The sequence below is a fragment of the Bacillus sp. AY18-3 genome (assembly GCF_008042305.1).
In the GTDB taxonomy this organism is placed as follows: domain Bacteria; phylum Bacillota; class Bacilli; order Bacillales; family Bacillaceae_G; genus Bacillus_A; species Bacillus_A wiedmannii.
Genome location: NZ_QKQR01000013.1, coordinates 57,121 through 114,791 on the forward strand (window position 1 = coordinate 57,121; position 57,671 = coordinate 114,791).

Here is a 57,671-nt window from a genome sequence, read left to right on the forward strand (position 1 = left end):
CGATACAACTACTGCTAATAAATAAAATAAAACAATGAGTTGTACAGGACGTAATTTTTGTAAAAACTTTTTTATATCTCTCATTCCATCACTTCGCTACCTTTTTTCTATCGATTAAATAAAGAAAAATCTTCACTTTCTTTATTTGTAAATAACTGCTCAAATAATTTGGCAAATACCATTCCATACACAGTTCCATTACCTCCATATGGCAATGCGTAAAATAAATTATGTATCTTTTTGTCTTCTTTTAAAATAGGGAGACCATCATGACTACCTCCAAATGCTGCCGCCCAATAGTACTCTGCCTGTATATTCTTATACTGCGGGAACATCTCTTTTACAATGTTAATAAGGATATCACGCTTATGCAATAATTTCGTATCACCAATTGTTTGAATTTGCATCACTTCATCTAATCCGCCTACAATAATACGGTTTTGATACGTTCGAAAATATAAGTAAGGCCGTGCTGTTTCCCAAATTAATGATCGTTCATGCCAGCCTTCAAATGAATCTACCTTATTTGTCACCACTGCATATGATGTTTCCACTGTTGTATTTTTTTCTTTCTTTTCGAAAAGTGCTTCATAACCTGTCGCCATAATAATATTCTTTGCTACAATTTGATTTCCTGTTTTCGTGTAACAAATTAAATCATTTTGGCGTTTTTTTATATGTATGGCCTCTGTATGCTCAAGTATAGTAGCTCCCATTTGATTTGCTTTATGCAAAAGGCTATGCGCTAATAAATACGGATTCACTTCGGCATCACCATGCGTATATAACGCTGCTTGTTTTATAAATGAATACTTCTTCTTCATATGTGAATCGGTAAAATATTCAACCGGGAATCCATAATGGCGTAACGTATTATATTCTTCTTGTAAAAACGATACATCCTCATTTCTACTTGCATAATACAAACTACTTCGCGGAATAAACTGGGGATCAATATCGAGAGTCGGTACAACTTGCTCCATTGTTCGTAGCGCTTCGTAACAAAGCTTATATGCTCGTACCCCTTTTTTTTCACCAAATGTATGGATAAGTGAGGTTAGCGATTTATCATGAAGAAATTGTAGTAAACCTGTATTAGCAGCTGTGCTACCACATGCGATTGCTCGTTTTTCAATGAGCGTAACACGCATTCCAATTTTCGCTAACGAATACGCTATATGAGCACCTGCTTCTCCGCTTCCGACTACAAGCACATCACATATCATATCATTTTCTAATGATGGATAACAAGGTATAGAAACTCCTGTATTCCAAAACAACTTACCAGTCATAAGTTTCATAATTATACTCCTAAAATATAAATTTCTCCTTTCTATCTTTTGTTATTTCCCATAAAAAAATCCAACTAACATACGCTAGTTGGATTTTTTATTTTTAATTAGAACGCTCCTCCAGCCAATTTCCAACCGTCGGATATGTTTGTTTTACCGCTGTTCCACCGTAAACGATCGACATATGTCCCGTTGGTAAACATACATATTGTTTATCTTTGCTAGAAATATGTTCTAGCAAAGCTTCTACTTGGCATGGCAGGGCGATATGATCACGTTTCGCAGAAATATTTAAGACATTCGCCTTAATATTTGCAAGGTCTACCTTTTGTCCACGAATAACGAGTTCACCTTTCACTAATTTATTATTTTGATAAAAATCACGAATCCATTGTCTATACGATTCACCCGGGAATGGAATACCGTCACCAACCCACTTTTGAACTAATTTCCAGCTTTCGACGAAGCGCTCATTTTCTGAACGATCAAGTAAAGCGACATATGGACCTACAAAGTTTGTAATTGGTTTTAACATCTTATTTCCGAAATCAATCATTTCTGGCGGAATATTTCCGAATGTATCAACCGCTTTATCTAAATTGAAGTATTTCTCATCTAATAAAGGACCGTATAATCCTGTTTCAGAGAAATCAAAAGGACTTGTCATAAAGATTAAGTTGCGAATTGGCATGTGCGGATGAAGTGCTGCATAAATAGAAGTTAGCGTTCCACCCATGCAATAACCAAGTAAAGAAATCTCGTCCGATTTCGCAGTTCTCATTACTTTCTTCACTGCTTTTGCAATATAATCAAACACGAAATCATCAAATTTCAAATGACTATCTTCTAAACCAAATGTGCCCCAATCAAGCATATACACATCAAAACCACGATCTACTAAATATTCCACTAAACTATTTCCTGGAGTTAAATCCATAATATACGGTTTATTAATAAGCGCGTATATTAATAGGATTGGAACTCTCTGTGTTTTTTCTTGTTTTGGAATGTAACGATACAGCTTCGTTTTATTCTTCGTCCAAATAACTTCTTTTGGTGTTAAACCAACTTGTGGTTCTGGTTCGCGCAATAAAACTTCGCTCGCTCTTTTCACACGGCGATATGCTTTACGATATTCTTCTGGGTACAACTCCAATTGCTTTTCCCATTCCGTTACGAATGTAGTCATTTTTCTATCTCCTTTTCGGTAGATTTATTTCTAAAAAAAGAAGTGCATTCCTGCTATGGATATGCACTTTTTTCTCGATTCATTACATGTATAATCCACCGTTAATGTTTAATTGCTGACCTGTGATATATGCACCGTCACGGCATAGGTATACTACACCTTTTGCAATTTCATCAGCTTGACCAAAACGTTTTTTCGGGATTTTCGCAACGATTTTTTGACGTACTTCTTCTGGTACTTCTGCTACCATTTCAGTATCAATAAATCCTGGGCAAATTGCGTTTACAGTTACATTTGTTTTTGCAAGCTCTAATGCTAATGATTTTGTAAATCCTAACATACCTGCTTTTGCTGCAGAGTAGTTTGTTTGTCCAAATCCACCAGCTTGGCCAATAATAGAAGAAATACTAATGATTCTTCCTTCTTCTGCTTCCGATATGTATGGAAGTACCGCGCTTGTTGTATTAAATACACTGCTCAAGTTCACGTCAATTACGCGCTCCCAATCTTCACGATTTAATTTTTTGAATGTACGATCTCTTGTAATACCAGCATTATTAACAAGAATATCAACTTTACCAAAATGATTCACAGCTTCTTCTACAAGTCTGTTTGCATCTTCTACTTTCGAAACATCCGCTTGAACTGCATAAACGTCATGTCCTTCTTTTCCTAATTCATTTACTAAGTTTTCAGCTGCTTCTTTACTGCTGTTATAGTTAATAACTACTTTTGCTCCCTCTTGTGCTAATGCTACTGTAATTGCTTTTCCAATTCCTTTTGCCCCACCTGTTACGATTGCTACTTTGCCATTTAATTGAACCATTTCTTTTCCCCCTTAAATGAATTTGTGAACGATTGTTATGAATCATTTTGGTACTCATATTAATAGAGTCCATATATTAATTATGTTTCGTTGTTTATACATGAAAAAGAGATTCTCCCTTTCCCTTTTACACGTTATAAACAAACGCTATTATCATTTTTTATTTTCTGGCTTATTCGCAGGTTTTACTTCTTCTTTTGCAGGTACTTGTAGTTTCGCTAGTACTGCATTTTGCTTTTCTAGTAACTCTAAAATTTGATCAACTTTCGTTTCTAGCGTGCGAATATCTTGTTTTACTTTCGTAACATCACGCTTTAATGTAGGAGCTTGTCCTAATGAATCCACTTTCTCTTCTAGAATTTCCTCAATGTTATCAACTTTATTTTCTAAATTGATAACAAGCGTAGCTACTCTAGCGATATCCTCTCTCGTCGGCACATTCACCTGTTCTAAATAATTTTTTGTCGTATCATTTAATGCTTTTTGATAAAACAAATTCAAATCTAGAACGCTGCCCATCCAAGCAGAATATTCTTCTGTTTTAATTGTTTCATTGAGCGCTTTTCCCCAAAATGTTTCGGTTTGTTCATAAGCATTTTTCCATGCTTGCAATGGATCGAATTTTTGATCAATCACTTCGCCTACACTCCCTTTTTCGTTTTTGAAACAATTCAACCTATTCACTATTTTCTAATATTCTGAATAAAACTTCAAGTCTATATTTTATTTTTCTTTATTTTCCGATAAATGTGTTGACATTAAAAACAGATAGGTGTAAATTGCACTTATAAGCAAAAAAATTCCATCTAACTGATTCATGAGGTGATGCACAATCATGCTACATAATGAACCAGAACACCCAGAAAGTTTGGAAAAAAACCAAGCGAAACAACCAAACTCCATGCCCAAAAACTTCTTAGTTCCTTTCTTACTTCTCTGTCTAAAAGACTGGAGTCTTCATGGTTACAAACTCATTCAAATGCTAATGGACATCGGCTTTTCTTCTGTTGACCAAGGTAATGTGTATAGAACATTGCGCAAGTTAGAAAAAGAAAATCTCATTTCTTCCACTTGGGATACAAGTGAAGGCGGGCCAGCGAAACGAATTTATTCTTTAACAGAATATGGAGAGCAATATTTAACAACATGTGCAACTTCTTTTGAACATTATCAAAATATGTTGCGGACGTTTTTTACGTTATACACCAATGCGTTCTTTCCATTTTCTACTTCTCCAGAAAAGGATGAAAAGGATTCTTCATCTTCACCTGGTGGTACAGCAGAGTAATCTGCGTTCACAATATGCAAAAAAACATTTGGAGGTCAAACAATGGAAACTAAGCCATACGAATTAGTCGATGCATTTTGGAAAAACTGGTCTCAATCTCTTTCCCTCTTCTCTTCAGCTGGGAAACAATTAGAGCAACTTACTTTAGAAACTTTAAAACAACAACAAGACGCTTTGCATAAATTAACATCAGGAGTAGATGAACTAGAAAAAGAACTACAACAATTCACTGCTCAGTTCAATAACCAATATACAGATTACGTGAAGCAATTAACTGGAAACTCCTTAAATGATCAAATTAACGAGTGGCAAGGGAAATGGAATGAACTTTCTAATCAAATGCACCAACTGACTGTTTCTCCTACGAAAACATCTTTGTCTATTCTTACTCAAACTAGCGGTCAATTTGAAGAAACAACAAAACAATTTATTGAACAACAACAATTACAACGTGAAGAGGTTCAAAAACAGTTAGAAGTTTTTTTGGGAGAGTTCAAATCCAAACAACTAGAACTCGCAAAGCAGTTCGAGGAAAACTCAAAAAATTTATTTACTTCCATCAAGTAAGAAAAATGTGGGAGCTAACTGCAGCACAAACAAAACTCTTTCTTCCTCCTACTACATCAAGATGGCTAGCATTTTTCGATATGGAAAAGAAGGAGGCCAAAATGAATCCATTTCAAGAAGCACAAACTGTTCCGGAGCTTCGTTATGATGAGATTCAAGTCGGTGATCAAGCATCCCTTACAAAAACTATTACGGATGAGGACGTTATTAATTTTGCAAAATTAACTGGAGATGTGAATCCTATTCATATTTTAGATTCTTTTGCAAAAACGACAATGTTTAAAGAACGTATTGCTCATGGCATGCTCGTTTCCAGTTTCATTTCGACGATTCTTGGAACGAAACTCCCTGGCAAAAACACGATTTATTTATCTCAAAACGTTTCATTCCGTGCTCCTGTCAAAATCGGTGATACACTTCGCGTCGTGGCAGAAGTCATTAAAAAACGAGACGATAAAAAAATCATTACGTTGCAAACAAACATATATAATCAATCCGGTGATATTGTCGTGGAAGGTACAGCGACAATACTGAAAAAAGAGTAGCAAATTTGCTACTCTTTTTTCTATCCAATAACTTCTAATCACACCGATTACTTCCGCGTATGAGTACGTCGTTTCCACATAAAATAACGTTACCAGTTTAGATAAGTATTTAGCTGAATTGGACTACTCATAAGGATGTGTATCAACATGGTAAAAACAAACAAATTACTAGTTCCAGGTGCAGAACAAGCGCTTGAACAATTTAAATATGAAATCGCACAAGAATTCGGTGTTAGCTTAGGTTCTAATACAGCATCTCGTTCTAACGGTTCAGTTGGCGGTGAAGTAACGAAACGACTAGTCGCTTTAGCTCAACAACAATTACGTGGATAATACAATAACCTATGGCTTAGAGGCAGATATTCTCTGCCTCTTTCTATTTTTAACATACATAATCGTGCTTTTTCACATACTAGTAAGAGCAAACTGAAAGGAACGATATGTGACATGAAACGGATTAATATTAGCATGAGTCCTCCCCGTGTTCTTACTTTGTCTTTTATTATGTTATCAGTTATCGGTACATGCTTATTAAAACTACCAATTGCTACAACAACTTCTATTTCATGGATCGACGCTTTATTTACAACAGTTTCTGCTTGTACTGTTACTGGGCTTGGTGTTGTAGACACCGGAAAAGTATTTACTTTGTTTGGACAGTGTGTCATTTTAACGCTTATACAAGTAGGGGGACTTGGCATTATGAGCTTTGCCGTTTTAATTGCGATTATGCTCGGCAGAAAAATTGGTCTTCAAAACCGAATTTTACTACAACAAGCGTTAAACCAAACGAACATTGGTGGTGTCATTCGTCTTGCCAAAGCATTATTTTTATTCTCTTTTACAGTCGAATGTATCGCTACTTTGATTCTTTCTTTTGAATGGGTACCAAAATACGGGATTGCTAAAGGGATCTATTATAGCTTTTTTCATTCGATCTCTGCTTTTAACAATGCTGGTTTTTCTGTGTGGAGCGATAATTTAATGTCCCATTCTCATAGCATTCTTGTCAATCTCGTTATTTCCTCCCTCATTATTTTAGGTGGGATTGGTTTTACAGTAATCGTAGATATAAAAAGAAAGAAAAATTTTAAAAACCTTACATTACACTCAAAACTTATGCTCTCTTCTACTCTAATCGTCAATATTATTGCGACTGTTTTTATTTTTATATTCGAGTTCCACAATTCCCTTTCTATGAGAGGATTTACCCCATTTGAAGAAGGAATGGCCGCTTATTTCCAGGCGGTTTCAACTCGTACTGCCGGGTTTAATACAGTTGATATTTCTGCATTATCAAAGCCTTCCCTACTATTAATGATGCTCCTTATGTTTATTGGCGCTGGTAGTGCTTCAACCGGTGGTGGAATTAAGTTAACAACATTTTTAATCATGTTTTTTGGGGTATTTAAATTTTTACAAGAACAAGATGATATTGTCGTTTTTAAAAAATCTATTAAAGATACTCTCATTGTCAAAGCATTGACCATCACTATTATTTCCATTTCATTTATCTTTTTTGCTATTTTAATTTTAAGTATTACTGAGCGAGTTCCTCTATTGATGAGTGCTTTCGAAGTATTTTCAGCATTTGGGACTGTCGGTCTCAGTATGAATTTCACACCTCACTTAACTATGATCGGAAAAGCTATTATCATCTTTATGATGTTTTTTGGGAAAATGGGACCTTTAACATTGGCTTTTTCATTTGCACGTAAAAAGAACCGAAAAATAAAATATCCGAATGAAGATATTTTAACAGGTTGACAACCGTATACATTATCCATATAATGAGAGTACAATAGCATATCTCCAAAGGGGAGTAGCGTCCAAGAATATTTCTTGGAAACAAAGTCGTCATTACGTAGAACTTAGTTCTTCCGGCTTTGTTGGCATTTTCATTACATATGTCTAGCAAGACCTTTGCCTATTAACGGCAGAGGTCTTTTTTGTATTAATTCCCAAATTCTTCCAAAGTTAATAGGCAGGAGTATGGGGAAACTAAATAGTGGGGAAATTCTTCACTTATTTAGTACTTATAGAAATGAGAGGAGAATGTACATGGATGTATCATTATTATTGGAGTATGGTTGGGTATTACTCATCCTAATTGCACTAGAGGGGATTTTAGCGGCTGATAACGCTCTCGTTCTTGCAATTATGGTAAAACATTTACCAGAAGAAAAACGAAAGAAAGCACTATTTTACGGATTAGCGGGGGCATTTGTTTTCCGATTCGGATCGTTATTTATGATTTCGTTCTTAGTTGACGTATGGCAAGTGCAAGCAATCGGTGCCATTTACCTTATGTTTATAGCTGGTAATCACTTATTTAAAACGTATGTTAAAAAGAATACGGATGAAGAAACAGAAGAAAAAGAAGCAAAGAAAAAACAAGAGAACTTTTGGTGGACTGTATTTAAAGTTGAGGTTGCTGATATCGCCTTCGCAGTTGATTCAATTTTAGCTGCAGTTGCGTTAGCAATGACTTTACCAAAAACAGGATTAGGTACAATTGGTAGTCTTGATACTGGGCAATTCGTTGTTATCTTTGTAGGTGGACTTATCGGGTTAATCATCATGAGATTTGCAGCAACTGCTTTCGTACAAATCTTAAAACGTAAACCAGGACTTGAAACTGCAGCATTCTTAATTGTAGGTTGGGTTGGTGTGAAACTAGCAGTTTATACATTAGCGCACCCTGCATTAAATGTAATTCCGCATTCATTCCCAGAATCTACACTATGGAAGCTTACATTCTGGATTGTATTAGTCGGAATCGCAGTTGGCGGTTGGTTCTTCTCGAAAGAAGTAGAAGTAAAAGTAGAAAAGAATTTAGACGAAAAAGCGCTATAATTACAGCGCTTTTTCTTTTTCCCTTCCCCTCTCAATGTCCAGAAAAAATTCTATTATACTACCACTTGTAAGCGTTTTCTCGATATATGTATGTCCTTTTTGTGAAACATTGCACAAACTTATTGAAACTAAGAACAATTCCATGTACTTTATTCATATAAGGAGTATTTATAGATGATGTACTAAAGGAGCGTATTACTCATGCTAGAGCAAGGAATAGATTATGTTGTCAAACTGGCTAAGAGCAAAAAACAAATGCTAGATACAAACCCGATGCAATATTTCATTCGTGCCGCACTTGCGGGTATTTATATCGGTTTTATTATTGTACTATGTTTTAAATTAGGTAACTTTTTTCACATTGCAGATTCACCGGCAACTTATTTAGCTGCTTCTATGTTTTTCGGAATTGCCCTCGTACTTATTATATATGGCGGTGCTGAATTGTTTACTGGAAACACAATGTACTTTACTGTAGCAACTTTAAGAAAAGAAACAACGATTTCTGATACACTTCGTAACTGGGTCGCTTGTTATGCAGGGAATTTAGCTGGAGCTTTATTCTTTGCCTTACTATTTTATGCAACTGGAATTTTCGAAGCAATTGATCACGGCCATTTCATGAATAAAGTAGTAGAAGGAAAAATGAATACACCTACAATGCAATTATTCTTTAAAGCAATTTTATGTAACTGGCTTGTATGTCTTGCGTGTTTCTTACCTTCTCAAGTTAAAGGTGATACAGCAAAAATTATGATGATGATGCTACTCGTTTTCACATTCTTCTTATCTGGTTACGAGCATAGCATTGCAAACTTATCACTGTTTGCTCTATCTTTAGTTTCACCGCATCCGGAGACAATTTCTTTTGCAGGTGCTATTCATAACTTAATTCCAGTTACAATCGGTAACATTATTGGCGGGTCCGTCTTTGTCGGCATGGTATACCATTACTTAACAAAGAAAGTACCTGACGTGAAACAAGAAGAAACTGAATTAGTAGCGGCTCAACAAGAAGAAATCATTCCGTTACAAGCACATATGAAACATTAAAAACTCCAAAGTAAAACTTTGGAGTTTTTAGCTCCCCACATATTTAACAACAAGGTGCGGATTAATTTCGCCTTCTTCCTTTCCCTTATTAATTCTCTGTTTCATCTTATGCATACCGATGACATCATTCGTATGAAGGTGAATTTCATTTACATATAAACCCTCTTTACAAAAAGCCTCTACAAAATCTAATCCATTTCTTTTCCCCCATCCCATATTAAAATCAAGGGAAAGAATATTCACATCATAATCCCGAACCATTTGCAAGGCACATTCTACTGTAGTGGCGGGCACATACCCGTACGTACAACTTCTTTGATCATCCATATATACATTCATGTTCTATCCTCTCTCTATTTTGTATACGTGAACAACATGTAACATATTGCCCCAAGGCTAATAAAAGGACCGAACGGAATTTGGCTCCTCATTTTCATACGTTTTAATACTATACCAACTCCAAAGAAACAAAGACTAAAGCAAGATGCTAAAAATAAGATCATAAAAATCCCTTTCAGTCCCACTATAAATCCAAGTAACGAAAGTAATTTTATATCTCCTCCACCAAGCCCTTCTGGATATATCTTTTGCATGCAATATAACAAAATGAATATAACGCCACTACCAACTATACTATCTGTCCAAGTCACTAACGGCACAAAAACACATTCTAAAATAAGTAAACAGGCAAACCAAGCTAAAATACGATTGGGGATTAACATATATATGTAATCTGTAACTGAAATAATAAGAAGTAGAGAAAAAAGCGATAAAATGATGATAAGCTCCCGTTCCACCCCAATCATATATACAGTAAGAAGAAATATCATTCCTGTTACAAGTTCAAATACTACGTACAAAATTGAAATTTTCCTCTTACAATTCGTACAACGTCCTCTTTGTATACAAAAAGAAATGATTGGAATCAATTCTTTTGGCTTTAGCACATACTTACAATAATGACAATGTGAACGCGGGGTAATGATAGACTCACCAAGTGGTACTCTCATCGCAATTAACATAAAAAAAGAACCAAACACCATCCCCACTAACAATGCATATAAATAAGTGAACATCCCTTCCTCTCCTTTCCAAAAGAACATAGCAAAAAAAGGAGAGAAATTCTACTTCATATTATTTCTATTCTATTAAAAAAGCAGGCCATTTTCTGGCCTGCTTTCCCCTCTTTTATACGATGAAATATACTGCTTTTAATGGTCCGTGTACTCCGACAACAAGATTCATTTCAATATCTGCCGAGTTACTAGGTCCTGTAATAAAGTTAATACAAGATGCTACTGCCTCGCCATTTTCTACACGTGTGTTCATATCCTGAACTGCTTGTGTAATACGAGGCACAAGTGTTTCACGTGGAATAATAGCAAAGTATACAGTCGGTAAAAAGTGTAAAGAACGACCTTGGCCTTTATGACTTTGTACAACAATCGTACCAGATTCAGCTAAAGTATAATCACTAAATGCGATTCCAATATTCGCTCTTTCTGCGATACGCATATTCTCTTCTTTTTTCTCAGGATCCCATACATTCACTTCAACATTTTGCTTTGGAAGCTCTTCTTTAAATAAAGAAGTCAATCCATAAGAATCAAAACGTTCGTCTGCCGATAACATAATAGGTCCCCCGCCGTTTTCCACGATTACTTTTTGAATATCTTCACGTAAACGGTCGTTTGTCGTTTCCACTACAGTTGTATGAATGTTTGTACATTGATTTTTAAATACTTCTAACAATTCTTCTTTTGAATAATCTTTTAGCGTTTCTACATTCACATTACTTTTCCATGCTGGACGCTTTACGCCTTCCGTTTTCCGCTCACGTCCAAGTTCTTTTGCAATATTATCTAGAAAGGACTCACGGTTTTGAATTAATCCTGTCATTATTTGTCCCCGCCTTTCTTATGATCTTTATACCAATCACGGAATCGTTCTTTACTTGGAGCCGGGAATTCACGAATATCTGTCCAGTTTTTAAGTGGCCCAACACCTTTTGATACACGGTTGCCCGATGTAAATGGACTCATTGCTGCTGGCGCCATTTTTGATCCCATTTTATATAAAGCTGCTGAAGATGCACCCATACTAAACATTTTCATTGCTAATTTTTCTGCAAGTGGTGCACGTCCTTCTTGCTCAACAATTACTTGACGATGTTTTAATAATAAATCATGCAATGGTATTTTTACTGGACAAGCTTCTGTACACGCTCCGCATAAACTAGAGGCATATGGAAGCTCTTTGTAATCATCGTATCCACCTAAAAGTGGTGTTAATACCGCACCGATTGGTCCTGAGTATATAGAACCATACGAATGTCCACCAACGTGACGATATACAGGACATACGTTAACACAAGCAGCACAACGAATACATTGCAATACTGAGCGGAATTCAGACCCAAGAATTTGAGAGCGGCCATTATCAACAACAACTAAGTGGAATTCTTCTGGTCCATCTACTTCCTCTTCTTGGATTGGTCCCGCTACAGTTACATAACTTGTTAATTTTTGCCCTACTGCACTACGACATAGTAAACCAACTAAAACATCTAATTCTTCCATTGTCGGAACCATACGTTCCATACCCATTACTGCAATTTGAGTTTTCGGAATCGACATAACAAGATCGGCATTACCTTCGTTCGTTACTAAACAAAGAGAGCCAGTATTTGCAACTGCAAAGTTACAACCTGTCACACCAATTTCTGCATCCATAAATTTCTCACGAAGTTGTTTACGAACAAACTTTGTCATTTCATATGGATCATCAGAATTTTCATAGCCAAGCTTTTCTTTAAATACATCACGAATTTGCGTTCTGTTTTTATGAAGTGCGGGCGCAATAATATGTGAAGGTGGATCGTTATCTACTTGCAAGATATACTCTCCTAAGTCACTTTCTAACACTTCACAACCAATCTCTTCAAGGGCATGATTCATACTAATTTCTTCAGTTACCATTGATTTTGATTTTACAACTTTCTTCGCTTGTTTCTTTTTTGCAACGTCTTGAATATACTTTGCTGCTTCCTCTTTCGTTTTCGCAAAGTACACATGTCCGCCTCTTTTTGATACATTTTCACTTAACTGCATTAAGTAATAATCAAGATTTTCTAACGTATGTTGGCGAATTTGTTCACCTAGTTCACGCCACTCTTCCCAATTTCCTAATTCTTCCGCTGCTTTTAAGCGATTCGTATATAAGCGCGTTTGCGCAGAAGATACTGCTCCGCGCATAAAAGAATCTTGAATTCCATCGCCAACGCGATCATTAAATTTTTTCTCACTGATTTTCATAGACATAGCTTATGTTCCCCCTTCATGAGCGACTATTTAGTACCTCAGCAATATGCATTACTTTTATTTCTTTTCCTAAACGCTCAATACGTCCGCCAATGTTTAACAAACACCCACAATCTGCACCGATTAAATAATCAGCACCTGTTTCCATTGCACTATCTACCTTCTCATCTACCATTTGCTCAGAAATTGGAGTCATCTTCACTGAAAACGTTCCCCCAAACCCACAACAATTTTGTTCGTTTGGCAGTTCTCTCACAGTTAATCCTTTTACGTTTGATAATAAAATTCCTGGTGCCTCTTTTACTCCAAGCAGGCGTGTCATATGACAAGATTTATGAATAGTAGCTATCCCTGGTAAGCTTGCACCAACATCTGTCACTTTTAAAACATCTACAATAAATTGTGTAAATTCATATGTTTTATCAGCAACCTTTTGTGCACGTTTAGCCCACTTCGGATCATCTTTAAAAACATGCGGATACTCATGAAACATTGTCGCACAAGAACCAGATGGTGTAACGATATATTCTGCATCTTCGAAAGTTTCAATCATATGTTTCATCGCTTCTTTTGCTGCTTCTACATGGCCGCTATTATAAGCAGGCTGACCACAACAAACTTGTGCTTCTGGAAATTCAATTTCACAACCTAAACGCTCCAACACTTCAACTGTTGCTTTGCCGACGTTTGTTTCAAACATATCGACTAAACAAGTAACAAATAAAGTAACTTTCATAATTATTACTCCCCCTTTTTACAACTCCACCAACAAACGTATGGTCATCAGATGACTAAGGAAAGAAGAAGTAGGCTCAACCATGGCCTATCCTCTCCCTCTTCTAAAGAAAACGCTTACTTAATCTTTCTCTATTTTATCAAAAAATTTGATTTTTAAAAGATTAAATTACGAATTTATATCGTTTTTACCTGTGACAATATGTTCTACATTTGTTAAATGATCTAGCATTGCTTGCTGCGCTAATTCTACATCTTGCTTTAACACTGCATCATATATAACTTGATGCTCTTCTATAAGTCGTTCTGATGTTGTTTGTTCACCATATAAAATAATGCGTCTTGATTCACCAATCGTTTCAGCAATCATCTCTGAAACGTGATTCATGAGTTCAAGCAAAATGTTGTTATGCGAAGACTCCGCAATTCCCATATGGAACTGAAAATCTGCTTTTTCGCCAGCCTTTTCATCTCCAATGCTCTTTACCATTTCATCTAACCAATGCTTCATATTTTGCAAATTATCTTCCGTACGTTTTGCCGCAGCTGCTCGAACTGCCCCCACTTCAAGCACCTTTCGTACTTCTAATAAGTTTAAAATATCTTCTTTCTTCATTAATAATTTATTGTTTAATGATTTTGTTAATGAAGAAGAATCGAAATTCTTCACATATGTACCTTCTCCTTGTTTCATCTCAATTAAGCCCATTGCTCTTAGCGCACTTAGCGCTTCACGAACAGCAGATCTACCCACTTGAAACTGCTCAGCTAATTGATGTACAGGAAGTAGTTTGTCACCAGGTTTTAACGTACCATTTTTAATCATTGTTAAAATAGCTTCAGATACTTCTTCGTAAATCTTTTTCGGTTTAATAGATTTGTACTCCAGTTAAATCACCTCAGTATCTTCCAAACAACAATTGAAACGATTTATAAGAACTTTGCATCATAACTATTTTAGAACGAATTGGTAAGAAGTACAAATGTTTTGTTCATAAAATCGTCAAATTTTTAATATTTATTTGATATTAATTTATATTTATTCCTCTATTCATTGCACTCATGAAGAAAAGCATGTCCTTCACGTTAGAACATGCTTTCTTCAACTTGTATTTTCAATTTAATACTAACCGTCGTTCCATACCCTTTTTCACTTTCAATTCGCCACTGTCCATCATGTATATGAACAATTTGTCTGACAATGGCAAGGCCTAAACCTGTTCCACCATGTTGACGACTTCTCGCTTTATCAACGCGGTAAAAACGTTCACCAAGATTTTCTAAATGCTCTGTTTCAATACCGATTCCTGTATCTTTTATGTTTAATTCACAGTAATCATCTATCTGCCTGAGTGTTATCACAATATCCCCATTTTGATTTGTATACCGTATCGCATTATCTAACACGTTATGAAGCACTTGTTGCATACGATCCTCATCAATCATTACAATGATTTCTGGATTTAAATTTGTTGAAATACGAATTTTCTTTTCTATAAACTTAATCTCATACGTATCTAACACATCTTCAATCAGTTGTGAAAAAACGATAGGTTGTTTCTTTAACGGAAAATGTTCACCTTCTAATTGTGCTAAATCTAATAAATCATGAACGAGACGCTGCATACGACCCGCTTCTTTATGAATGAGCTGTGTTACTTTTTCCTGCTGTGGTCCCTTCGCTACACCATCTAAAATAGCTTCACTATATCCTTTTATATAACTAAGTGGTGTTCTTAGTTCATGCGAAACGTTAGCTAAAAATTCCTTACGCTTTACGTCTTCTGTCTCTAAAGAATTTGCCATTTTATTAAATGCTTTTCCTAATCGTCCAATTTCATCTTCGGAAGAAATTGTAATCCGTTCTGAGAAATCTCCCGTAGCCAAATGATTGGCAACTCGTTCCATTTGCGAAAGCGGTCTCGTAATAGCAATAATAATCTTTCTACCAATCCATATTGTCAGTAAAGTCATAGCAAGTGCTAATGGTGCTAAAATAAGGCCCATATCATATATTAAGTCTTTTATACTTTTTAAAGGAATATAAGAATATACAATGCCAACTAACTTTTTATTTTCTAAAACAGGGATGACAACCCCCATAATATTTCGGTCAAAATGTTCCTCATACCCTATCTTTGTCACAGTTTTTCCATCTAATAATGCTTGCCTGTCCCCTTCACTTATAAGAGAATGATGATGCACATCAAAAGGTAAACACGCGCTTAAATCACGCGGATTAGATACGAAAAGAACATCTGAACTAGATATTTGATCAAATGCTCTTACTTTCTCTTCAAAAGTTGCTATTCCTTCACGCTTATCATATTGCGCAGCAAGACGTTTCCCTTCCATTACTAATGAATCTTTTAAATTATCAACGTATAGTTTTTCATACGAGTATAAAGATACAAAATAAAGAAAGGAAACTGTTACACATACTGCACATACTACTGTAAGCCAAAGCTTCTGTACCATCGTAAACATACGTTACACCTCAAATTTATAGCCTACACCCCAAACCGTTTGAATGTAGTTTCCACTTTCTCCAAGCTTCAAACGCATCGTTTTCACGTGCGTATCCACTGTTCTTGTACTTCCGGCATAATCATATCCCCATACCTTTTCCAGCAATTGTTCCCGGCTAAATACTTGTCCCGTATGTTGGCAAAGAAAATAGAGTAAATCAAACTCTTTTACTGTAAGAGAAATCGGCTCACCATCAGCCTCAATCTTCCTACTTTTTTCATTAATAAGTATCGGTCCAAACTGAATCTCTTCTTGTTGCTCTTGCTTTGTATAACGTCTTAGTACAGCTTCCATACGAGCAATTAGTTCTCCAGGACTAAAAGGCTTTACAATATAATCATCTGCTCCCATACGCAAGCCGTTCACCCTATTCCACTCTTCACCTTTTGCTGTTAAAAATATAATTGGTACATCCGACGTTTTTCTAATTTCTTTACAAACTGAAAGTCCATCCATCTCTGGCATCATAATATCTAATACAACGAAATCATAATGATCAGTCTCTAATTTTTTTAGAGCCTCTTTTCCATTTTCAGCTTCTCCCCACTCGTATCCGAAATTATCTAAGTACATTCCAACAAGCTGCCTCATATCACTTTCATCATCTACAACTAGCACCCTATATTTACTCATTGTCCTTCCCTTCCCTCTCTATGAGTTGAAACGGCCCTTTTCCGACTTTAATTGTTTGTTTTATTTTCAAGCTCTTCATATCCATGACACACACTTCATCACTATCATAGCTTGCTACGTATCCTTCTGCTCCGCTCTTCAAAAATGCAAATGGATTCGATCCTACTTCTACAGAAGCCACCTCTTTATACGTGCTAACATCAAACTTTCTAAGCGTATTCGAACCGTGACTTAATGCATATACACTCTTATTATCCTTCGTTATATTCACAGGCATAAACGGAGCATGTAAAGAACGTACCATTTCTCCGCTCTGCAATGAATACACTAATACTTTTTCATTGACTTGATTTCCATCACCATGTCCGCCAATCCATATTTCTTTCCCATCTGGGCTAATTGTCGCTCCCGTTGATGCTGGGGGAATCATAAAGGAGTGTATCACTTCTTTTTTCTTTGTATCAATGGTCGTTAGCTTCGTATCATAAAAGTTTAATACAGATAACTGGTTATCGTGCTCTACCATCGTAATTGGTCCTTTTCCTGTTGATACACTCCCTGTCTCTTTCCCTTTTATCGTAAAGAACCTTACCTTTTGGGCAGTTTGATCGGCAGCAAATAATTGTTTTTTATCCTCGGATACAATCACATTTACAATGCCTTTTCCCGTTTTATATTTTTCCACTTGCCTTCCTTCTGCTAGTGAATATACATACATGTACTCTAACTGCTTGCCATATACAAGTATGTCCTCACCGTTTGGAAGTAGTGCAACTCCTGCCATTGGTTCATTAAGTTCCCATGTCGTAATTAACTTTTTAGTTTTTTCATCAACAAAACTAATACTACCTTCTTTTATATTCGTTGTTATAATAACACTTTTATCTTTAGCAATTGGTGTATATGAACTTCCTTGACACCCTACTAATAGAAATAAAAAACAGAGAAGAAAAACATACTTTCTCAAAAGATTCCCTCCATCTTCGGATGATTTCGTTATAATTGTAAAATAACAAATAAATGTGTGGAAAGTGTGAAATTTTCCTTTCTTACTTCAATTACATATATAATGTACAACAAATAGAATTTGAGGTGTGCAAATTATGCTTTTTCCTGATTTAGCGAATAAAATTGTACGAGAAGTACGCAGATTAATTAAAGAAAATATCATTATCATTAATATACAAGGCGTTATTATCGCAAGTACAGATGTAGAAAGAATCGGCCAATTTCATGAAGGTGCACTCCGATGCGCGAAACAAAAGAAAACTGTCATTATTACAAAAGAAGATGAACGACGTTTGCAAGGCGTAAAGGCGGGTATGAACCTCCCCTTACTATTTCATGACGAAGTAATTGGTGTCATTGGAATTACAGGAGCACCTGAAAACATTTCGCAATACGGAGAAATATTACGTAAAATGACCGAACTACTCATTCATGAAAACTACTTTTTAGAACAACTGGAACTTGAACACCGTTCTTATGAAGCATTTGTCTTTGATTGGCTTCAAAATACCGACTGGTCTCCAAGCTTTCTCGATCGCGCAAAAACACTTGGTATTGATTTATATAAGAAGAAACAACTTATTTTGTTCTCTATCGATCAAAATGACACGATGCTTCAGCGTAAGATTTGGCAACACGTACGCAATCTATTAACAAAGGAGCATCTATTTGTTCGTTGGGGAAATGATCGATTCATTTTATTTACAGCCACAAACTCCAAAGAGCAAACGTATCAATTTTTAAAAAGATTAAAACAAGACTGTGAAACTTTGTTTTCTATTCCTTTATATATTGGGATTGGACAATCCGTTACACCAAGCAATATGAACTTATCGTACGAACAAGCATTACAAGCTCTTTCCGTATCACTTGAAACGAAAAAAATTGTATTTAATGAAGATTTACGTTTAGAAATGTGCTTACAAGATATTTCTGCTGAAACGCGGGAACAGTTTCTAAGGCGTACTATCGAAAACTTACTATCATCTCCTGAGCTTATGCACACTTTACGCTTATTTATTGATTATAACCAATCCTATAAACAAACAGCTGAACAATTACATATACACATTAACACATTGCATTACAGACTTAAAAAGATTGAGGAGCATACAGGACTTGATCCGAAACAATTCAAAGACTTAAACATTTTATACTTCTCGCTCCTCTTATTAGATAATCACACAAAAAAGAATGATAAAAAAGATTAATCTTTAGATGATTATACATAGAAAGAATCCCCCAACTTTTTTATCATTATAATGAAAGCACTGTTACAACGTTTTTTATGATGACTAAATACGTTAACAGTTTGAGGGGGATTTCCAATGTTAGAAAAGCAAATTATTCATTCATTCGTATCCATTGTTGGCGAAGATAATGTAGATACATCCAATATGGGGCGTTTAACGTATAGTTATGATGCCACTCCAAACTTCCAAGCAATGCCTGATGCAGTCATTGCGCCTCGTAATACAAATGAAGTAGCTGAAGTGTTAAAAATATGTAACACTCACAAAATTCCTGTATATGTTCGTGGTTCTGGAACAAACCTTTGCGCGGGGACATGTCCACTTGAAGGCGGTATCGTCCTTATCTTCCGCCATATGAATAACATTTTAGAAATTGATGAAGAGAATTTAACAATTACTGTACAAGCTGGTGTAATTACACTTGATATTATTAAAGCGGTAGAAGAAAAAGGTTTATTTTATCCACCAGATCCAAGCTCGATGAAAATTTCTACAGTCGGCGGTAACATTAATGAAAACTCAGGTGGATTACGCGGATTAAAATATGGCGTAACACGTGATTATGTGATGGGTCTTGAACTTGTCTTACCAAATGGCGATATTATTCGTACTGGCGGTAAATTAGCAAAAGATGTAGCCGGTTACGATTTAACTCGTTTATTTATCGGTTCTGAAGGAACACTTGGCGTCGTAACAGAAGCAATATTAAAACTTGTTCCTATGCCTGAAACGAAGAAAACGATGCTTGCACTATATGAAGATATTAATGAAGCTGCACGTGCTGTTTCTTCTATTATTGCAAATAAAATCATTCCAGCGACACTTGAGTTTTTAGACCAGCCGACAATTGAAGTAGTAGAAGAGTTTGCACAAATCGGTTTACCAACTGATGTAAAAGCAATTTTATTAATTGAACAAGACGGTCCACCTGAAGTTGTCAATCGAGATATTGAAAAAATGGCTAACGTTTGCCGCTCTATGAATGCAGTCGATGTTCGCATTGCAAAAGATGAAGCGGAAGCAGATGCGCTTCGGACAGCTCGCCGTAGTGCACTATCAGCACTTGCAAGATTAAAACCTACTACAATATTAGAAGATGCAACGGTACCACGCTCACAAATAGCTCCGATGGTTGAAGCTATTAATGCCATTGCAAAAAAATATAATATTCCTATTTGTACATTTGGGCATGCTGGCGATGGCAACCTACACCCAACTTGTATGACAGATGCTCGTAATGAAGAAGAAATGCACCGAGCTGAACAAGCTTTTGCTGAAATATTTGCGAAAGCAATTGAACTTGGTGGCACAATTACTGGTGAACATGGTGTTGGTGCGATGAAAGCTCCTTATTTAGAAATGAAATTAGGTAAAGAAGGTATTGCTGCCATGCAAGGAATTAAACAAGCCTTCGATCCAAATAACATTATGAACCCTGGCAAGATGTTCGCGAAAGACACTCGCAAAAGAGTGGTGGTTGAGCGATGACAACATTAAATAAAGAAAACATTCAAAAAGAATTTAAAGAAAGATTAAGTGAAGATGAACTACTAAACTGTATGCGATGCGGTTTCTGTTTACCTACTTGTCCTACTTACATTCAATCTGGATATAAAGAATCACATTCACCACGAGGACGTATTGCATTAATGAAAGCGGTCGTTGACGGTTTAATTGAACCAGATGAAGATGTTGAAAATACATTGAATGTTTGCCTTGGCTGCCGTGCTTGTGAACCTGTTTGTCCATCAGGTGTAAATTACGGACATTTATTAGAAGAAGCTCGTGATATTATAAATCAAAACAAAAAGTTCTCGGTGCCAGTGAGAGCCGTTCGTAAAGTCGTTTTTGAAGGGCTCTTCCCGCATCAAAATCGAATGAGAACATTAACAGGGTTAATCGGATTTTACCAACGTTCTGGTTTACAAACACTAACACATAAAATGGGTATTATGAAGTTATTCCCTGAAACACTTGCAACAATGGATCTCGTTTTACCAAAAGTCCCTAAAATGAAAGCAATGAAAGATCGTCCTGCATTTTTACCTGCTGAAAGTACAAAAAAGAAACAAGTTGCATTCTTCACAGGCTGTTTAATGGATACGATGTTTTTAGAAACAAATAATGCAACGATGAAACTTCTTCAGTTAGCTGGTTGTGATATCGTTATTCCGAAAACACAAAGTTGCTGCGGTGCATTACATGGGCATGCTGGTGAAAAGAGCGGAGCGAAAGAATTAGCGAAACGAAATATAAAAGCATTCGAAGATTTAAATATCGACCATATTATTACGAATGCAGGTGGTTGCGGCGCTTACCTCGTAGACTACGATTATCTTTTAAAAGATGATCCACAGTGGGCTGAACGCGCAAAGCAGTTTGTTTCTAAAATTAAAGATATTACTGCTATTCTAGTAGAACTAGATTTCCATAAACGAAATGACTTACGACTTCCATCGCAAATTATTACGTATCAAGACTCTTGTCATTTACGCAATGTTATGCGAACATCTTCAGAACCTCGTATGTTACTAGAAGCAATTCAAGGCGCAACATATCGTGAAATGAAAGATGCGGATCGCTGCTGTGGTTCTGCTGGTATTTACAATATTGTTCATTCAGAACTATCCATGGAATTTCTAGATTATAAAATGGACCGTGTACATGAAACAGAAGCAGCAACTATTGTTACTGCAAATCCAGGTTGTCTACTACAAATGAAATTAGGCATTGAACGAGAAGGACTTTCTCATAAAATGAGAGGAATTCACATTGTAGATTTATTATTAGAAGCAATTGAAACCAACTCGTAATAACTCGTAACATACGTAATAATAGGAAAACGGCTATCTCCTTCGTCTATGTAAAGAGATAGCCGCTTTTTTGTCCGCTACAATATTAAAAATATGTTACTTTATTATAAAAAAGAACAACAGATACATTACAGTTTTGTAAAAATCAATCCAGTATATTCCTAAAAAAAACTCTCAAACCATTGATACAATAGGATTCTTCATTTTCCGTTTAGGTAAATTCATCCAAAATCCCCCTCTTAAAACCAAGTATAAAAATGCTGAAAATTCCTTTTATACTCTATGTTTCTCTTATTTTTCCTCTTTTCCCCTCTTAGGATAAATTAGGTAAATTTTAAGTCTATGAATTTTTTTCCATCTTTTTTCTCACAAAATCTATGCTACGATGAATTTGTCAGTCAGACAGGCTGTCAAAAACAAATCGTGTGAAAACAAATTAAAACTTTATATAGGGGGACACACATCATGAAAAAGCGTGTTTTATTATCTGTAGCTGCTGCGACGGCTCTTACTTTAGGAGTATCTTCTCTAGATGCACAAGCTGCAACAGTACAACCATCTAACGTAAAGGTTCAAAATATTCAGCATTCAAAAGTGATGATGAAGCAAATGAGCCAACAAGAATTACAAGCATTCTTACAATCTATGGGCGTGGAATCATTAGCACAATGGCAACAAGGAAACTTCCAACCAAATTGCATTATTCCTGGTCAACAACCAACTGAAAATGTTGTAACTGAGCAACCAACAGCTAAGCCAGAAACTCAAAAGCCTGCTGAGCAAAAACCAGTTGAACAAAAGCCTGCTGAAGAAGTTCAAAAACCAGAAGCTCAAAAACCTGCTGAAAACAACAATACTCAAAAACCAGCTGAACAAAAACCTGCTGAGCAAAAGCCTGCTGAAGAAGCAAAATCTTTAAGCGAATTCGAACAACGTGTTGTTGAATTAACAAACGCTGAACGTGCAAAACAAGGCTTACCAGCACTAAAAATCGATACTGAATTAAGCAAAGTAGCACGTGTTAAATCTGAAGATATGCAGAAGAATAACTACTTTGATCATAACAGCCCTACATACGGGTCTCCGTTTGACATGATGAAGAAATTTGGTATTTCTTATACATCTGCAGGTGAAAACATCGCTCAAGGCCAACGTACACCTGAAGAGGTAGTACAAGCTTGGATGAACAGTGCTGGACACCGTGCAAACATCTTAAATAACGGCTTCACTCACATCGGTGTTGGCTATGTAGAAAGCGGCAACTACTGGACACAACAATTTATTACGAAGTAAATAGATAAAAAAAGTCTTCTCATAATGAGAAGACTCTTTTTATGTTTCATAACTTTCTATTATGTATGAGTATAAAATGTAAAACATGAACAAAATAGAACCACTACTTATTACACTAAGTAATATATAAAACCCCCACTTCAAGTTCAAAAATAATGAAAATAATATACTACATGCCATCATTTGAAAAATCCGCCTACTCACTAAACGGATCTTTTGTAATTTGATTGGGTCTTTTTCCGTACTCTGAACTTGTTTAAACAACTTACTAAGCATAAAAAGAAACATACTAATCCCAATTGTTAGTCCTGTTTGAAAGGATATCATACTTCCAAAATTAATAAAGAGAATGAGCATATGGATAAACAACATAAATAAAGTAATCGTCTTTAGAAATCCACTTATAATGACATGCTCGCCTTCATTAAACTTATATATATTATGTGAAATAATATACATCAACCCATGTAAAAAAATAAGAAAAAAAGGAATAAATGCTATAACAACTTGTTTACTCATAAAATCGTTCGGCCCACCATTTTCATCCCAATGTACAGCCATCTCATTTGGTAAATATGGATAGAGGCATAGAGTAACTAAAAGACAAACGAAAAATATTCCTAGTATGTATTTATATTTGACCAAGCAATTCTCACCTCTCTTTTCTCTTAACGGCTTCGCTTCTTTTAGAGAAATTCCTGCAAGAATCTACTTTTCTCAAATTTAAACTTAAACTTTACGCATTCATTCTTTGAAATTCTTTCATTGTATCATTTAATTTTGCAGGGAATGGTACATCCACTTCGATCTCTTCTTTCGTAATTGGATGTAAGAAGTTTATCTTCATCGCATGTAATGCTTGCCTGGACATATATTGCGTTTGCCCACCATATAATACATCCCCAACTAATGGATTACCATGATAGCTCATATGAACACGAATTTGATGGGTTCTACCTGTCTCTAATTGTAACGTTACGAACGTAACATTTTGGTTTTTAAAATACTTCTCTACTTTATAAAATGTGATAGCTTGATCTCCCTTTGGAGAAACACGTCGTCTCGTCGCATGATGGCGATCTCTTCCAATAGCTGCGTCAATTGTACCTTGCTTACCTTTTACTTTCCCTTCCACAAGCGCCGCATATGTTCTTTTAATTTTTCGTTCCATTAATAAACGATCCATAATTGCACCAGCAATTCTATGCTTAGCAAACACGACACCACCTGTCGTATCTTTATCTAACCGATGAATATGACGAACCTTCGTCTCTAAACCTTGCATTTGAAAATGAAAAGCAACAAGGTTTGCAAGTGTTCCCATCCCGCCTTTTTCCGCAGGATGCGTATCCATCTTCTCAGGCTTATTTACGATGAGTACGTGATCGTCTTCATATACTACATCTAATTCACCATATTCAGGATCTACATCGTATTCTTCTTCCATAAACATATGCACTTGTAACTTATCGCCTTCTTTTAAAAGCTCATTCCATCTTCTCTGTTCTCCGTTAACGGTAATACCTTTTTCCATACGAAGCTGATGTAACAACTTTTTCGGTATTTCCCATTCTATTTTTAATAACGAATCAATACTTATGCCATTCCATTTCGCTGGAACAGTAATTTCGCACCATTCGCCCTTCTTCTTCGTTTCCATACTGTATCACCTTATTTCTATTGATTCTCTCATTGTAACGGAAAACACAATTTGATGCACCGTCAAAAATAGAGGCCAGTCTTATAGTAGACTGGCCCCCTCACGCTCTACGCCGTTTCATTTCCTGCAATACTTCTTCTGCTTTTTGCTCATACGATAAATCTTTAAAGAAATCCGCCAATCTTTTATAATCATTATACGTATCTAATAAGTCATCAATTTTTTCTACTTTCATCACTTGTTGTTTTTGCTTCATTTTTACTGGATAACGATAGCCCGATACCTCTTGTATTTTGTAATACTCATCCTCTACTTGAATGACCTTTACAAGTTCCTCCTCTTCCGCATCCATCGTATACCCATCAAAATCTCTAAGTAATTCATAAATGATATGAGTCCATTCATCTTTTGGATAATATCCTTTTTCTAACCGATAACCGACAATGCGATACATATGCCCATCGTTTTCTGCAAACTGTACTGTATCATTTAGCTTAAACTTAAAATAACGAAACATTGCCTTCACCTACTTATATGTAATGTTCTTATCACATACTATTTGCAAAATGTAGGTCTTGCTATTCATAAAAAAATACTCATCTATAAGATGAGTATTTTTTACGATGATTTTTCTCTTTTCTTTCGGAATGGTAACCACCAGTTCCAATCTCCAAACAGTTTCATTAAACTTGGTACAAGCATAAGACGAATAATTGTTGCATCAAGGAATATTGCTAATGCAACACCAAGCCCCATTTGCCGTACTGGTAAAATATCAGTAAAGGCGAACGCACCTGTTACAACAATCATAATTAACGCAGCTGATGTAATGATCCTACTTGTTGACACAAGTCCTTCTAACGTTGCTTGATCATTATCTCCTGTTTCTTCATATAACTCATGAATACGTGAAATAAGAAAAACTTCATAATCCATACTAAGCCCAAATACGAGACCAAAAATAAAGATTGGTAAGACAAATAGAACAGGACTCTCTTCTAAACCAAAATGCCCACCTTCAAATAACCAAACAACAATTCCAATTGTTGCGCTTAAACTAAGTATATTCATAATAATCGCCTTAATTGGAATGAGTATAGATCGGAATGCAAATAATAATATAACAAAGGTCGATCCAAATATAACAGACATACCAATTGCAACTTTATCTTTAATTTCATCTTCTAACTCTTGTTGGAACGTCGTCATCCCGCCTAAATAATACGTAACATCTGTTTCTTTATAATTTTGTTTAAAATCACGAACCCACTGTTTAGCAGTTTCAGTACGTGGTTTTGTTTTCAAAAAGATTTCTATCGTCGTCTTATTTCCTTTCGTATACGCTTCAAATATAGGAGCTAGTTTCGCCGCTTCTGGCGACTCTAACATTCCAGCAACTTGATCTGCTTTCATACGAGTTAACGCGTCGTATAAGCTTCTAACTTCATATACTTTCTTATCATCTTTTAACTTTTGAACGACTTCTTCTATCTTTTGTAAACTTTCTTTTTCTTTCATATCTTTTTTCGTCTCTACCACCAACGTAACATCAGCATGTTTTTTTGCAGTTTTATTAAATGCCTCTTCGTACTTCTCATATGCAATTCTTGTATCACTTTGTTTAGGTAGAGCTTCTACGTCAGGGAACTGCAAATTAGCTGTACGTAACGGTAATAAGCAAATAACAATAAATGTTGTAACAACAATAATCATTGCGATTGGATGTTTCATTACAAATTGCGCAAATTTACGCCACGCCTTTGCCGGCGTATGTGCTACTTGATTCTTTTTTAATATTCGTTTCCCAATTAATGATAATAGCGCTGGAAGAAGTGTGAGTGAGAATAAAATACTCATAATCACAACAATCATTCCGCTAATTGCGACAGACTGAATATAATCGATTTTAAAGAAAAACAAGCCGGATAATCCAACAAATACACATAATCCTGAAAATACGATAGCGCGCCCTGCTGTTTGATATGTAATTGCTATCGCTTCTTTTACCGCTCGCTTTGCAACTTCCTCTCGAAAGCGATTTACAAATAATAGTGCAAAATCAATAGATAGTGCAAGTCCAATCATCGGTGCAACATTTAACACAAAGATAGATAGTTCCTTATCGCTACCTATAAAGTATAATATGCCCATCGTACTAATAACACTAAGTGCCCCATTTACAATTGGTAAAATAGATGCCAAAAGACTACCAAATGAAAATAGTAATACGAGAAATGCAATTGGTAACCCAATCATCTCTGCTACTTTCAAATCATTTTGCGTTCTTTCATTAATCTCTTGATTAATTTTTGGAAACCCTGTAGGCGTTACTTTTAATGCGGCATTACTTTCCTTTTCGATTTTATCAGCAAATTGCAATGTCTTTTCCATTCGTTCTTTATTTGTTTTCCCGGAAAATAAAATTGTCGCATAGCCGATATCATCTTGTAACATTTCTTTATTTTGCACTGGGTGATGGAAAGATTCATATGTCTCTTTCTCTTGTATATTCTTTACAATTCCCTCTACTTGCTTTTGAAATTCCTCATGTGAAACACCCTTATTTTTTTCAAAAACGAGTAGAAGTGTGTCTTGAGACCTCTTAAAATCTTTATCTAAAATTTCTTTCGTTTTTTGATAGTCCCCTTCCGTTTGGAAACCATCACCGCCTAATACTCCCGGCAGCTTTGGAGCGAAAATACCGAGTGCGATCGCAACCAATAGTAATGCTACAATTACTGTATAACGAAACTGATACAAAAAAGCTCCTAATTTCCCCCACTTATCTACTTTATGTACATTTGTTTTCACACATTTTCACCTACTTTAAATAATTCAATTGTCATTTATACTGTATCACATCTTCGTACAAACAAAAAACGTCTGGAAACACTATAATGATAGTTTTTCCAGACGTTTTTTATCTCTCTTTATTAAGTCCCAATCTCTTGGTAAGTAAACGATGGCAGTAAATCGCCATAATTAACAAAATACCACCTACGCAATAACCAGCTAAAATATCAGTTGGATAATGTACATTTAAAATAACTCTACTTAATCCAATCGATACAATTACAATTCCCATCAAAATCGTTATAACATATTTTCCAGTTACACTCTTCAAATTTGCCGCAATAATATAAGTAAGAAACCCGAATGTCATAATAGATAACATTGCATGTCCACTAGGAAAGCTATACCCAAGCGCATCCAATGTTTCATTTAACGATGGGCGCTCCCTTTTCACAATTTCTTTTATCCCTTTATTAACAAGATGTGTTATTAAAATGCCCATTGGATACACGATCATCGCAGCATAATAACGTTTTCTCCAAAAAACAAGTAAACTTATAGCCAGCGTAGTTACGATCCCGATAGCAGAACCTAATTTTGTATAGTGTGAGAAAAATGTAAGCGAACCTTCTGTTTGTAATCCTTTTACTAATGCTCGGACATATGTATCCATCACTGTAACGCCACCCGCATGTACGCGCCAAGCAACAATGCCAAATACAGCAAGTAATAAAACGATACATACTACCTCATATTGATGCAACTTCTTTTTCAAGCGATTTCCTCCTACTATGAAAAAATGCGATTTCTATTTTAGAAACCGCATTTCCTTACTTATTTACCTTTTGTTTTTAACTCTGTCCAGTAACGATCATAGTCTTTTAGCTTATCGTCTACATCAACAAGCCATTCTGTACGATCTAATTCTTCTTTCGTTAAGAAGATCATATGATTATCACGATATTCTTTACTATGAAGAGGATGAGCTTTTTCATTAGGATTACTGTATCCAATTGACTCGTAGTTTTTCACACTTACTTTTTCATCTAATAAGTAGTTCATAAACTTCTCTGCAAGCTCTTTGTTTTTCGCACCTTTTGGAATTGCTAACGTATCAGCCCAAATTGTGCCGCCTTCCTTTGGTACAACGTACTCTACATCTTTATTATCTTTTGCGATAAATGCTGCATCTCCAGACCAAACTGTTCCGATCCAAGCATCTTCTGTAATGAATTTTTGTTTAATATTATCTGTATCAAATGCTAATAAGTTTGGAAGCAGCTTCTTTAAATCATCTGCTGCTGTCTTTAACTGTGTATCGTCTTTCGTGCTGTTTGAGAATCCATGCTTCTTAAGACCCATACCTAATACTTCACGAGAATCATTTAATAAAGTTACATGCCCTTTATATTTCTCATTCCATAGGTCAGCCCAGCTTGTAGGAGCTTCTTTCACATACTTTTTATTGTATGCAATACCTGTTACGCCCCAAGTATATACTAAAGAATACTTATTCTCCGGATCAAACGCCGGTGTTTTGAAGTTAGAAACCATATTTTCGATATTCGGGATATTCTTTTTGTCTAACGGCGCTAATAAATCCATTTTCGCCATTGTTTTAACCATGTAATCAGACGGCTGAATTAAATCATACTTCGCGCCACCTGCTTGTAATTTCGCAAGCATTTCTTCATTACTTGCATACTTATCATAGTTAATTTTCACGTTATATTTCTTTTCAAAATCTCTTAGCACTTGCTCATCAAAATTGTCAGCCCAGCTATAAATGTTTAACTCTTCTTTCTTTTCACCACAACCAGCAAGTACACCAGCAACAAGGCTAAAGCTAATTGCTGCGCCGGCTAATCTTTTCATTAATTTCATCGGTTTATTACCTCCTCGTACTTTCTATATTGTTCGTATTATAAAGGAAGGTGTCCTCCAGAGTTTTCTTCACCATCTGCACCTTTGTTACGGAAGATTTCAGATAGAACCATTAATCCTACGATAGCCACAATTAAAATTGTAGAAAGTGCATTAATTTCTGGTGATACTCCGCGCTTAACCATACTGTAAATGTATAATGGCAATGTTGTTGATCCTGGTCCTGATACGAAGAAACTAATTACAAAATCATCAATTGATAATGTGAATGTTAATAATGCGGCTGAAATAACCCCTGGTGCAATTGCTGGGAACGTTACATAACGAAACGTTTGCCACGGCGTTGCTCCTAAATCATTCGCAGCCTCTTCTAAATCACGTCCCATACCAGAAAGACGCGCTGCTAAAATAACGACAACAAATGAAATACTAAATGTAATGTGCGCAATAATAATTGTTGTTTTGCCAAGTTCCATACCTAATTGACTAAATAAGATAAGTAAAGATAATCCCATTAAAATATCAGGAATTAAAATTGGTAAATACACAAGACCGTTAATAGCCCCTTCATAACGATATTTATAACGATGTAATGCAATCGCGAAAATCACACCAAGAACTGTCGTTACAACCGTCGTTACGATCGCAATCGTCATACTATTTACAAACGCATCAATAACATCTTGCTTTTGAAATAAATCTGTATACCAATGGAATGTAAAACCTTCCCATTCCGCATTAATGCGAGAATCATTGAAGGAATATACCATTAAAACCATCATTGGAAAATACAAGAACAATAAAATTAACCAAGAATAAGAAACTAAAAACTTCTTCATCTTTGCCTATTCCCCTCCGTTCCCATCATATTTATATACTTTCGTTGCACGATAATATAAGTAAATTAACAGAACAGAGAATAGAACAACAATCATAGATAACGCAGATCCAAACGGCCAGTCACGCGCTCCTAAGAATTGATTTTGAATTACGTTTCCAATTAACGCTACTTTCGATCCACCCATAACGTCTGATACAACAAACATTCCGATAGAAGAAACAAACACTAAAATAGAACCAGTAGCAATCCCTGACATCGTCATTGGTACTGTTACATTCCAAAATGCCTTTGCTGGTGTTGCTCCTAAATCATAAGCTGCTTCTAGCTTACGCTTATCAAGCTGCTCAATCGCTGCATACACCGGTAAAATCATAAATGGTAATAAAGAATAGACCATTCCGAGTATTACAGAAGGTGTGTTATATAGTAAATTTAAAGGTTCACTTATAATACCTAGTTTCAATAGCAATGTGTTTACAAGACCTTGTGAACGTAAAATAACAATCCATGCGTATGAACGAACAAGGAAGTTAATCCAAAACGGGATCGTTGCCAATAATAAAAGAATTGAGCGGTATTTGCGATCAACAATTGTAATTGTATAAGCAAATGGATAACCAATTACTAAACAGATTACTGTTGTAATAACTGCAATCTTAACAGTTTCCCATAACGTTCCCATGTATAGTGGATCAAACACACGAGCTATATTCTCTAACGTAAATTGCATTTCCACTGTCCCATATGCCCCGCGCTGCATAAAGGCAAATGCCAATACAAACAGAAGGGGAATTAGGAAGAAGATTAACAGCCACGCGACTGTCGGTAGTGCGAGTAATTTCCCTTTTTTCAATTTAAGGTCACCTCGTCCTCTTGCTCCCAGCCTACGTATACATTATCTCCAATGCTCCACTGCGCTGCTTCTTCAGCAGTTTGATATGCCATTAGTAATTCTGATGTTTTCTCGTCACGTACATACAGCTTTTCCATATTTCCAACAAACTCAACGTCTTCAATATGTCCAAGATGGTATTCTTTTAAAATCGGCTCTTCAACCGAACGTACTTTTACGTTTTCAGGGCGAATTGCTACATAGCCTTCCCCGTTTTTCACAATATTATTTTCACCGATAAATGTCGCAACGAACATTGTTTTCGGCTTATTGTAAATTTCTTTCGGCGTTCCAATTTGTTCAATATGTCCTTTATTCATAACGACAATACGATCACTCATGCTCATCGCTTCTTCTTGATCGTGCGTTACGTATATGAATGTAATTCCTAAATTACGTTGTAAGTTTTTCAATTCACGTTGCAAATCTTTTCTTAACTTAAAGTCTAACGCCCCAAGTGGCTCATCTAGTAATAATACACGCGGGTTATTTACAATCGCTCTCGCAATTGCTACACGCTGCTGCTGTCCACCAGAAAGCTTTGCAGGTTTACGATTACGGAACTCAAGTAACTGCGTTAAACGCATTGCCTCTTCAGCACGCTCTTTCTGCTCTGCTGCCGGTACTTTCTGCATTTTCATACCGAAACAAATATTTTTCTCCACATTCATATGTGGGAATAGCGCATAATGTTGGAACACTAAGTTCATATGACGCTTATATGGTGGCAAATCGTTAATCTTTTCATCATCTAATAAAAGATTCCCTTTAGTTGGCGTTTCAAAGCCTGCGATCATGCGAAGTAACGTTGTTTTCCCGCAACCACTCGGCCCTAAAATCGTTAAAAATTCCCCTTCTTTAATGTCTAAAGAAAGAGGTGGGATAATCACTTGATTTCCAAAATGTTTTTCTACTGCTTCAACTTTAATAATCTTTTTCATTTTCCCGTCCTATCTACCTTAAATTTTAATTTTTATATTCATGAATAAATATTTATGTTCTATAGACTATTTTTTGTTTCGATCCAAACAAAAATGGTTGTTTAGCGTTCTCTTCTATTCTTTATGTAGTATGTTTGATTCATTTTTGCATGATACATATGTCGAACAGAAAAACCCCTTCCATTACGAAGGGGCTATTATCATACGGCTACGCCTACTGATAAACACCATCATCATTTTAACAACTTTCGTATGAATTTTAAAGCACTTTTTGTAGAAGAGTAACGAATTTTCATATCGAATGCCGTAGATTGGGCTAAAATGCTTTTATAATGTGAAAAAGTCCGAAAACTTTCTTCCCCATGATAACTACCTAATCCACTACTTCCAACACCACCAAAAGGTAAATATGGCGTTGCAAGATGATAGACAACATCATTAATACAGCCTCCGCCATATGAAATATTACTTGTCACTTTCTTTTGTACTTCTTTATCTTCAGAAAATACATATAACGCTAATGGCTTCGGATGTTGCTGAATTGTTCCAATTACCTCTTCTATGTTGTCGTATTCTACAATTGGTAAGATCGGACCAAAAATTTCATCTTCCATAACAGTACTTTGCCATGTAACATTTGTTAACACTGTTGGTTCTATATGTAAAGTTTCTTTTTTATAGTTCCCGCCGATTACCGTTTTACCATCTTTCAAAAATGAACATAAACGTTCAAAATGACGTTCAGTCACAATTCGTACATAATTGTCATTGTTTAGTGGATCTTTTCCATACTGCTCCGCAATTTCGTGTCGTAATGCCTCGATTAACTGTTCTTTCACCGAAGCATGCACATACATATAATCAGGCGCTACACACGTTTGCCCTGCATTTAAAAACTTGCCCCAAACAATTCGTCTTGCTGTTACATCTATTTTTGCATCTTTATGTACAATACATGGGCTTTTTCCCCCAAGTTCTAACGTGAGTGGCGTCAACCGTTTCGCTGCTGCTTCCATCACAACTTTTCCAACACCGACACTACCTGTAAAGAAAATATAATCAAACGGTTCCTTTAACAATTCCGTACTCTTTTCTACACCGCCTTCTACTACCGCTACAAGCTCTTCTTGGAATAATTCCTCTAACATCCTCGTAAGTACTTTGGAAACGTTTGGCGTTAGCTCTGACGGCTTTAAAACAATTGTATTTCCAGCCGCCAACGCTCCTACAAGAGGTGCAATTGCTAATTGAAACGGATAGTTCCACGGTGCAATAATAAGTGTCACACCGTACGGTTCAGGGACTACTTTCCCCTTTGATCCAAAATGAGTGAGTGCTGTTCGAACCCGCTTCGGTTTACTCCACGATGAAATATGCTTCAATTGAAAGGAAATTTCTTTTAATACATATCCAACTTCCGTTGTAAACGACTCATGAACTGACTTATTTAAATCTAATTTCAATGCCTGAAATATTTCTTCTTCAAAACGCTGAATGCCTTCATAAAGCTTCTTCAAATTATTCTTTCTCACTTCTACACTTCTCGTATGGCCATTATAAAAATATGCTTTTTGTTTATTTACAATAGAAGAAACACTCATTCGTTCACCTTCTCCCACTATTTTCATCCAATTCTTTCATTATTTATATAGACTTCATATATAATAAATTTCTATTCGTAAAGTTACATTATATATAATTTCTTCTTGCATATAAAATTCATTGCTCACAAAAAAACTACCGAAAGAAAATCTTTCGGTAGTTTTACTGTATTAACGATATAAACGAACAGCACCAGCAGAATTATCATCAGCTTGTCCTACTACTTCAAACTTCAGGCCAAGATTCGGTAAAATACGTCCTGCATCTGGAATCTGTTTATTAATATACGTTTTCGAATCATCAAACTTCGGTACGCCTGCTAAGCCATTATACGTATACGTTCCGCGCGTTGGAGATACAACTTTCCAAGCTGGCGTTTTATCAAATGAGAACGCCGCATCAGCGATTTGGAATCGTGTACTACTTGCTACTGTTGGTTTACCATTTAAAGTTCCAACAATTGCTTCTGGATGAGAATCAACTACGCCAAGGAAACCATGTCCTGGATGTAAACCAACCCAGTTATCTGTATAAGCTGAGTCTGCATACCATACAACCATACCTGTGTTGTATTCTGGACCGCGAGCATATTTCAATGCGTTATCCGAACCAGCATAGTTTCTCCACTCTACATAATAGTTATGTTTTTTCTTCTCTGTTCCATTAGATACAGCGAATCCATCTAATTTGAACTGCGGTGTACCTTCTGCATCATCAGAGAATACTACTTTACCGTCTACATTTAGTGATGCATTATCAAGTAGGAAACCGTTTAATGCTAAACCACCATCTGTAATGTACTCAAATGTTAATTTTACTTTCTTACCTTTGAATTGGCTTAAATCGTATGATTTGTCAATCCATTTTCCATTTGTTGAATGTGCATTTCCACTATTTGCTTTCTCACCAAGTTTTTCGATTAATGTTTGCTGACCATCTTCTGTTACAGCATGTACTTCAAGGAAATCATACTCTGCTTCAATTTCATACAATGACTTGAAATCAAATTTCGCAGTCGTTGCATTTGTTAAATCGAACAGTGGCGTCTCCATTTTTGTGTGAAGATTGTCACCTTTTGTGCTGTAGTAATACTGCTTACCAAATGCTGGAGCAATTGTTTTTATATCTTTATCTGGCAAGTTAACACGAATCATACCTGGGCGGTTAGATTTCGTAACACTTTGGTCTAAATATGTTGCTAGACCGATACCTTTATTTAATTTCTCGTAATCTACTTCTACGATATTTGCCCAGTTACCACCGATTGTTTTTTGGAAAAACTCTTTATTTTGTGGTGAGAAACTCGTTGGCGTTGTTCCTGCAATGTTACCAGCCCAGCTTCCGCCACTCATAACAGACCAAGCTTGAATTGGTTCACCGTCACCAGTATAGTCTGTATCATACTCATCTGGAAGACCTAAATCATGACCATATTCATGTGCGAATACACCAACTGCGCCATCTTCTGGTTCAATTGTGTAGTCGAATGCTGCGATCTTTCCGCCCCAATATGGAACTTTCGCTTGTGTGCCTTCAATTGGGAATGGTTTTGGTCCAACAGTCCAGCGATGTGACCAAATTGCATCGTCACCTAATTTACCGCCGCCTGCTTCTTGTCCAACACCCGCATGGATAATCATTAAGTGATCGATTAAACCGTCCGGTTGTTTTTGATTTCCATCGCCATTTACATCATATTGATCGAATTGGTCAAACTCTGATAAATCAATACCGCTATCTACAGCTGCTTTTAATGCATCTTTTACTAAATCACGTGGTCCTTTTGGTCCTTTATTATCATGACCTGTCGCACCATCTGCACCGTAATCAGCAGCTTTACCAGGAACTGTTAACCATTTTGTAACTGTTCCGTCTACTGTATAACTACCGCCAGATTGCTCTTCGTAATATTGTTTAAACGTTTCGATTTTGCTGCCATCCTCTAATGCGAATGGCTCATTACCGAATAACATTTTTTCATAATGTTCTTTGTTAAAATCGTCAGTATACATATAACCAGGTTCTTTATCGATATTGTTATGTTTAAAGTCAGCGTACTCTACAAGTAAAACGAGTACTTTATCTTTACGAACTTCACCGTTATATTCTTTTCCCTTTGCTGGAGAAGTTGGTACTTTACCATTTAGACCACCCTTAACTGGGCCTGTCGCTGCAGGTGTTCCTGTTGCTGGTTTGTCTAACTTTTCTTTCGTATCAGCTTTCGCATCTTTCACTTTCTTTAAAAAGTCAGATGCTTCTTTTGTAAGTGGGTCCCCATTTGATACTTCTTTCCCAGGATTTTCACCCTTTTTGTTCTCTACGTATTTTTCGAAGGCTTTCTTTGTTTCTGTCTCTGAAGCCTTCGAATCAATTACCCCACGGTTTTTTAGCGCATTTGCTAAACGTTCTTCTGGAATTAAATGATCATCGACTGGACTCGTAGCTGTCTTATTCACAGGTGTTTCAGCATATGCAGACTGGCCACCCGCCCCGAATGAAAGACCTAACACAGCTGTCAAAGCGATTGATGACAAAACTTTGAACGGTTTCTTGTTCATCCCTTATTTCCTCCCCTAATAAAAAATATGTATTACAAATTGAATTTTATTAAAAATTCAATATTTTTTCAATATTTAGTTATATTATGTAATTTTTTTAACATATTTGTAAAAATTCCATAGTTAGCATACGAATATATCACAATTCAACAATGTTTTCTGAAAATATTGAAAATATTTGTCAGAAACTTTATAATCGCCATAGAGGGAATTTAATGGGGATTTTATCTTTGTTTTATCTACAAAATATTTGATAATTCACTATATAAAACACAAAATGCGATTGCATTATCATATATTCTGTAGCAGCAGTTATGACCGATAATTAGGGAGGAATTACATTTGTACAAAGATAAGACTGACGCACTGGACCAAGAATGGATTGATTTAATACTTGAAGCTCTAGACGCTGGTATCGCCCTGCAAGATATCGAACATTTTTTAAAACGTATGAAGCCATCCAGTCAGGCTCAATAGCCTTGTTCTTTTTAACGAAGTTTATGTTATAATAATGACATCATAAGACGACTACATATTGATAGAAAGGTGCGCAAATATGATTGGAGAACGTATAAAACGCCTTCGCTTACAAAAAGGTATTTCATTAACTGAACTTGCCGAAAAAGCTGGTGTTGCTAAATCTTACATTAGTTCTATAGAGCGAAATTTACAAAAAAACCCTTCCATTCAGTTTCTTGAAAAGATCGCAGCAGTTCTACAAATTCCAGTTGATGCTTTACTTCATGATGAAACAACAAAGGAAACTAACCTAGACTCCGAATGGACACAGCTTGTTAAAGATGCAATGAACTCTGGTGTCTCCAAAGAACAATTTCGTGAATTTCTTGAATTTACAAAATGGAAGCACGATCAAAAATAATAATAGAAAGAAGTGCTAACAACCAGCACTTCTTTTTCTTTATAAAAAAAGCGGGGGTTACCCGCTTTTTTATTATTTTTCTTCGCCAGCTTCTTGGTTAGCATTGAATGTCCATTCTAAATTCAATGAATCACCTTGGAAGATATTTTGGTCTTTTCCATCATCTACAAATTCAAATTGTACCCATAAATAATCCTCTGTACCAGCTTCTAATCCACCCTTTTCTCCCCACTCAGGAGCAAAGATGTCTTTAGCTAAAAGATCTGGATCAGTTTTTTGTAAATCAGCTAAAGTTGTTTCATATACAGGCTCACTTTGTTTATCCCAGTTCCAAAGGAATTTCACTTTAACGTGCTTACCAAAGTCTTCACCAGCATTATCGCCTTTTGCATCTTTCACAGTATACTTTGTTGCTAGTTTAACGTCTTTAATTGTTAATGAACCGCTATTCTTTAATAAGAACTCTTTCTTAACAGAATCCCCTGGTTTTAAATCTTTAATATCTACAAGCGTTTTAGGGTCTAATGTAAGATCTAACGTCCCAGCTGCAAATGTATTATTTGATACTTCTTTATCGCTAAAGTATGCAAACGTTCCTCCACCAATTAAAGATAACCCCAGTGCCGCTGATGCAACTCCCATACCTAATTTCTTTTTCAGACTCACAATCAATTCCCCCTAGCTGTTTTTTATATTTTTCCCCCTATAATTTTTCAATAAGGGACATAAAGAAAACTATATTAGCTTAGCTAATATTCGTTCTCTTTTAAAAACCTTAAGTTCATTATAACGAACAACTCTATATAAATACAACATTTTTTTATTAGTATTTTCAGTTATTTTTATTTCTCAATGTCATTTTAAATTTTCGGAAATTTGTTGAGAAACAAAGAAAAACGTAATTAATTTTCACTATCTATACTAATTAGTATCTTTCACCATCATGCTGCCAACCAGTTTTCTCGTATATGACGTGTATTGTTAAAATAAAGAAGACACGCCGAATAGGTGAGTCACAATGCTCTCTCACCTATTCGGCTTTATAACCTCTATTCGCTCTGAAATGTTGCTGTATTTACTTGCTATCTTTATTTTTCTGTTCTTCTTGTTTCTTCTTCTCTTCCAGCTTTTTTGCTTCTTCTTGTTTCTTCTCTTCTAGTTTTTTCGCCTCTTCTTGCTTCTTACTCTCTTCTAGTTTTTTCGCTTCTTCTTGCTTCTTACTCTCTTCTAGTTTTTTCGCTTCTTCTTGCTTTTTACTCTCTTCTTGCTTTTTCGCTTCTTCTTGTTTCTTACTCTCTTCTAGTTTTTTCGCTTCTTCTTGCTTTTTACTCTCTTCTTGCTTTTTCGCTTCTTCTTGTTTCTTAGCCTCACTTACTTGTTTTGCTGTTTCCTCTACTAGTAATTTCTCAAAATCTTGAATTTGTTTATCAATCACCTGTAACTTTACCTCTTTATCAACATACTCACAATTGTCTTTCACTATATGAAAACCAGCATTCACATATAAGAATACTTGCTTATTCGATTCGCTTTTATTTCCTTTTAACTCTTCTTGCACTTGATTATAAGGACCCTCTATTGATACATATACTTTTTGTAACAATTCTCTTTCCGCAACTATTTTCTCACGCCCTTGCTTCCACGTAGCAAGCACCTGCTCTAACTCTTGAATGGAAGTAAAGGTTAATTTTAATTTCAATTTCATCCCTTCATACTCACGCAAAATAACTTCCTTATGCTGCTTAGCTTGTTCTGTTAATTGATCAACTGTTTTTGGAAAAATACTTGCTGTAGAAATAGTAGCCTCAACTTTCGTTTCATAAATGAAAGCTGCTTCTGTATAAGTCATCATTTGAGAGCCTAAATAAAAAGTAATAGAACACAAACATGGCAATATAAGCATCCTTTTGAATTTGCGAGGTGGCTTCAGCATTTTAATCTCTCCTATCGAACAACTTGTTCTTTATCAAGAACTATATCTTTATTATAATAAAGTGAATTACAAAATGATATAAAAATTATCTTTCTTTTTACATTTCCCTTTTAACAGAAAAAGAGACTATCATTTTTGATAGTCTCTTTTTCTCGTCCTTATTATTTTCCTTCAGCTTCACCTTGTTGTGCATCAAACGTCCAAGTTAATTGTAGCTTATCCCCCTGGAATTCATTTTGATCTTTTTTATTATCAACGAACTCAAATTTCACTTTGAATTTATCAGATTTACCTGCAGAAATACCTTTTTCATCCCAGAACCAAGCAGCTAAATCGTTATTTACCGCAGTAAGTGTGTCACCCTTCAATTTATCTAGCGTTGTTTCCTTTACGATTGTTTCATGCTTGTCTACATTTTTTAAGAATGTTACTTTAATATGTTTACCAAAATCATCTTTATTATCTTTCTTCACATCTTCTACATTATAATCTGTTTTTAGTAGTACTTTTTTAATATCTAATGTTCCTTTATTTTCTAATTTAAATTCTTTTTCAACTGTATCACCAGGTTTTAAATTCGATACATTAACAACTGTTGATGGATTTAATGCTAAATCAAGCGTACCAGCCGCAAATGTATTGTTTGACACTTCTTTATCACTGAAAAATGCAAACGTTCCTCCGCCAACTAACGCTGCTCCTAATACTGCTGATGCGATACCCATTCCTAATTTTTTCTTTAAAGTCATGTCCATATCCCCTTGATTTATATATTTGTCAACTCCCTAAATGGAAAGTATAACCAAATGAACTAGACAGATTGTTCTACTTTTTTCTCTTTCTTTTCTCCGTCTATGCTACGAATAGCACCAAAAATAGTAATAGCGGAATATCCTAATAAAAAGACTCCTGGAATAATAAGAAGTAAAGCAGCTCCAGCTTTTGAATTTGCATAATTTAATGCATACCCTGCATAAGGAACTGTAATATCCGCGTATTTTCCAATGACATTCTCCGCAAGTACTGGTTCTAAATCAGCGCCGTTGTTGTTATCCCCTTTTGTTTCATACATTACTTTTCCATTTATATCTTTCACACCGATAATACGGTGAGTAATAATTTTTTGATCTTTCTCTTTAAAAGTAATAACATCGCCTTTTTGATATTTAGAACCATCTTTCGTCGGTTCTATCGCAATGATTGATCCTGTTAAAAATGTCGGTTCCATCGATCCTGATAACACTGATTTAAATTGATATCCCATCACTGTTGGATCCCCACCGCTCGCTTTTGAAGAAATAACTACAAAAGCTAAGCAAATCATCAATGCAAATAAAACAAATGAGATAACGTTGCTAATCACCTTCCAAATTAATTTCATCGTTTCTCTCCCTCTCCGTTGTTTTATATTATTTGAAGTATGCAATATCCACTCTCGTTCTTTAACAAGAACACAAGTAAATAATATAACGAACAAAACAGAAATGCAATAATAAAATTTACAATTATTAGTTATTTTTAATATATATAAAAAGACTGTGACAAAGTCTCTTCACAGCCTTTTAATTAGTAATTTATTTTTCTTCTGATTTCATTCCTGTTGTATTTCGGCGTAGCACTACAAATAAAATAGCTCCAAATAATAGAGCGGCACCTATCCCAATGCTTATTATTTTCACATTTGATTCGTTTACTTCAGGCGTAGCCGTATCTTTTTTAGGCATCGCAAAAGTAACATCTTCTTTAGAAAGAACATTTATCGTCGCAATTGTTTGATTATTTTTCGTGATGTCAACTGCACCAACTACCTCACCACGATGAATTCCTTTATGATACAAAGAATCTTTATCTAATGAAGCCGCACGGAAAATCGTCCTCACATTTTTACCTTCATCTTTCTTAAGCATAAGCTCTGCACTTTTTTCAAGCTCGCTATCAATATCTTTATTTAAATACGTTGCCTTTTGATGCCAGCTATGTTTATCTAATACAGTTTGCTTCACAAATTGACCGAAAGAATAGTCCGCCATCTGCTTCAAATCTTCATAAATTTCAGGTCTTTGGGAAGCCATTACTACATTTATAATGCGATTGCCATCCTTCTCATTTAATAGAACGAGTGTATTACGCGCTTCATTTGTAAAACCTGTCTTCCCGCCAATACTATATGGATTTTCAAAATAATTAGACTTATTAAAAATAGAAACCGTCTGGCTAGATGTCGTAACCGTCGTCCTTTTCGTATTCATCGCTTGTAGAATCTCAGGATACTTTTGTACACCTCTCGTAATCATTGCCATATCATACGGCGTCGTATAATGGTTTGGATCATGCAAGCCATTTGGCGTTACAAAGTGACTATCTGTAGCCCCTAATTGCTTTGCTTTCTCATTCATCATATGAGCGAAATTCTCAACATTTCCGCCAATACGCTCCGCAATCGCATACGACACATCATTTGCACTCAGCACCATTAAAATCATAAGCGCAGTATTTCTATTAATCGTCTCACCAGGTTGAAATTCAATTTGATAATTACTCTTCTCTTGATCTAATGCTAATTGTGAAAACGTAAATTGATCCTCTGGCTTCGTATGCTCCATAAGTAAAATCGCTGTTAACACTTTCGTCATACTAGCTGGAAATGCACGATGATGTGCGTTTTTGTTATACAAAACATCTCCAGTTTTCCCATCAATCGTAGCTGCAAACTGACTAAAAACATTTGGTCCTTCCGCAGGTGGTGGTGCCACTTGTTCTGGATTCACTCCAACATTCGTCTCAGCACGTAACGTCATAGGTGTCAAAAAAAATACACAAATAACGGTAACAACAGCCAAAATTTTCTTAAAGTTTACCATATGACTCTCCCTTTTCACTATACTCTCACAGCTTAAAAACTGAATCTACCAATCTATATGTAAATTGTATTAAATTGGAAGGACATTCACTGTTTTTTACTATATCATACTTTTACGATAAAGAACATAAATATACAATAAAAAATAAGAAGGAATTATTCTTTCTTATCCTTCTCATCAATCAATGAATCTATTAAATTTTGACTAGCTTCCTCGGGTGTAATCTCATCTGTCATCCCCATAAACGACCAGCCTTTAGAATCGACCCACTCAACAAACTCTTGTAAAAACTCATCATGTGTAACATCCACATCAAGAATCGAGCCATTAATCGAAATCGTTCTATTTCTAGATACACGCATCTTGAACGTTTTCCTTACCATTACAATAATTCTCCCTCTACTACTGAATATTTATAAAGTGAAACTTTAATCAGCCTTCACCAATCGGGCTTTTACGAGCAGCCTGCCACCACCTAACTTCTTTGCTTTCGCTAAATTTTGAGGTGGGGATCTTACCGTCCACAAATAGCGGGGTAAAATAATCTTGTATCTCTGTTATACATGATTTTAAGTAAATTGTAAAAAGGATATATTGGCCAATTTGCATATTGAAGCTGAAAATCTATCATCCTGCAAAAACATGAAACGATATGTAATTGATCATAAATGACTAAATAAATCCACATAAAAAAACAAAACAACTTACATTTTATCACACCAAATACAAATGACTTCAGTACAATAAAATGGAATATACTAGAAGAAGACTTAAAATGAGGAGGAACTCTATGGCGCGTTGTACGTATTGTAAAACGAAGTGGACAATAAAAGATGTATGGTCAATACTCGTGACATTTGAAAAAGATTGCCCGTATTGTTTTGGGAGACAGTATCTATCAAAGAAAACAGTGAATGCTATGCCCGAATTTATTAGCTTACCTTTACATTTCTTACTCCCTTTTCTTGTCGATTTAAGTGATGATGGTCCTTTAGATTGGTATCGAAAAAAATAATATAACCACTTTATTCGAAATCACTTTTCATTACATTCTCTTCTTATATATTCCTTAATACACAACTAAGTGATTCCAACTACTTTCCTATCAAAACATTAATATAAAATATTGTAAAATTTCAGTTAATTATATATAATTGCTTTAGCATACAGATTAAAGATGCTGTTACATACACATTTTTGAAGATCCCGTAGCTCAGCAGGGAGAGCGCCACCTTGACAGTTTTGTCATCGTAGGCCCTTAATCTGTCTAGTCTGCTATCTCAATGGTATCAATACTTGAGAGGCTATTTCCAAAAGCTGAAACTGTGGAGGTTCTATATAAACTCGCAACTCGTAAAGAGGACTACTTAAAGTTAACCTATGAAGGTTAGCTAGGTAGTCCTCTTTTTTATGTGCAACTACATAGAAAGGATTGGTGAGTTATGCTATTACGTTTTGCTATGAAGGAGTTCCAGGAAGAGAAAGAATACAACAACCTATCTCATAGGACAATTGAGGTCTACATGGCTACATTAAATGAATTCCGTAACTTTTGCTCCGAGCTGGAGATAGTTGATTTAAGAGACATTCGAGAGGTAACTATAAAGTCCTACCTCAGGTACTGCAAGAAAACGAGAGGGAATGGCGTAGTCACTTGCAACTCAAAGTTACACCACTTGAGGATATTCTTTAACTACTGGCAAAACGAGGAGGTAATAGAACACAAGGACAACCCTGTGAGAAAGCTCAAGCCTGCTAAGGAAGATACTAAGATAGAAGTCTTCACAGATTATCACATTCAGCAAATGCTTAGATATTACCGTAGGTTAAAAACTAGAGATAAATCATTCTTTGGTTACAGAGATCACGCTATCATTGTGCTGCTGCTGAGTACGGGAATCCGTCTAGGCGAGCTCGTGAACATACAGTGGAAGGATATTGACTTAGTAAATCAATCAGTTGTCCTCTTTGGTAAAGCGAGGAAACAACAAAGTATACCTATCACAGATAAGCTAACAAAGGAGATATGCGAGTGGAGAATCTTTGTAGAGAAAGAGCTAGGGAGTATACCTCAGTACCTGTTCACCTCGAGGGAAGGAAAGCAACTTACACCTAATGCAGTAAAACTGATATTTAAGAGGTTATCTAAGGTGATGAACTTCAAAGACGTACGTTTGAGTTGCCATACTTTCCGACATAGCTTTGCTCATAGGTGTATCATGCAAGGAATGGACGTATTTACTTTGCAGAAGCTCCTAAGACACTCAAACCTTAGAATGACTGAACGGTATTTATCTCTGTGGGGAACAGCTCTACGAGAGCAAAATGAGAAATTTAATCCACTTAATTCACTTGAGATTTAAGACATATAAAAAGAGAACCCTGTACTAGTTTGGCGACCGGACAAGGTTCTCTCTCGGAAGAAAAACTCAAAGGACTCAAAGAGTCGAAGGAGCTTCCTTATTCGCTATTGTATCATGCTTATTGGTACTAGCTCAAGAGGTGTTCCTTCTATAAAGATGGAGGACTATATAAATGAAGGAACTCAGAAAATACATATCATTTGATTCAGTAGCTGAGATGGACAAAACTATTGATCTTATTCTAAAAGAATATAACTTAAAAGATAGCGAACGAGTAATACTTCTAAAGCTATCAAACTACTCATGTAAATTCGTGGGAGTTTCATATTTAAAAAACAACACGCTAGCTGATCTAACAGGATACTCTAAGCGTACTATTCAGCGTGCCCTCAAACGTTTCAGCGAGCTAGGAATCATTACTCGTATTGAACAATTTAAACCTGTTAAGGGTGGCTACTCAGCGTTCATCTGTGTAATTAATCCTTTTGAACGTCACCATGAGCTGGCATCTTGTAAGGAAGCTACCGAGCTTACTCCTGAGCAACTTGACGAGCCATCTCACGAGAACGAAGCCATTACAACTAAAACTAAAAGCTCTAAAGAATTAAAGATACGTAATAGCGCACCTGTTGAAGTGGATGATTTAGATTCATCTTATTTGGTTAACTCATGTGTACCTATGGAATTTATCAATGCAGTATCCCCCTTCTTTGGTACAGCTAAGGAGATATATGCTATTTGGGGTAAAGTTAAATTGGCTGCAAACAAGTATGCACCTGACTTAGTTGATACAACTGAAGTGGCGATCTCAGCGTTCAAACAATCTGTATTTGCCCTGAAGATGAACAAGATTAGAAAAGATTTCAAAGGTTACCTGTTTGGCGTTCTCTCAAAGATGATGTCTGTTGAGCAAAGAAAACTGAAGAATAAACTTTTCAATTTCCTACAAGATTAATCTGAGGAGGAGCACACACTATTAGGGGGATTGCTAGCACTTCGGGGAAAATCAAGCTAGAAAAAAATAAAATAAGCCATCCGTTTGGACAGCTCATTTACATAATTCTCGTTATTGGAAGTTACTTTTCAAGTATTAATAGACGGTCAAGTTCAGTTTCGTGATAATTCTACACGCTCAAAGTGTTCGACTGTTGGAAATGGATCATAAAAGTGATGCAATAATGCTTTCCACTCTTGATATTGTTCAGATTGACGAAATCCTATCGTGTGGTCTTCTAAAGTTTCCCATTGCACAAGGAGCAAATATTTCCCTTTCTGCTCTATACAGCGTTGTAATTCATGATTTATGTATCCTTGCATGGAAGAGATGATTGAGGATGCTTGCTTAAATACCGATTCATACTCCGTCTCCATACCGTCTTTTACTTGCAACATGACCGCTTCTAAAATCATTTTGAAGTCCTCCTCCTTTTTCTAATTATACCATGAGGGGGAAACGCTGGATGAGGAGTTTTGATGTATAACATAACGTTCCTATTATCGGTAGCAATAAAAAAGAAGAATCCGAACTCTCAGAAGGAATCCCCTTTTTTTATTTTATAGAGCCCTATTTATCTTTTTATACATTCCTATTCTAGCATGGGTTTTGGAGTTCTCGTTTGTTACTGGATTAACTGAAAAACTGTATAAAACCTTGTATACTCTTAATCTAGTTTTTCTAAAATGCTGGCGATCCCCTATTATTACTGTTGAGTAATATTCTTAACAACTGTTTTTTTACCCTCCTTAGTATCAACCCTTGAGTTGGTGCTATTAGGTGTACTCTTGATTACACACTAAGGGTGGTAACTGATTGGGTTCCAGTTGTTCGGGCTTATACAACTTTCTAAATGTCTTATACTCGTTGATCTCCCTACCGAGATGCCACCTCAGGCGAAACGACCTCTCAAATTCCTTTGTAAGGAACTCTAAGTAGCTAAACCATGCATTTGCATCTATAGATCACAAATAAGCTGTACGAGTCCGATAGGATTTTATTATGATATTCTACCTGTTTTAGACGTAATCACGAAAATAAACTTCAAAAAACACAAATTAACAGTTGACGGTTCTAGAACTTTTTACTAAGATGTAATTAAGCCACTCAGGAAATGGGGTGAGCAAGACTATTGGAAAGTAAACAACAAAAGTTTTACGGTAAAGTCAAAGACTTCTATGAGCTGGAGTCCATCGAGGATGCTAAGAGGTTTTATACAGCTTTTAATCAACTCAACAAGATTAACACTGTAGATAAAGCTAATAAGATCGATAAAATGCTAACTCGTATGTATGCTGGTAAGAAGTTAACCGATTAATCTAAAACTACACAAAACAAAATAGCCCTACTCGGTAGTTATACTTTGGCGAGTATACCGAACAAGGCTACGCAATTCAGTCGAACCTATAAGGCTCTTTCCTCTCTATGGTATCACGAGCAGGAATAGCTGTAAAGGTTCGACTCCACAGGAGGCGAATACGTTGAAACTTAAAGAATGGGTTAAATCAACCTTGGTAGCTGGCGGCAGCATTACCTTTCTTTACGCAGCCGGTTACATCGTTTCACTCATGATTGTACACCTGTAAGTATTACCTATCTCGTGTAAATAAACAAAAACTAAAGGGAGAAATTATTATGACAACAAACACTATTCAACCAACTAAATTCGATATGGTTATGGAGGAAATCGATACTCTAGTATCCAACTTCCAAGACTCACTAACTCGTATTACTAATAAAGTGTGTGAAGTAGATGCATTCCAACTAGGCGTTACATATATAGTTATCTTACGAGCTGGCAAAATCTCTGAAACTCTTAGTTTTAATCTAGATGAATTAACTGAGGAAGATTGTTAACTCCAGAGGTTCAAGCTATATAGGTTAACATTAATAATGATAACAAGTAATAACTAGCGAGCTGACTCTAATAAGTCAGCTCTTTTGCTTTCCTCCTCAGGGTTAATCATTACGGTAATTGAAATTACAGTTTGTGCACTAGATAGCTCATGTACTTGCTGTTTATCCAGCACAAATCCTCTAACCATCCCCTTCGATTCAATATCACCTCTGAGATAGCCACCTTTCAAGGAAGAAAACCTCATTAGATCCCCTCCTAGCTTTCTTCAAAATAAATAAAGCAAGGATTTCTCCCTGCTCCTACCAACTCTGTATTAATCTCTTCTTTTATAGTTCTACTAATTTCTCACGTAGAACTAATTCACTCTCAGTCATATACCCTCTATGCATTTCCTCTACAATCTTATCGTGATTAAAACACAATACTTTCTCATCACCTAAATAGCCCACTGGATAAGGAACACCTACGTAATCAAAATCACGTTTATCCGCTGATACAACCATTCTTCCAATAATCATAACAAATTGTTCTATCTCTTCTAGCTTAACTACTGTTCCGATTGGTAAAAGTTTCATCTATTTATTCCCCTTTTTATTTATTTTTTGATAAACGCGTTCAATAAGCAATGAGGACCCCATAGCTATTACACCAAATAAAAGTATTACAAGTACATTTATTATTTTTGTATTAATGTCTGCAGGTACCATAAAACTTGCAATGATTGTTACTATTGTACCAATTATAATAATAACCTTTCCTTGTTTGAACATTAAATTACTCCTTTTTCTCTTTGCTAAACTTGAAGGAAAACCCACCACCGTAACCATTTGGTGTAGTAACATACCCCCCTGTTTCTTTCCCTATATTAAATTTATAACCATATGAACCGACTGCGTATTCTCCTTTTAAGGTTACGTCATATCCACCTAAAATTGGAATAAAGTCAGGAATATCTATTTTACTTAATTCCAATTCGTACGAATGAAGCGCTACTGCATATTCATTCTTCCAAGAATATTCATCAACCCCAACTATATAAGAACCTGTTGCGAATTTTTGAGTTGTTTTCAAGTTCTCCCCAACTCCTATTGGAGAATCTGTTTGAATAGATGCTTCTAATCCAGTTACTTCAGTTTTTATTCCAATGGTCTTCCCTTCCATCACATCATCCTTAATAGAATTAAGGGTAAAAGGAAGGTTGACCTCTGAAGATCCACCTATTGCTTTAAAAGCAAGTTCATTACCTTTCGCAAATTTATATTGCCCTTCAACTAAACTACCATTTACTTCAAAACCAAACCTTTTACCCTCTTGAAGTTTAGCTTCCCCATTAAAAAAATTAGTTTCACCATCTAAAACAGGCTTCCCCAAATAAGCAGATGCCATCGCAATAGCAATATCCATATTATCTACCTGTTCAAATTTATTAGCAGAATCAAGAAGAAACTTCTCAAGTGGCTCTAATATGATTATAAATTGTGCCATCTTAAAGGATGAATCACGGAAATCCGTATTAAATTTCATATAGGTTGAACCCAACCAATTACTAGAAATCATATCAATATCTCGTTTTAGTCGCTCCTGTGTTGCAGTTGCATTCATGATAGTTGATCTAATAGTCCCTGCCACTTTTCGCAACTGTTCAGGAGTAACTTTTATATCCCCCATAGCCATTCCCCTTTTAAATATTTATATAGAATATTTTACCACAATAGAGTTTTCGCAACTATGAATATTTTATATAATCTTAAAAATCCGAACTCTTCCCCTCCTCAAAGTTACCCTTTCGGCACTTGAATTTATAACTTATGCATTCGCGCTAACTCAGTAATATCATCTAGTCCCATTCTACGAAATTATTTCTACTATAAGTATCTACTATTAGATACGTAGACCTATCCCTATTCAATCTTTCTAAATAAAACTAAAGAGGTATGCCTATCAACTGTTTCCTGTCTAGTATCTCTATGGAACGGAGCTACAACAACTTTCATCCCCTATCATCTGCTATAATCATGAAAGATTGTTGATGGAGATCCTGAGTTCGAGCCTATCCGGGGTCATAAAAAAAAGAGAAACCATATCAACTTTCTACGTGATATGGTTTCTCTTTTTTATCTAAGTCAATCACTTCCCACCAAACATCTTCTCTAAAGACTTCGCATTGGCAAACAATACTTCTTTCAAGTTATCATCTGCAACGATTTTATAGTCACCATCTTTGTTTTTCTTTAAGTTCAATGTAACTTCGCGAGTTGCCATGATTGCATCTTTATCTGATAAGTGTTTGACGATTGCTGATGTCATCGTTTTTTCGATTGCTTTTTCAGATTGCTCTTTGTCTTCGCTAAAAGCGCTAGCGAAGGCCATTGGCATAACTTCTCCCACTGCTTTTGTTACAGCAACGGATAGATCAGCAGATGTAATTTTCACTTTCACTTCTGCTGTGTCATCTTTTTTCGATACTTCTTCTGGCTTTTCAAATTTAAAGTTTTTCGTAATTGCACTCAGCATTGCTTTTGCCTCAGCATCATCTGTTTTTTCATTTAGTTTATTAAATTCCTTGTCACTCTCAACAAATGTACGAGCCTTTTCTGCATCACCTTTTTGTATCGCAGTTAAAAATTCTTCTGTCGTATCTTTCGGATTTGCACACCCTGCTAAAACTCCTACTGTTAATCCTACTACCATCATTAACAGCAATAATTTCTTTATCTTTTGCATGCTCATTCTCCTCTTATCTTTTCTAGTAAGTCATCACTATATAATAGTATGAAACTGACATTACAAACATTTTTTAGTATAGCATTTATATGATTCATTTTCTATTCATTCCCAAAAGATAAAGAACCTTGTAGTATTCCTACAAGGCCCCTTCAATCAATCCGTATAAATAGCAAAATAAAAACCAACACCTTCAAGGTTGCTGGCTTATCTCTTATCCATATTCGAAAAAACAATAACAATTGCTCCAAGCACATAATGCCCCGCTACCATCCAAATACTCCAATCAAAGATCCTAAGCGATAACCAAAGCGATATATTAATAGTAGCAAATGATACATATACAATAAAATCTCTCTTTTGTAGTGCTTCTCTATTCATCAAAATATAAAGTGAAACTTTAATCAGTAGGGTTTTGTTCATCCCCCACTGATTATTAGTTGAACCGATCGGGCTTTTACGGGCAGTTGATCCCCCACCTAACTTCTTTGTTTCCCCTGAATTTTGAGGTGGGGGTGTACAGAGATAATAAAGTTGTTTAATTTACAATAAAGTCATTTAAAAAATAATATAGTAGTTTAAAAATCCTTCTTCTACTAACGAGGCAGGTTAGTGGAAGAAATAGCAAGTGGGTTTAACTAGGAGAAGTGTCGATGACATTACAGAAGACACCGAGGTGTCTTCTGTTTTTTAAATTAAGGATATCGATAAATTAAGATTTATTTACTTAACATTGTACTTATTTTCGGACCGAGGCATCTAATCGGTGAGTATATACAAACCAAGTAATGCTTGCTGTTAATAATGCTGACGAAATCAAAGCTGTAAGAACACTATATGTTTGCCAAATAAGTATCGTTGACCAATCGAAAGCACAGCACAGTATACCCAGGGCAATCGTAGCGATCAGGAAAATAACTATTACGATTTTTCTCTTTTTTGTCATTGGCTGCCGCTCATTCGTTTTCCTTCTGCGTAATCCTAAGAGGAATAGCAAAACGGCCAATAGGCAAAGAATAATTGTGATAGACGACAAAATAATATCCAAAAGCTGTGTGCCGCTTATTTCATATGACTGAGTTAGATTGCCGTCTAATATATCTTTAACTTTTAGTACCAGGTTTATATTGGTATTTGCGCCGTTGCTCAGCAAGCAGACGGCTGTTCGTTCATTTAGCAGTATGGCTACTTCGGTTCTGAAATTTGGATTGCCCCCAGTGTGTTCTATAATCGTTTGGTCGGCGTTTACCGACCAGCCTGCCGCATAATACATATCGTTGACAGCCGAAACAGACATATCACCCCTATGTGATTTTTCGATAACCGTGTGAAATATTTCGGGTATGTCCTGCACGATACCCATCTGTATGCCCATCCAACGCGCCATATCTTTTGTATTAGAAATGATGTAGCCTGCGGGTTTATTCCCAGCATAATCCGGAGCTTTAAATGGCGTTGTCATAAAAAAGGAAGAACGATAGCCCTGTGCCAACTGTCCAGTGGCTTGAGCATCTTCTTTATAAACATACGTCTGGTGGAGACCTAACGGCTGAAATACCTGTTCCCTCATAAAGTCTTCATAGCTTTGTCGCGACACAATCTCAATAACCAAACCCAATACGTCATAATTAACGGTTCCATAGTTATACTGTTCACCGGGAGGGAACGCCAATTCAGCATCCACGAGCATTTCCACAGTCTTTTGCAACATATCCGGTGTATTGCCTTGTGGAATATTTTGAGTATGCCTAATATTTGTTAGACCACTGGTATGGTGAAGAAAGTTATTTAGTGTAAGGCTTTGCATATCAACAGGTTTCCCTTGATACTTTAACGTAAACCAAGGTAAATATTTTTGGACAGGGTCAGTCATTGAGAGCAGACCTTGCTCTTCCAACAGCATAATACCCATACCGGTAAAAGCTTTACTGACCGAGGCTAACTCATAGAGTGTATTTTCACTTGCAGACAACCCCTTTTCACGGTCTGCATACCCTGAAGAAAAGTAGAACACTTCATCATCAGCAAGTATTGAGATTGACATTCCCGGCACACCTGATATACGACGGGCATCATCTAGCAACGCTTGTATTGCCGCAGATTTCGAATCTGACAACGCATAACTTTGTGTTGCGAATCCTGAGAATAATATAAATATCGTTAATACAAAAACAATAATCTTTTTCATAAATTCTCCTTTTTGAAAAATTTTAAGAGAATAATATAAATAACCTACTTTTACAACTACTAAACTAAGTTTTAATTTATCTTTCTATTCACCTATATAATATCAAGTAATTGTGAAGAGTTACACTTAAACGAACGGATGCGTTAGTTCAATAAGAAGTAAACAACTTTATTATTCATTTTTTAAGTATTATATAAACAGATGGATGTAATTTGAAACAACTTTAAAGAGCCTTGCTGCATATAGAATGTAGTAAGGCTCTTATCTTTTTTAGTCAAAATTCAATAACTTTATTATCACTATACAGGGGGTTCTTACTGCCCGTTAATGCGGGATAAATTGCACCGATTGGCGGAAGGATGAGGCAAAGGAAAAAAACAAACATTTTTCTTAACGACCATGGATATGAAGTTACTGTCTGCATATGAGTCTCCTTTTCACTTTATAGTACACGTAACATCAGTCTTACTACTCTATATTCGTCACTATAAGGTTCCTTTATGATTAAAGGTGAGTGAGGATTGTTTTCCTCTTCTATCATTATGAATACTTCTGTTTTTTCTTGTAATATGTTGGATTCACTATTTTTAGTAGGTTTTTTACTTGTTTCAATTTTCTTCGTTACTTCTCCGAGCCTTTGTCCAACTTTTTCAGCTTCGGCAGGTTCATTCGTAACGTAGTATTCCTGACCCTCCCATACTAACATAGGTGGCACTTGTTCTCGTTTGTTACATATTATATAAGTAATACTAGCTATAAGTAGTAGGCATGTTAATAAAAAGAAGATAGTTTTTTTATTCATATACTATGCTCCCTATCTATCATTTTATTAAATTATATAATATCCATTATATGCAGTAAATGGATGTCATGGGAATTTTCAGATTTTACATCAAAAAGAATAACCTTACTACAGTAAGGTTCCATTTTTATATTCTATAGTGATTGATTTATTAAAACGATCATTACGATAATCGCTATAAACATAACAACTAAACAGCCGATCATTTTATAAAAGCCTCTTTTCGTTAACGTCCCACCTTGAACGTCTTTTCGAATAAATAAGAATACGGCTAAAAATAATACAAGTCCAATGCCAAAAGCATACATCATTTGCATATGTTAATCTTCCTTTCTCTCTTCCATCTTAATATCTTTTCGATAAAACAACAAATGAGATAAAAACTGTACTCATCGTAAGTGCCATAAGTATGTTTAATAGTTCAACCGCAGATAGTGTAATTACGTGTAGATTTAAACCGAAAGAGAAAAGAAGGTAATATGCCGTTAGCGCAAAAAAGCTGAAGAACATTCCTTTATAACGAATAAGTTTCATTCGCTCATCTTTTTCTTTAAATTGCGGGTGTAAGTAACTTAAGCAGAAACACATAATCATCATCGCAAGTACTGTATACGTTGGAGCCGGTGGTGCGGAATGCGTCATTATGCCCGCTAATACCATGGTTCCACTCATAATAAAGAAAATAATTCCCATAATTAAAAAGTACTTTTGTGAATAATTCATCCCTATTCCCCCTCTTCTTTTCCTTCATAAATAAATACATGTTCTATCGTTGTCTGAAATGTTTTTGCTATTTCAAATGCTAACGGAAGTGATGGATCATATTTTCCCTTTTCAATTGAAATGATGGTTTGTCTGGAAACTCCAAGTTTCTCAGCCAATTTTTCTTGAGATAGTCCAAATTTTTTTCGGTATTCAACCATTTTATTTTCCAAGGAAATTTCTCCCTCCTTCCTTACAGTGAGTATATATGTAAAGTAACCTTTACGTCAAGTTTCCTTTACATTCATTTTAGTTTGTTTCACTCTATTTATATAGAAGAAACTTTTCAATTTTAGCACGTCTATTTTGAAGCACAACACGGAACACTGTAAATACCCGTTACTATATCTCCTCCTCTCTTTTTTTTAAATTTAATATCTCCCTATTTGTTTTATCCTTTTAAAATATTTCATTTATCTCTTTATTCCACAAAATGCGTTATTGGTTTTACGGTGTTTTTCGGCATATTTATAGAAACTAACTGTTTATGAAGCATTTTTTATGTTTAGCAACTTTTTTTGTAGAAATCCTTCACTTTCCTTTCAATATTTAACACTATCTAAATAAAGTTTACGATAAATTCATAATTTTTTATTTTTTATACTATATTCCGTTATATTGTTGTATAATATCAATGAAAGCGCTTATTATTTCAATATACATAATTCGAACTCATTTTTATCGAAACATTCTAATTATTATGCTTATATTTACATGCAACGATTTTAGTTATTCGTGTAGGTATACCAAATATATCCACCCCATTTTTCTGTGAAATTACTTTATAACATGAAAGATTAACTTGGGTGATAAGTTATTGTGAATGTTTTTTTACAAAACAGATAAGTAATAGTGTTTGGTATTATGTAAATTATTGTAATAACATAAGAATAAAGAAAACATTTACATTGATTGTTGGTTCATCAATTATTGAAAAGAGCAAAATGCACCTTTTGTTTGGAAAAAGGATTATATGCATTGGGAGGTTTAAACAAATGACGAGGAAGAATACAACGACAAACCCTTGGGCCAAGTTCCATGGTCCGAACCTTGGTTATGTTATTGAGCAGTATGATCTTTACGTAACTGGAGCAGGTTCTGTTGATCCGGAATTACAAGAGCTTTTTGAAATTTTTGGAGCTCCTTCGTTTCAAGATGATGTCGTAACAGGGGACAACACAGCAACACATTTTTCTCCTCAAAACACAGGGAACATTGAAAAAATTCTTAAAGTCGTTCAGCTTGTTGAACAAATTCGTTCATTCGGGCATACGTTGGCTCACATCAATCCGATGGAAGATGCTGCTAATGGACAATCTCTTCTTGAGAAAGCAATGAACGAACTGAGCGATGCTGACTTGAAAGCGATTCCAGCGAAAACAGTATGGCAAGATGCACCAGAAGGTATTCACACTGCACTTGATGTAATTCATAGATTAAAAGACGTTTATACAAAATCTTTAGCTTATGAATTTTCTCATATACAAGATAGTGAAGAACGCGCGTGGTTGCATCAAATGGTGGAATCAAATTCATTGCGTCAACCACTATCAAATAAAAAACGAACTGCTCTTTTAAAACGTTTAACAGCTGTTGAAGGTTTCGAGCAATTCTTGCATAAAACATTCGTTGGGCAAAAGCGTTTCTCTATCGAGGGCGTTGATATGCTTGTACCTGTTCTAGATGAAATTGTTCTCGAAGGTGCAAAGGGCGGCGTAGAAGATGTCATGATTGGTATGGCTCACCGCGGTCGTCTAAGCGTACTTGCACACGTATTAGAAAAACCATATAGTCACATGTTTGCTGAGTTCAAACATGCAAAAATAGAAGGCGCAGTGGCAAATTCTGGCTGGACTGGCGACGTGAAATACCATTTAGGTAGAGAACAAGTCGTTAGTAACGAAGAAGTTAGCACTCGCGTTACATTAGCAAATAACCCAAGTCACCTTGAGTTCGTTAACCCTGTTGTAGAAGGTTTTGCACGTGCGGCTCAAGAGAATCGTAAAAAATCGGGTCTTCCAGAACAAGATACTTCAAAATCATTCGTAATTTTAGTTCATGGTGATGCTGCATTCCCTGGTCAAGGTATTGTATCTGAAACGTTGAACTTAAGCAGATTGAACGCGTACCAAACAGGTGGAACAATTCATGTTATCGCAAACAATGCAGTTGGCTTTACGACTGATAGCTATGATTCTCGTTCTACGAAATATTCAAGTGACCTTGCAAAAGGTTTCGATATTCCGATTGTTCACGTGAACGCTGATGATCCAGAAGCTTGTCTTGCTGCTGCTAACCTTGCGATTCAATATCGTACATTGTTCAAAAAAGACTTCTTAATCGATTTAATTGGTTACCGCCGCTACGGTCATAACGAAATGGATGACCCAGCAGTTACGCAACCACAAGTGTACAAAAAGATTAAAAATCACCCAACTGTAAGAGCGATTTATGCAGATCAATTACAAGCTGCTGGTGTTCTAAATGCAGATGAGGTTGAAACAATGACTCAGTTTATACAAGAGCAATTAAAATCTGACTATGCACAAGTGCCGCCAGCTGATACGAGCGCTGCAACAATTGACGTTAAAGTGCCAGATGTTGTTGCAAAAGGCATTCAGCCAATTGATACTGGTGTTGAGATTGACTCACTTCGTGCAATTAATGAAGGTCTATTATCTTGGCCAGAAGGCTTTAACGTATATCCGAAAGTAAAGAAAATTCTTGAACGCCGTAAAGACGCTCTTGAAGAGAACGGTAAAATTGAATGGGCACTTGCTGAGTCATTAGCATTCGCTTCTATTTTACAAGAAGGTACGCCAATTCGTTTAACTGGTCAAGATTCACAGCGTGGTACATTCGCGCACCGTCATATCGTATTACACGATACTGATACAAATGAAACATATTCACCATTACATCGCTTACCAAACATTAATGCATCCTTCTCTGTTCATAACAGTCCGTTATCAGAAGCTGCTGTTGTTGGTTACGAGTATGGTTATAACGTATTCGCTCCAGAAACTCTTGTTATGTGGGAAGCGCAATATGGTGACTTCTCAAATACTGCGCAAGCATTATTTGATCAATATGTTTCAGCAGGAAGAGCAAAATGGGGTCAAAAATCTGGTTTAGTTCTTCTATTACCGCACGGTTATGAAGGTCAAGGACCAGAGCATTCTAGTGCACGTCCAGAGCGATTCTTACAGTTAGCCGCTGAGAATAACTGGACAGTTGCAAACTTAACGAGCGCGGCACAATACTTCCATATTTTACGTCGTCAAGCATCTATCTTAGGAACAGACGCTGTTCGACCATTAGTATTGATGACGCCAAAGAGTTTATTACGTCACCCACTTACGCTTTCCACTGCTAGTCAGTTAAGCGAAGGACGTTTCCAACCTGCTCTAGAACAAGAAAACCTTGGCATGAAACCAACTAAAGTAAAACGTCTTGTTTTAAGCACAGGTAAAATGGCGATTGACTTAGCAGCAGAAATTGAGTCTGGTAAACATGAGTATAACTTAGATGAAGTTCATGTCGTTCGTATTGAACAGCTGTACCCATTCCCTGCTGAGAAAGTTCAATCTATTATTAAACGCTTTAAAAACTTAGAAGAAATTATTTGGGTTCAAGAAGAACCTCGTAATATGGGCGCATGGCATTACATGGCTCCAATTCTGTTCGAACTTGCTGGAGATAAAGTGAAAACTGGTTACATTGGACGCCCAGATCGCTCTAGCCCATCTGGTGGCGATCCATTCGCTCACAAAGCTGAGCAAGAACTAATTGTTGCACACGCTTTAGATGTGAAGTATAACTTCCGTCAAGATAAACAAGAAATTGAAGTTTTCAGCAACTGAAAGTAATAATGAAGGTTTCTAGCTTGCTCCCCGGACAGATATTCTGCCCGGGGGCAGGCTAACAAATGGAGA

At 35.9% G+C, this 57,671-nt stretch carries 62 protein-coding genes and 1 riboswitch (1 of these 63 running past the window's edge); of the genes, 19 read left to right on the forward strand and 43 right to left on the reverse strand.

The genetic code is table 11. The features are described 5' to 3' along the window. The 5 genes from DM800_RS11840 to phaR form a co-directional block, all read right to left on the reverse strand. Window positions 1-84 carry the beginning of a TrkH family potassium uptake protein gene (locus tag DM800_RS11840; protein WP_087984801.1) on the reverse strand. The gene continues 1,266 nt to the left of window position 1, outside the view, so 84 of the gene's 1,350 nt are visible here — the first part of the coding sequence; it begins with the start codon at window positions 82-84; its stop codon lies off the left edge, out of view. A gap of 23 nt (window positions 85-107) precedes the next feature. Then, window positions 108-1,301 carry an NAD(P)/FAD-dependent oxidoreductase gene (locus DM800_RS11845; RefSeq protein ID WP_087984800.1) on the reverse strand — a complete coding sequence of 398 codons (1,194 nt, stop codon included), beginning with the start codon at window positions 1,299-1,301 and terminating at the stop codon, window positions 108-110. 94 nt (window positions 1,302-1,395) lie between these two features. After that, window positions 1,396-2,481 (reverse strand): class III poly(R)-hydroxyalkanoic acid synthase subunit PhaC, encoded by a 1,086-nt coding sequence (gene phaC, locus DM800_RS11850; RefSeq protein ID WP_087984799.1) that lies wholly within the window; start codon window positions 2,479-2,481, stop codon window positions 1,396-1,398. 82 nt (window positions 2,482-2,563) lie between these two features. Next, window positions 2,564-3,307, reverse strand: coding sequence for an acetoacetyl-CoA reductase (locus tag DM800_RS11855; protein ID WP_000250411.1), 744 nt, complete (start codon window positions 3,305-3,307; stop codon window positions 2,564-2,566). Window positions 3,308-3,460: 153 nt separating this feature from the next. Continuing rightward, window positions 3,461-3,943 carry a polyhydroxyalkanoic acid synthase subunit PhaR gene (gene phaR / locus DM800_RS11860; RefSeq protein WP_000566954.1) on the reverse strand — a complete coding sequence of 161 codons (483 nt, stop codon included), beginning with the start codon at window positions 3,941-3,943 and terminating at the stop codon, window positions 3,461-3,463. A 199-nt stretch (window positions 3,944-4,142) separates the two neighbouring features. On the opposite strand from phaR, the gene phaQ reads away from it, so the two are divergent. From phaQ to DM800_RS11895, 7 genes are all read left to right on the forward strand, one after another. After that, window positions 4,143-4,595: a poly-beta-hydroxybutyrate-responsive repressor gene (phaQ, locus tag DM800_RS11865; RefSeq protein ID WP_000903018.1), complete on the forward strand. Its 453-nt coding sequence runs from the start codon at window positions 4,143-4,145 to the stop codon at window positions 4,593-4,595. 42 nt (window positions 4,596-4,637) lie between these two features. Beyond that, window positions 4,638-5,162 carry a polyhydroxyalkanoic acid inclusion protein PhaP gene (gene phaP / locus DM800_RS11870; RefSeq protein WP_000448583.1) on the forward strand — a complete coding sequence of 175 codons (525 nt, stop codon included), beginning with the start codon at window positions 4,638-4,640 and terminating at the stop codon, window positions 5,160-5,162. 101 nt (window positions 5,163-5,263) lie between these two features. Next, complete coding sequence (locus DM800_RS11875) at window positions 5,264-5,707, forward strand: MaoC family dehydratase (protein ID WP_001067917.1); 444 nt, start codon at window positions 5,264-5,266, stop codon at window positions 5,705-5,707. A gap of 147 nt (window positions 5,708-5,854) precedes the next feature. Further along, window positions 5,855-6,040 carry an alpha/beta-type small acid-soluble spore protein gene (locus tag DM800_RS11880; RefSeq protein WP_000241212.1) on the forward strand — a complete coding sequence of 62 codons (186 nt, stop codon included), beginning with the start codon at window positions 5,855-5,857 and terminating at the stop codon, window positions 6,038-6,040. A 114-nt stretch (window positions 6,041-6,154) separates the two neighbouring features. Continuing rightward, window positions 6,155-7,474 (forward strand): TrkH family potassium uptake protein, encoded by a 1,320-nt coding sequence (locus tag DM800_RS11885; RefSeq protein WP_087984798.1) that lies wholly within the window; start codon window positions 6,155-6,157, stop codon window positions 7,472-7,474. A 38-nt stretch (window positions 7,475-7,512) separates the two neighbouring features. After that, a riboswitch (yybP-ykoY riboswitch) is annotated at window positions 7,513-7,678 on the forward strand. A 90-nt stretch (window positions 7,679-7,768) separates the two neighbouring features. After that, window positions 7,769-8,563 carry a TerC family protein gene (locus DM800_RS11890; protein ID WP_000383317.1) on the forward strand — a complete coding sequence of 265 codons (795 nt, stop codon included), beginning with the start codon at window positions 7,769-7,771 and terminating at the stop codon, window positions 8,561-8,563. 201 nt (window positions 8,564-8,764) lie between these two features. Then, a complete protein-coding gene (locus tag DM800_RS11895) occupies window positions 8,765-9,616 on the forward strand; it encodes a formate/nitrite transporter family protein (protein ID WP_048545034.1) in 852 nt (283 codons plus the stop codon). A 27-nt stretch (window positions 9,617-9,643) separates the two neighbouring features. On the opposite strand, the gene DM800_RS11900 is transcribed toward DM800_RS11895, so the two are convergent. From DM800_RS11900 to DM800_RS11940, 9 genes are all read right to left on the reverse strand, one after another. Further along, window positions 9,644-9,955, reverse strand: coding sequence for a cyclic-phosphate processing receiver domain-containing protein (locus tag DM800_RS11900; RefSeq protein WP_147786886.1), 312 nt, complete (start codon window positions 9,953-9,955; stop codon window positions 9,644-9,646). A gap of 14 nt (window positions 9,956-9,969) precedes the next feature. Then, window positions 9,970-10,692: a prepilin peptidase gene (locus DM800_RS11905; RefSeq protein ID WP_000495730.1), complete on the reverse strand. Its 723-nt coding sequence runs from the start codon at window positions 10,690-10,692 to the stop codon at window positions 9,970-9,972. Window positions 10,693-10,804: 112 nt separating this feature from the next. Further along, window positions 10,805-11,515, reverse strand: coding sequence for a LutC/YkgG family protein (locus DM800_RS11910; protein WP_000147203.1), 711 nt, complete (start codon window positions 11,513-11,515; stop codon window positions 10,805-10,807). Next, window positions 11,515-12,936, reverse strand: a complete 1,422-nt coding sequence (locus DM800_RS11915) for a LutB/LldF family L-lactate oxidation iron-sulfur protein (RefSeq protein WP_000061936.1) — start codon at window positions 12,934-12,936, stop codon at window positions 11,515-11,517. The genes DM800_RS11910 and DM800_RS11915 overlap by 1 nt, the downstream gene beginning before the upstream one ends. Before the next feature lie 16 nt (window positions 12,937-12,952). Then, the gene (locus DM800_RS11920) at window positions 12,953-13,672 is read right to left on the reverse strand and encodes a (Fe-S)-binding protein (protein ID WP_000869144.1); all 720 of its coding nucleotides are present in this window, start codon (window positions 13,670-13,672) and stop codon (window positions 12,953-12,955) included. A 168-nt stretch (window positions 13,673-13,840) separates the two neighbouring features. Next, entirely contained in the window at window positions 13,841-14,530 is a 690-nt protein-coding gene (locus DM800_RS11925) for a FadR/GntR family transcriptional regulator (protein ID WP_255256195.1), read from the reverse strand. A 227-nt stretch (window positions 14,531-14,757) separates the two neighbouring features. Then, window positions 14,758-16,158, reverse strand: a complete 1,401-nt coding sequence (locus tag DM800_RS11930; RefSeq protein WP_087984796.1) for a sensor histidine kinase — start codon at window positions 16,156-16,158, stop codon at window positions 14,758-14,760. Between the two features lie 3 nt (window positions 16,159-16,161). Further along, on the reverse strand, window positions 16,162-16,833 hold the full coding sequence (locus DM800_RS11935; RefSeq protein ID WP_000049878.1) for a response regulator transcription factor: 672 nt from the start codon (window positions 16,831-16,833) through the stop codon (window positions 16,162-16,164). Next, on the reverse strand, window positions 16,826-17,800 hold the full coding sequence (locus DM800_RS11940; protein WP_147786887.1) for a YncE family protein: 975 nt from the start codon (window positions 17,798-17,800) through the stop codon (window positions 16,826-16,828). Before DM800_RS11940 ends, DM800_RS11935 begins: the two co-directional genes overlap by 8 nt. Before the next feature lie 136 nt (window positions 17,801-17,936). Here DM800_RS11940 and DM800_RS11945 point away from each other — a divergent pair, with 136 nt between their 5' ends. The 4 genes from DM800_RS11945 (at window position 17,937) to DM800_RS11960 (ending at window position 23,200) form a co-directional block, all read left to right on the forward strand. Further along, on the forward strand, window positions 17,937-19,052 hold the full coding sequence (locus DM800_RS11945; protein ID WP_137012003.1) for a CdaR family transcriptional regulator: 1,116 nt from the start codon (window positions 17,937-17,939) through the stop codon (window positions 19,050-19,052). 117 nt (window positions 19,053-19,169) lie between these two features. Further along, the gene (gene glcD, locus DM800_RS11950; RefSeq protein ID WP_087984793.1) at window positions 19,170-20,582 is read left to right on the forward strand and encodes a glycolate oxidase subunit GlcD; all 1,413 of its coding nucleotides are present in this window, start codon (window positions 19,170-19,172) and stop codon (window positions 20,580-20,582) included. Continuing rightward, window positions 20,579-21,907 (forward strand): (Fe-S)-binding protein, encoded by a 1,329-nt coding sequence (locus tag DM800_RS11955; protein WP_087984792.1) that lies wholly within the window; start codon window positions 20,579-20,581, stop codon window positions 21,905-21,907. Before glcD ends, DM800_RS11955 begins: the two co-directional genes overlap by 4 nt. Window positions 21,908-22,372: 465 nt before the next feature. Then, window positions 22,373-23,200: a CAP domain-containing protein gene (locus DM800_RS11960; protein WP_000747605.1), complete on the forward strand. Its 828-nt coding sequence runs from the start codon at window positions 22,373-22,375 to the stop codon at window positions 23,198-23,200. Window positions 23,201-23,239: 39 nt separating this feature from the next. On the opposite strand, the gene DM800_RS11965 is transcribed toward DM800_RS11960, so the two are convergent. The 11 genes from DM800_RS11965 to inhA1 form a co-directional block, all read right to left on the reverse strand. Then, window positions 23,240-23,845, reverse strand: a complete 606-nt coding sequence (locus DM800_RS11965) for a DUF1648 domain-containing protein (protein ID WP_147786888.1) — start codon at window positions 23,843-23,845, stop codon at window positions 23,240-23,242. Window positions 23,846-23,936: 91 nt separating this feature from the next. Further along, on the reverse strand, window positions 23,937-24,860 hold the full coding sequence (locus tag DM800_RS11970) for an RluA family pseudouridine synthase (RefSeq protein WP_087984791.1): 924 nt from the start codon (window positions 24,858-24,860) through the stop codon (window positions 23,937-23,939). Window positions 24,861-24,960: 100 nt separating this feature from the next. Continuing rightward, complete coding sequence (locus DM800_RS11975; protein ID WP_060489448.1) at window positions 24,961-25,377, reverse strand: hypothetical protein; 417 nt, start codon at window positions 25,375-25,377, stop codon at window positions 24,961-24,963. Window positions 25,378-25,478: 101 nt separating this feature from the next. After that, on the reverse strand, window positions 25,479-27,671 hold the full coding sequence (locus DM800_RS11980) for an MMPL family transporter (RefSeq protein ID WP_087984790.1): 2,193 nt from the start codon (window positions 27,669-27,671) through the stop codon (window positions 25,479-25,481). A 109-nt stretch (window positions 27,672-27,780) separates the two neighbouring features. Next, window positions 27,781-28,428, reverse strand: coding sequence for a phosphatase PAP2 family protein (locus DM800_RS11985; protein WP_000727812.1), 648 nt, complete (start codon window positions 28,426-28,428; stop codon window positions 27,781-27,783). Between the two features lie 59 nt (window positions 28,429-28,487). Then, on the reverse strand, window positions 28,488-29,537 hold the full coding sequence (gene potD, locus DM800_RS11990; protein ID WP_000772499.1) for a spermidine/putrescine ABC transporter substrate-binding protein PotD: 1,050 nt from the start codon (window positions 29,535-29,537) through the stop codon (window positions 28,488-28,490). A 38-nt stretch (window positions 29,538-29,575) separates the two neighbouring features. Continuing rightward, entirely contained in the window at window positions 29,576-30,376 is an 801-nt protein-coding gene (gene potC, locus DM800_RS11995) for a spermidine/putrescine ABC transporter permease PotC (RefSeq protein WP_000714201.1), read from the reverse strand. Window positions 30,377-30,382: 6 nt separating this feature from the next. Then, a complete protein-coding gene (potB, locus tag DM800_RS12000) occupies window positions 30,383-31,231 on the reverse strand; it encodes a spermidine/putrescine ABC transporter permease PotB (protein ID WP_000715495.1) in 849 nt (282 codons plus the stop codon). After that, entirely contained in the window at window positions 31,228-32,211 is a 984-nt protein-coding gene (gene potA / locus DM800_RS12005; RefSeq protein WP_000720323.1) for a spermidine/putrescine ABC transporter ATP-binding protein PotA, read from the reverse strand. The genes potB and potA overlap by 4 nt, the downstream gene beginning before the upstream one ends. A 233-nt stretch (window positions 32,212-32,444) precedes the next feature. After that, a complete protein-coding gene (locus DM800_RS12010) occupies window positions 32,445-33,812 on the reverse strand; it encodes an aldehyde dehydrogenase (protein ID WP_060489442.1) in 1,368 nt (455 codons plus the stop codon). A gap of 171 nt (window positions 33,813-33,983) precedes the next feature. After that, window positions 33,984-36,371, reverse strand: coding sequence for a M6 family metalloprotease immune inhibitor InhA1 (gene inhA1 / locus DM800_RS12015; protein ID WP_147786889.1), 2,388 nt, complete (start codon window positions 36,369-36,371; stop codon window positions 33,984-33,986). Between the two features lie 342 nt (window positions 36,372-36,713). Between inhA1 and DM800_RS12020 the strand changes: the two genes are divergently transcribed. Next, a complete protein-coding gene (locus tag DM800_RS12020) occupies window positions 36,714-36,848 on the forward strand; it encodes an anti-repressor SinI family protein (RefSeq protein ID WP_087984789.1) in 135 nt (44 codons plus the stop codon). Window positions 36,849-36,927: 79 nt separating this feature from the next. Further along, window positions 36,928-37,251 (forward strand): helix-turn-helix domain-containing protein, encoded by a 324-nt coding sequence (locus tag DM800_RS12025; RefSeq protein WP_087984788.1) that lies wholly within the window; start codon window positions 36,928-36,930, stop codon window positions 37,249-37,251. A gap of 72 nt (window positions 37,252-37,323) precedes the next feature. Here DM800_RS12025 and calY read toward each other — a convergent pair whose 3' ends face one another. The 6 genes from calY to DM800_RS12055 form a co-directional block, all read right to left on the reverse strand. Then, entirely contained in the window at window positions 37,324-37,917 is a 594-nt protein-coding gene (gene calY, locus DM800_RS12030) for a biofilm matrix protein CalY (RefSeq protein WP_000053730.1), read from the reverse strand. A gap of 409 nt (window positions 37,918-38,326) precedes the next feature. After that, complete coding sequence (locus DM800_RS12035) at window positions 38,327-39,184, reverse strand: DUF4047 domain-containing protein (RefSeq protein WP_087984787.1); 858 nt, start codon at window positions 39,182-39,184, stop codon at window positions 38,327-38,329. Between the two features lie 161 nt (window positions 39,185-39,345). After that, window positions 39,346-39,933, reverse strand: coding sequence for a CalY family protein (locus tag DM800_RS12040; RefSeq protein WP_000172834.1), 588 nt, complete (start codon window positions 39,931-39,933; stop codon window positions 39,346-39,348). A gap of 62 nt (window positions 39,934-39,995) precedes the next feature. Then, complete coding sequence (sipW, locus tag DM800_RS12045; RefSeq protein ID WP_087984786.1) at window positions 39,996-40,565, reverse strand: signal peptidase I SipW; 570 nt, start codon at window positions 40,563-40,565, stop codon at window positions 39,996-39,998. Between the two features lie 193 nt (window positions 40,566-40,758). Then, window positions 40,759-42,045 (reverse strand): D-alanyl-D-alanine carboxypeptidase family protein, encoded by a 1,287-nt coding sequence (locus DM800_RS12050; RefSeq protein WP_087984785.1) that lies wholly within the window; start codon window positions 42,043-42,045, stop codon window positions 40,759-40,761. A 155-nt stretch (window positions 42,046-42,200) separates the two neighbouring features. Then, a complete protein-coding gene (locus DM800_RS12055) occupies window positions 42,201-42,428 on the reverse strand; it encodes a hypothetical protein (protein ID WP_000251865.1) in 228 nt (75 codons plus the stop codon). Window positions 42,429-42,835: 407 nt separating this feature from the next. Here DM800_RS12055 and DM800_RS12060 point away from each other — a divergent pair, with 407 nt between their 5' ends. From DM800_RS12060 to DM800_RS12070, 3 genes are all read left to right on the forward strand, one after another. Next, window positions 42,836-43,060, forward strand: a complete 225-nt coding sequence (locus DM800_RS12060) for a hypothetical protein (protein ID WP_087984783.1) — start codon at window positions 42,836-42,838, stop codon at window positions 43,058-43,060. Between the two features lie 427 nt (window positions 43,061-43,487). Next, on the forward strand, window positions 43,488-44,408 hold the full coding sequence (locus tag DM800_RS12065) for a tyrosine-type recombinase/integrase (protein WP_087984782.1): 921 nt from the start codon (window positions 43,488-43,490) through the stop codon (window positions 44,406-44,408). 172 nt (window positions 44,409-44,580) lie between these two features. Then, complete coding sequence (locus DM800_RS12070; protein WP_087984781.1) at window positions 44,581-45,363, forward strand: helix-turn-helix domain-containing protein; 783 nt, start codon at window positions 44,581-44,583, stop codon at window positions 45,361-45,363. Between the two features lie 152 nt (window positions 45,364-45,515). Here the strand turns inward: DM800_RS12070 and DM800_RS12075 are convergent, their stop codons facing one another. Further along, window positions 45,516-45,818, reverse strand: a complete 303-nt coding sequence (locus DM800_RS12075) for an antibiotic biosynthesis monooxygenase family protein (RefSeq protein WP_098147090.1) — start codon at window positions 45,816-45,818, stop codon at window positions 45,516-45,518. Between the two features lie 716 nt (window positions 45,819-46,534). Here DM800_RS12075 and DM800_RS12080 point away from each other — a divergent pair. Continuing rightward, window positions 46,535-46,720 (forward strand): hypothetical protein, encoded by a 186-nt coding sequence (locus DM800_RS12080; protein ID WP_000444252.1) that lies wholly within the window; start codon window positions 46,535-46,537, stop codon window positions 46,718-46,720. Between the two features lie 317 nt (window positions 46,721-47,037). After that, complete coding sequence (locus DM800_RS12085) at window positions 47,038-47,259, forward strand: hypothetical protein (RefSeq protein WP_087984779.1); 222 nt, start codon at window positions 47,038-47,040, stop codon at window positions 47,257-47,259. A 53-nt stretch (window positions 47,260-47,312) separates the two neighbouring features. Here DM800_RS12085 and DM800_RS12090 read toward each other — a convergent pair whose 3' ends face one another. The 11 genes from DM800_RS12090 to DM800_RS12140 form a co-directional block, all read right to left on the reverse strand. Then, a complete protein-coding gene (locus tag DM800_RS12090; RefSeq protein ID WP_087984778.1) occupies window positions 47,313-47,504 on the reverse strand; it encodes a hypothetical protein in 192 nt (63 codons plus the stop codon). 82 nt (window positions 47,505-47,586) lie between these two features. Continuing rightward, window positions 47,587-47,835, reverse strand: coding sequence for a DUF4176 domain-containing protein (locus DM800_RS12095; protein ID WP_000771624.1), 249 nt, complete (start codon window positions 47,833-47,835; stop codon window positions 47,587-47,589). Beyond that, window positions 47,836-48,030 carry a hypothetical protein gene (locus tag DM800_RS12100; RefSeq protein WP_087984777.1) on the reverse strand — a complete coding sequence of 65 codons (195 nt, stop codon included), beginning with the start codon at window positions 48,028-48,030 and terminating at the stop codon, window positions 47,836-47,838. A gap of 4 nt (window positions 48,031-48,034) precedes the next feature. Beyond that, entirely contained in the window at window positions 48,035-48,934 is a 900-nt protein-coding gene (locus DM800_RS12105) for a WXG100 family type VII secretion target (protein ID WP_098147095.1), read from the reverse strand. Between the two features lie 453 nt (window positions 48,935-49,387). Further along, a complete protein-coding gene (locus DM800_RS12110) occupies window positions 49,388-49,984 on the reverse strand; it encodes a hypothetical protein (protein ID WP_137035596.1) in 597 nt (198 codons plus the stop codon). A 207-nt stretch (window positions 49,985-50,191) separates the two neighbouring features. After that, on the reverse strand, window positions 50,192-50,407 hold the full coding sequence (locus DM800_RS12115; RefSeq protein WP_087984839.1) for a hypothetical protein: 216 nt from the start codon (window positions 50,405-50,407) through the stop codon (window positions 50,192-50,194). Between the two features lie 316 nt (window positions 50,408-50,723). Then, window positions 50,724-52,172, reverse strand: coding sequence for a serine hydrolase domain-containing protein (locus DM800_RS12120; protein ID WP_087984775.1), 1,449 nt, complete (start codon window positions 52,170-52,172; stop codon window positions 50,724-50,726). Between the two features lie 442 nt (window positions 52,173-52,614). After that, window positions 52,615-52,974 carry a hypothetical protein gene (locus DM800_RS12125; protein ID WP_087984774.1) on the reverse strand — a complete coding sequence of 120 codons (360 nt, stop codon included), beginning with the start codon at window positions 52,972-52,974 and terminating at the stop codon, window positions 52,615-52,617. Between the two features lie 134 nt (window positions 52,975-53,108). Further along, window positions 53,109-53,291 carry a DUF3976 domain-containing protein gene (locus DM800_RS12130; RefSeq protein WP_001178300.1) on the reverse strand — a complete coding sequence of 61 codons (183 nt, stop codon included), beginning with the start codon at window positions 53,289-53,291 and terminating at the stop codon, window positions 53,109-53,111. A 28-nt stretch (window positions 53,292-53,319) separates the two neighbouring features. Then, window positions 53,320-53,697, reverse strand: a complete 378-nt coding sequence (locus tag DM800_RS12135) for a hypothetical protein (protein WP_046957056.1) — start codon at window positions 53,695-53,697, stop codon at window positions 53,320-53,322. A 2-nt stretch (window positions 53,698-53,699) separates the two neighbouring features. Then, window positions 53,700-53,909, reverse strand: coding sequence for a helix-turn-helix transcriptional regulator (locus DM800_RS12140; protein WP_000428506.1), 210 nt, complete (start codon window positions 53,907-53,909; stop codon window positions 53,700-53,702). Window positions 53,910-54,731: 822 nt separating this feature from the next. Between DM800_RS12140 and odhA the strand changes: the two genes are divergently transcribed. Beyond that, entirely contained in the window at window positions 54,732-57,599 is a 2,868-nt protein-coding gene (gene odhA, locus DM800_RS12145) for a 2-oxoglutarate dehydrogenase E1 component (protein ID WP_087984773.1), read from the forward strand. Window positions 57,600-57,671: the final 72 nt, after the last annotated feature.

Coding starts and splice junctions, on each gene's coding strand:
- DM800_RS12135 (WP_046957056.1), bottom strand. CDS start 53,697: ATGAATTATTCACAAAAGTACTTTTTAATTATGGGAATTATTTTCTTT.
- DM800_RS11885 (WP_087984798.1), top strand. CDS start 6,155: ATGAAACGGATTAATATTAGCATGAGTCCTCCCCGTGTTCTTACTTTG.
- inhA1 (WP_147786889.1), bottom strand. CDS start 36,371: ATGAACAAGAAACCGTTCAAAGTTTTGTCATCAATCGCTTTGACAGCT.
- DM800_RS12105 (WP_098147095.1), bottom strand. CDS start 48,934: ATGGCTATGGGGGATATAAAAGTTACTCCTGAACAGTTGCGAAAAGTG.
- DM800_RS11915 (WP_000061936.1), bottom strand. CDS start 12,936: ATGTCTATGAAAATCAGTGAGAAAAAATTTAATGATCGCGTTGGCGAT.
- DM800_RS12090 (WP_087984778.1), bottom strand. CDS start 47,504: ATGAGGTTTTCTTCCTTGAAAGGTGGCTATCTCAGAGGTGATATTGAA.
- DM800_RS12060 (WP_087984783.1), top strand. CDS start 42,836: ATGGCGCGTTGTACGTATTGTAAAACGAAGTGGACAATAAAAGATGTA.
- DM800_RS12035 (WP_087984787.1), bottom strand. CDS start 39,184: ATGCTGAAGCCACCTCGCAAATTCAAAAGGATGCTTATATTGCCATGT.
- DM800_RS11890 (WP_000383317.1), top strand. CDS start 7,769: ATGGATGTATCATTATTATTGGAGTATGGTTGGGTATTACTCATCCTA.
- DM800_RS12115 (WP_087984839.1), bottom strand. CDS start 50,407: ATGAACAAAACCCTACTGATTAAAGTTTCACTTTATATTTTGATGAAT.
- DM800_RS11910 (WP_000147203.1), bottom strand. CDS start 11,515: ATGACAGGATTAATTCAAAACCGTGAGTCCTTTCTAGATAATATTGCA.
- DM800_RS12050 (WP_087984785.1), bottom strand. CDS start 42,045: ATGGTAAACTTTAAGAAAATTTTGGCTGTTGTTACCGTTATTTGTGTA.
- DM800_RS12100 (WP_087984777.1), bottom strand. CDS start 48,030: ATGTTCAAACAAGGAAAGGTTATTATTATAATTGGTACAATAGTAACA.
- DM800_RS11900 (WP_147786886.1), bottom strand. CDS start 9,955: ATGAATGTATATATGGATGATCAAAGAAGTTGTACGTACGGGTATGTG.
- sipW (WP_087984786.1), bottom strand. CDS start 40,565: ATGAAATTAATTTGGAAGGTGATTAGCAACGTTATCTCATTTGTTTTA.
- DM800_RS12095 (WP_000771624.1), bottom strand. CDS start 47,835: ATGAAACTTTTACCAATCGGAACAGTAGTTAAGCTAGAAGAGATAGAA.
- DM800_RS11845 (WP_087984800.1), bottom strand. CDS start 1,301: ATGAAACTTATGACTGGTAAGTTGTTTTGGAATACAGGAGTTTCTATA.
- phaC (WP_087984799.1), bottom strand. CDS start 2,481: ATGACTACATTCGTAACGGAATGGGAAAAGCAATTGGAGTTGTACCCA.
- DM800_RS12010 (WP_060489442.1), bottom strand. CDS start 33,812: ATGAGTGTTTCTTCTATTGTAAATAAACAAAAAGCATATTTTTATAAT.
- DM800_RS12120 (WP_087984775.1), bottom strand. CDS start 52,172: ATGAAAAAGATTATTGTTTTTGTATTAACGATATTTATATTATTCTCA.
- DM800_RS11930 (WP_087984796.1), bottom strand. CDS start 16,158: ATGTTTACGATGGTACAGAAGCTTTGGCTTACAGTAGTATGTGCAGTA.
- DM800_RS11935 (WP_000049878.1), bottom strand. CDS start 16,833: ATGAGTAAATATAGGGTGCTAGTTGTAGATGATGAAAGTGATATGAGG.
- DM800_RS12055 (WP_000251865.1), bottom strand. CDS start 42,428: ATGGTAAGGAAAACGTTCAAGATGCGTGTATCTAGAAATAGAACGATT.
- phaQ (WP_000903018.1), top strand. CDS start 4,143: ATGCTACATAATGAACCAGAACACCCAGAAAGTTTGGAAAAAAACCAA.
- DM800_RS12025 (WP_087984788.1), top strand. CDS start 36,928: ATGATTGGAGAACGTATAAAACGCCTTCGCTTACAAAAAGGTATTTCA.
- DM800_RS11920 (WP_000869144.1), bottom strand. CDS start 13,672: ATGAAAGTTACTTTATTTGTTACTTGTTTAGTCGATATGTTTGAAACA.
- DM800_RS11895 (WP_048545034.1), top strand. CDS start 8,765: ATGCTAGAGCAAGGAATAGATTATGTTGTCAAACTGGCTAAGAGCAAA.
- DM800_RS11880 (WP_000241212.1), top strand. CDS start 5,855: ATGGTAAAAACAAACAAATTACTAGTTCCAGGTGCAGAACAAGCGCTT.
- DM800_RS12040 (WP_000172834.1), bottom strand. CDS start 39,933: ATGACTTTAAAGAAAAAATTAGGAATGGGTATCGCATCAGCAGTATTA.
- phaP (WP_000448583.1), top strand. CDS start 4,638: ATGGAAACTAAGCCATACGAATTAGTCGATGCATTTTGGAAAAACTGG.
- DM800_RS12085 (WP_087984779.1), top strand. CDS start 47,038: ATGACAACAAACACTATTCAACCAACTAAATTCGATATGGTTATGGAG.
- DM800_RS11955 (WP_087984792.1), top strand. CDS start 20,579: ATGACAACATTAAATAAAGAAAACATTCAAAAAGAATTTAAAGAAAGA.
- DM800_RS11960 (WP_000747605.1), top strand. CDS start 22,373: ATGAAAAAGCGTGTTTTATTATCTGTAGCTGCTGCGACGGCTCTTACT.
- potC (WP_000714201.1), bottom strand. CDS start 30,376: ATGAAGAAGTTTTTAGTTTCTTATTCTTGGTTAATTTTATTGTTCTTG.
- DM800_RS12065 (WP_087984782.1), top strand. CDS start 43,488: ATGCTATTACGTTTTGCTATGAAGGAGTTCCAGGAAGAGAAAGAATAC.
- potD (WP_000772499.1), bottom strand. CDS start 29,537: ATGAAATTAATGAAAAGATTAGCCGGCGCAGCAATTAGCTTTAGCCTT.
- DM800_RS12125 (WP_087984774.1), bottom strand. CDS start 52,974: ATGAATAAAAAAACTATCTTCTTTTTATTAACATGCCTACTACTTATA.
- DM800_RS11855 (WP_000250411.1), bottom strand. CDS start 3,307: ATGGTTCAATTAAATGGCAAAGTAGCAATCGTAACAGGTGGGGCAAAA.
- DM800_RS12075 (WP_098147090.1), bottom strand. CDS start 45,818: ATGATTTTAGAAGCGGTCATGTTGCAAGTAAAAGACGGTATGGAGACG.
- potA (WP_000720323.1), bottom strand. CDS start 32,211: ATGAAAAAGATTATTAAAGTTGAAGCAGTAGAAAAACATTTTGGAAAT.
- DM800_RS11875 (WP_001067917.1), top strand. CDS start 5,264: ATGAATCCATTTCAAGAAGCACAAACTGTTCCGGAGCTTCGTTATGAT.
- DM800_RS12130 (WP_001178300.1), bottom strand. CDS start 53,291: ATGCAAATGATGTATGCTTTTGGCATTGGACTTGTATTATTTTTAGCC.
- DM800_RS12110 (WP_137035596.1), bottom strand. CDS start 49,984: ATGCAAAAGATAAAGAAATTATTGCTGTTAATGATGGTAGTAGGATTA.
- DM800_RS11905 (WP_000495730.1), bottom strand. CDS start 10,692: ATGTTCACTTATTTATATGCATTGTTAGTGGGGATGGTGTTTGGTTCT.
- DM800_RS11975 (WP_060489448.1), bottom strand. CDS start 25,377: ATGTTTCGTTATTTTAAGTTTAAGCTAAATGATACAGTACAGTTTGCA.
- odhA (WP_087984773.1), top strand. CDS start 54,732: ATGACGAGGAAGAATACAACGACAAACCCTTGGGCCAAGTTCCATGGT.
- DM800_RS11945 (WP_137012003.1), top strand. CDS start 17,937: ATGCTTTTTCCTGATTTAGCGAATAAAATTGTACGAGAAGTACGCAGA.
- DM800_RS12070 (WP_087984781.1), top strand. CDS start 44,581: ATGAAGGAACTCAGAAAATACATATCATTTGATTCAGTAGCTGAGATG.
- glcD (WP_087984793.1), top strand. CDS start 19,170: ATGTTAGAAAAGCAAATTATTCATTCATTCGTATCCATTGTTGGCGAA.
- DM800_RS11970 (WP_087984791.1), bottom strand. CDS start 24,860: ATGGAAACGAAGAAGAAGGGCGAATGGTGCGAAATTACTGTTCCAGCG.